Genomic DNA, 41,327 nt, shown 5'->3' with positions numbered 1-41,327 from the left:
ACAACCACCAGCAAGAAACTTGCCAGAATCATCAATTGCCGAAAACACACAACAACCCACACCCAAAGGCACAAGCTGCTGCACACAAACATCACAACAATCTATGCATGACACACTGTTGAGTTCTCAAACATCACACGCACTCGCGTTCAGGCCTCTCGGCCTTCGTCGCGGGGCAACCTGTGAAACCTTACTCGCGGCCCTGATCCTCGTCAACTCGGCGGTTTCGCCTTGTTTCGCAGCCAGTTCTGCAAGCAGCCGAGCGCGCCAGTCTGGCTGTCTGCCGGATCTTGTCCGGCCGAGGCCCTCCTCCGCGCTGCGGCGAGCGAAACATTACCAACACATGTCGCCACGATGGCAAATCGGGGCGTCTGAGGCGTCCGGCAGCGGGTACTCCTGCCCGTTCGAGACCGGCGCGCACGCTCAGGAACCGCCGTCCGCCCGGGGGCTGCGGCGGTAGGCGGACACGGTCCGGTCGCCCTCGATCCAGAAGCGCCACGGTCGGTCGCTCGCGCCGCGCAGGCCGACTCTCGGTCCCGCCATGACCTGGGCCGGCGGCTCACCGGAGTGTTCGAGCCGCACCGGTCCGATGACCAGGTCGGTGCCGTCGAGGTCCAGGTCGAGGCCGAGAGCGCGAGCCAGACGACCGGGGCCGCGGGCAAGATCGCGATCGGCAGCGCCCGGGCGACGAGCGCGTGCAAGGTCGGCACCGCTGACCACCTCCCCCGCGCGCAGGAGGATTGCCGCGGCCACGCCGGCCTCACCGACGACGACGTTGGCGCACACGTGGATGCCGTGGCTGAGGTAGCAGTAGAGGCGTCCGGGTGGGTCGAACATCGTCGCGTTGCGAGCCGTTCGCCCTCTCCAGGCGTGCGACCCGGGATCGTCCGAACCGCCGTAGGCCTCCACCTCGGTGAGCCGCACCGTGACGCCCCCGTGATGCACGAACGCCCCGAGGAGTCGCGGTGCGACGTCCTCGGGGCGGCCGACGAGGTCCTCCATGAGCGTGGCTCAGGCCGAGCCGGACTCCCGCAGGCTCGCGACGACCTCGCGGAGCTCGGCGAGCTGCTCGCGCACCCGCGCCGGAGCGGTGCCGCCACGACCATCGCGTGAGGCGACCGACCCCTCGACCGTCAGCACGGATCGCACCGCGGGGGTGAGGTGCGGCGAGATGGAGGCGAAGTCGTCGTCCGAGAGGTCGGCGAGCTCGATACCGCGCTCCTCGCACCGACGCACGCAGGCGCCGGCCAACTCGTGGGCGATCCGGAACGGCACGCCCTCGCGCACCAGCCACTCGGCGATGTCGGTGGCCAGCGAGAAGCCCTGCGGGGCGAGCTCGGCCAACCGCTCGACGTCGAAGGTGAGCGTGGCGACCTGGCCGGTGAAGGCGGGCAGGAGCACCTCGAGGGTGTCGACCGAGTCGAACACCGGCTCCTTGTCCTCCTGCAGGTCGCGGTTGTAGGCGAGGGGCAGGGCCTTGAGCGTGGCGAGGAGACCGGCCAGGTTGCCGACCAGCCGGCCGGCCTTGCCGCGCGCGAGCTCGGAGATGTCGGGGTTCTTCTTCTGCGGCATGATGCTCGATCCCGTCGACCAGGAGTCGTGCAGCGTGACGAAGCCGAACTCCTTGGTGGCCCACAGGATGACCTCCTCGGCGAGGCGGCTGACGTCGATGCCGACCTGGGCGCTGACGTAGGCGAACTCGGCAACGAAGTCGCGGGCGGCCGTACCGTCGATCGAGTTGGCGCTCGACCCGGTGAAGCCCAGCTCGCGGGCCACCACGCCGGGGTCGAGGCCGAGGCTCTGCCCTGCGAGCGCACCCGAGCCGTACGGCGAGTCGCCGAGCACCCGGCCGCGCCAGTCGGCGAGACGCTGGACGTCGCGGACGAGCGGCCACGCGTGAGCCAGCAGGTGGTGCGACAGCAGCACCGGCTGGGCGTGCTGGAGGTGGGTGCGCCCCGGCATGATCGCCGGCTCGCCGTCGCGACTCGTGAGGTGGCGCTCGGCCTGCTCGGCCAGCACGTCCGCGAGATCGAGCACGAGGGACGCGATCGCCCGGCCGTGGTCCAGCAGGTAGCAGCGGAAGAGGGTGGCGATCTGGTCGTTGCGCGAACGGCCCGCCCGGAGCTTGCCGCCGACCTCGGCCCCGACCTCCTCGATGAGGAGGCGCTCGAGAGCCCCGTGGACGTCCTCGTCGTCGCCGCCCGGGAGCAGCGTCCCCGAGCGCAGGCCGTCGGCGAGGACGTCGAGGCCGCGGTGCAGCTCGGCGGCCTCCGGGCCCGTGAGCAGTCCGGCCGCCTCGAGGGCGATCGCGTGCGCGTGCGAGCCCGCGATGTCGTAGAGCCCCAGGCGCCAGTCGAAGTGGGTGGAGCGCGACAGCGCCTCGAGCTCGGGCGACGGCCCACCCTCGAAGCGGCCGCCCCACAGCTTGCCGGTGTTGGTGCTCAACGTGCCTCTCCGTTCACTGCCGCGGCGACGTGCGCGACGGCCGCTCTCATCTGGTCGGGGAGCCGGGGGTCGACGGCGCGGCCGTCGTCCTCGAGCTCCGTGGGGGTGAACCAACGCGCCTCGAAGATCGACTGCGACTCCAGACGGTCGAGACCGTCGAAACTGATCTCCTGCGGCCGCTCCGGCAGGTGCACCGCGAACAGGGTGGAGTCGTTGACGTAGTTGCGCCCGTTCCAGGAGAACCCCACCTCGAAGGTGCCGAACGGCTCCCCCATCGTCGACGGCTCGACCTCGATGCCCGTCTCCTCCCGCAGCTCGCGCGCGGCGGCCGCGGCGAGGTCCTCGCCCTCGTCGACTGCTCCCCCGACGGTGAACCAGTACCGGACGGCGGGCTCGGCGGGATCGCAGCCGAGCAGCAGGAGGACGGCGCCGTCCGCGTCCACCGGGAGGACGCGGGCGACGGTGCGGCGGGAGGGTTCGTCGTGCACGGCTCAGTCGGTCCCGAACTCCATCGCGGCGTCGTCCAGGAGCGCCTCGGCCTCACTGGTGGACGACGACGCCTCGGCGATCTGCTCGGCACCCCCGGCCTCGAGCTCGCCGTAGAGCGTGCCGTGCTCGACGAGCACCTGCCCCTGGTCGAGCGGCTGGGCGGCGTAGAGCTCCAGCTTCGCGCGGGAGTCGGCGATGTCGAGGTTGCGCATGGTGAGCTGCCCGATGCGGTCCATCGGACCGAACGCGGCGTTCTCCGTGCGCTCCATCGACAGCTTGTCGGGGTGGTAGGAGAAGGCCGGGCCGTCGGTGGCGAGGATCGTGTAGTCGTCGCCCCGACGCAGGCGGACGGTGACCTCGCCGGTGACGAGCGAGGCGATCCAGCGCTGGATGGACTCGCGCAGCATCAGCGCCTGCGGGTCGAGCCAGCGACCCTCGTAGAGCAGGCGACCGAGGCGGCGGCCCTCGGAGTGGTAGATCGCGACGGTGTCCTCGTTGTGGATGGCGTTGAGGAGCCGCTCGTAGGCGATCCAGAGCAGCGCCATGCCGGGCGCCTCGTAGATACCGCGCGACTTCGCCTCGATGATGCGGTTCTCGATCTGGTCCGACATGCCGAGGCCGTGGCGTCCGCCGATCGCGTTGGCCTCCAGCACCAGGGCCACGGCGTCGTCGAAGCGGGTGCCGTTGATCGCGACCGGTCGGCCGGCCTCGAAGGCCACGGTGACGTCCTCGGACTCGATCTGCACCGAGGGGTCCCAGAACTTCACGCCCATGATGGGCTCGACGGTCTCCAGCGAGACGTCGAGGTGCTCGAGGGTCTTGGCCTCGTGGGTGGCGCCCCAGATGTTGGCGTCGGTGGAGTACGCCTTCTCCTTGGAGTCGCGGTACGGCAGGCCGTGCTCGGTGAGCCACTGGCTCATCTCGGCGCGACCGCCGAGCTCGGTGACGAAGTCGGCGTCCAGCCACGGCTTGTAGATGCGCAGCGCCGGGTTGGCGAGCAGGCCGTAGCGGTAGAAGCGCTCGATGTCGTTGCCCTTGAAGGTGGAGCCGTCGCCCCAGATGTCGACGCCGTCCTCGTGCATCGCGCGCACGAGCTTCGTTCCGGTGACCGCGCGCCCCAGCGGGGTGGTGTTGAAGTAGGCGCGACCTCCCGAGCGGATGTGGAACGCACCGCACGCGAGGGCCGCGAGACCCTCCTCCACCAGCTCGCGCCGGCAGTCGACCGCACGGGCGATCTCGGCGCCGTACTGCAGCGCGCGGGCCGGGACGCCGGAGATGTCGGGCTCGTCGTACTGGCCGATGTCGGCGGTGTAGGTGCAGGGGACGGCGCCCTTGTCGCGCATCCACGCGACCGCCACCGAGGTGTCGAGGCCGCCCGAGAAGGCGATGCCGACACGCTCACCCTTCGGCAGGGAGGTCAGGACCTTGCTCAACTACTCGTTCCTTTCGGCGAGGGAGGTGAACCGTCGGGCCAGCTCGGCCCCGCCGGCGGGATCGCGCCCGATGACGAGCACGGTGTCGTCGCCGGCGATGGTGCCGAGGACGTCTGCGAGCTCCGCCTTGTCGACGGCGCTCGCGAGGAACTGTGCCGCACCCGGAGGGGTGCGCAGCACCACCAGGTTGGCGCTGGACTCCGCGCTGACGAGCAGCTCGGCGGCCAGGCGCGAGAGCCGCTGGGTCGCGGCTCCCGACTCACGGGCGGTGGGAGTGCGATCGCCGCCCTCGGCCGGGACGGCGTAGACGAGCGCGCCGCTGGCGTCGCGGATCTTGACGGCGTCGAGGTCGACGAGGTCGCGGCTCAGCGTCGTCTGCGTGACGTGGAGGCCGCGTTCGGCCAGCAGGTCGGCCAGCTCGGGCTGGGAGTGCACCGGACGGCTCTCGAGCAGCTCGACGATCACCGCCTGCCGGGCGCTCTTGGTGTCGGGGATGCGCGCGTGCCCGGTCATGACCCGGCCCGCTCCTGCAGCCACGCCATCACGGCCTTCTGCGCGTGACGCCGGTTCTCGGCCTCCTCCCACACCAGGCTGCGCGGGCCGTCGAGCACGTCGGCTGCGATCTCCGCGCCGCGATAGGCCGGCAGGCAGTGCAGGACGACGGCGTGGTCGGCGGCCTGCGCCACCAGGTCGGCGGTGACCGCGAAGGGCGTGAACACCCGTCGCCGCTCCTCGGCCTCGTCCTCCTTGCCCATCGAGACCCAGGTGTCGGTGATGACCACGTCGACCCCGGCGACCGCGGCTGCTGCGTCGTCGGTGACCGAGACCTCGCCGCCCGTCGTCGCACCGATCGCGTTGGCCCGCTCGACGACGTCGGTGGCCGGCGCGTAGCCGTCGGGGCACCCGAAACGCACCCGCACACCGGCGGTCGCGCCGGCGAGCGCCCAGGAGTTGCCCATGTTGCAGGCGGCGTCGCCGACGAAGGCCACGCTGAGTCCGGCCAGACGGTCGAAGTGCTCCTGGAGCGTGAGGAGGTCGGCGAGCAGCTGGCAGGGGTGGAAGTCGTCGGTGAGCGCGTTGATCACCGGCACGCCCGAGTACTCGGCCATCTGCTCGAGGTCGGTCTGGGCGTAGGTGCGCCACACGATCTGCGAGGCCTGGCGGCCGAGCACGCGGGCGACATCCGCGACGGACTCGCGCTTGCCGATGCCGGCGAGAGCGCCGTCGACGAGCATCGCGTGACCGCCCAGCTCCGCGATGCCGGCGGCGAAGGAGGCCTGCGTGCGCAGCGTCGGCTTGTCGAAGACCATCGCCACCGTGCGGGGACCGGTGAGCGGGCGGTGGCCGTAGGGATCGGCCTTGAGGCGGGCGGCGAGCGCCAGGATCTCGGCCTGCTCGGCGGGGCTGAGGTCGTCGTCGCGCAGCAGCGAGCGGGTCATGCGCCCACCCCCGCCGCGTCGAGGATCGACGGCCAGGCGGCGAGGAGCGCGTCGACCTCGGCGGCCGACACGATCAGCGGCGGCGCGAAGCGCAGGCGGTCGGGTCCGGTGGCGTTGATGATCCAACCGGCGTCCAGGGCGGCCGCGACGACCTCCGGTGCCCGAGCAGCGGCGAGCGTGAGCCCCACGAGCACCCCGCACCCGCGCACCTCGGTGACGCGGGCGTCGGCTGCGAGCCCGGCACGCAGCCGGTCGCCCATCGCGGTGGCGTTGGCGAGCAGCCCGTCGTCCTCGATGGCGGAGATGACGGCGAGCGCGGCCGCTGTGGCCACCGGGTTGCCGCCGAACGTCGTGCCGTGGTTGCCGGGCTGCAGCAGGGTGGCCGCCTCGCCCAGCCCGAGGCAGGCGCCGATCGGCACCCCGCCGGCGAGGCCCTTGGCGAGCGTGACGATGTCGGGCACGACGCCGGAGGGATGGGAGGCCAGCCAGGTGCCGGTGCGACCCATGCCGCTCTGGATCTCGTCGAGCCAGAGCAGGGCACCGTGCGCGGCGGTGATCGAGCGCGCTCCCTGCAGGAACTCCGCGGAGGCGACGTTGACGCCGGCCTCCCCCTGCAGGGGTTCGATGACGACGGCGGCGGTGTACTCGTCGACGGCGGCCTCGAGGGCGGCGAGGTCGCCGTAGGGCACCCAGGAGACGTCGCCGGGCAGCGGCTCGAAGGGCTCGCGGTAGGCCGGCTTCGACGTGAGGGCGAGGGCTCCGATCGTGCGGCCGTGGAAGGCGTCCTCCATGGCGATGATGCGGGTGCGGCCGGTGCGCCGGGTCATCTTGAACGCGGCCTCGTTGGCCTCGGCTCCGGAGTTGCAGAAGAAGACCCGGCCATCGGTGCCGCACGCGGTGAGCGCGAGCAACCGCTCCGCGAGCTCGACCTGGGGCGGGCTGGCGAAGAAGTTCGAGATGTGACCGAGTCGCAGCATCTGGGCGTGCACGGCGCCGACCAGCGCGGGGTGCGCGTGGCCCAGCGTGTTGACGGCGATGCCACCGAGGAAGTCGACGTAGGAGCGGCCGTCGACGTCCCAGACGCGACAGCCCTCGCCGCGCTCGAGCACGAGCTTGGGCGGGCCGAAGGTGTTCATCACGGCACCCGCGTAGCGCTCGATCCACCGCTCGGACGTGCTGGCGGTGCTGGTGGCCGTGTTCGACGTCGTGGTCATGACTGGGTCTCCCGGGCCTTGCGGGTCTTGGTGGTGACGCCGGGCAGCACCTGCGTGCCGACCCCCTCGTCGGTGAAGAGCTCCAGGAGGACGGCGTGCGGCTCGCGTCCGTCGACGACCGTCGCGCGAGGCACTCCCCCGCGCACCGCCTGCAGGCACGCGCCCATCTTCGGGATCATGCCGCTGGCGAGCGTCGGGAGGATCTCCTCCAGTGCCTCGGGGCTGATCTCGCCGATGACCTCCTCGGGATCGGGCCAGTCGAGGTAGAGACCTTCGACGTCGGTGAGCACGAGGAGCTTCTCGGCGCCGAGAGCCACCGCGAGCGCGGCGGCCGCCGCGTCGGCGTTGACGTTGTGGACGACGCCCGCGACATCGGGTGCGACGCTCGAGACGACGGGGATGCGGCCGGCCTCGATGAGGTCGAGCACCGCCTCCGGGCGCACCTGCGCCACCTCGCCCACCAGGCCGAGGTCGACCTCCTCGCCGTCGACCACCGTGCCGGTGGCCTCGGCGGTGAAGAGGCCGGCGTCCTCGCCGGAGAGACCCACGGCCAGCGGACCGTGCTCGTTGATGAGGCCTACGAGCTCGCGCTGCACCTGACCCACCAGCACCATCCGGACGACGTCCATGGCCTCGGGGGTGGTGACGCGCAGGCCGCCGCGGAACTCCGACTCGATCCCGAGGCGGGCGAGCATCGTGGAGATCTGGGGCCCTCCCCCGTGCACCACGACCGGGCGGAAGCCGGCGAAGCGGAGGAAGGCGATGTCCTCGGCGAAGGCACGCTTGAGGACGTCGTCGGTCATGGCGTTGCCGCCGTACTTCACCACGACGACCTTGCCGTGGTAGGCCTTCAGCCACGGCAGCGCGCCGGCGAGGGTGGCCGCCTTGTAGGGATCGGGCTTGCCGGGCTCGGTGGGCGCGGCAGCAGGCAGGATCGTGTCGCTCATGAGCTGTAGGCGCTGTTCTCGTGCACGTAGGCGTGCGTGAGGTCGTTGGTCCAGACCGTGGCCTCGGCATCACCCACCTTGAGGTCGATGGTGACGGTGACCTCGCGCGGGGCGAGGTCGACGAGGGAGGGGTCCTCGGCCGGGGTGCTGGAGCGGCAGACCCACACGTCGTTGATCGCGACGTCGAGATCGGCGGGGTCGAAGGCGGCCGCGGTGGTGCCGACCGACGCCAGCACGCGGCCCCAGTTGGGGTCCTTGCCGAACACGGCGGCCTTGAACAGGTTGCTGCGCGCGACGCTGCGACCGACCTCCACGGCGTCGTCCTCGCTGGCGGCGCCGCGGGTGGTGATGGCGATCTCGTGGTCCGCACCCTCGGCGTCGGCCAGCAACTGCCGGGCCAGCGCGACACAGACCTCGGTGAGCGCCGCAGCGAACTCCTCGGCCGCGGGCTCGACGCCGGAGGCGCCGCTGGCCAGGAGGGTCACGGTGTCGTTGGTGGACTGGCAGCCGTCGGAGTCGAGCCGGTCGAAGCTCACCCGGGTGGCGGCCCGGAGGGCGGCGTCCAGTGCCGGGGCGGGGACGACGGCGTCGGTGGTGATGACGACGAGCATCGTCGCCAGGGCGGGCGCCAGCATGCCGGCGCCCTTCGCCATCGCCCCGATGCTCCACCCCTCGCGCTGGACGACCACCTGCTTGCTCACCGTGTCGGTGGTCATGATCGCCTCGGCGGCGTCCGAACCGCCGTCGTCGCTCAGGGCCGCGTGCACGGTGCGCACGCCGGCGAGCAGCGTGTCGCGGTCGTTGGCCAGCCCGATGAGGCCGGTGGAGCACACCACGACGTCGACGGCCCCGACGCCCAGCAGGCCGGCGACCTCCTCGGCGACCCGGTGGGTGGTGACGAAGCCCTCGGGGCCGGTGTAGCAGTTGGCCCCTCCCGAGTTGAGGACGACGGCGCGCACGACGCCGTCGGCGACGACCTGCTCGCTCCACAGCACCGGGTTGGCCTTGCAGCGGTTGCTCGTGAAGACGGTGGCGGAGTCGAAGCGGGGGCCGGTGTTGACGACGAGGGCGAGATCCTTGCCGCCGCTGGCCTTGAGGCCGATGGCGGCGCCGGCAGCGGTGAAGCCGGCGGGGTGGGTGACGCTCATGGTGATCCTTGCTGGGTGGCGCGCACGGCGCGGGAGGGACGGCTCAGACGGGGACGGCGGGGGCGATGCTGTGCCCCGATCGTCGCCACGCCTCCTCCGCGCGGTCGGCCTGGGCCGCGGGCACCAGCACCCAGTCGGCGTCGAAGGTGGGGACGGGCACGGCCTCGAGCCCGGCCTCGGCGAGCGGCACCAGCAGGGCGAGCAGCGCCGTGAGGTCGCCGGGCACGCGCTCGGTCGTGGACTCCGCACCCTCGTGACGGGCCTCGACCGCGAAGGCGGTGAACGGCTTGCGCTGCGGGACCTTGCGCGGGACGCTGCGGCCCGCGCACACCAGCGTGGTGTGGGTGGCGTTGGCGACGATCGCGAACACCGAGGAGGACTCGGCCCACTCGGGCAGGTCGGAACCGGCCGCCAGGCGCACCACGGCCAGGGTCTCGGGGAAGCGGGCGAGCTCGAGCGTGGCGCCGCCGGAGTCGGGGACGTCGGTGGGCTCGACGGGATCGTTCGAAGAGGTCACGGGGCCATTCCTACCGTGCTGAGGCCGGTGGTCTCGGCGAGACCCAGGGCGAGGTTCATGCACTGCACGGCGGCGCCGGCGGTGCCCTTGGCGAGGTTGTCGACCGCACCGACGGCGACGAGACGCCGCGCCACCGGGTCGACGGTGACCTGCAGGTGCACGGCGTTGGAGCCCAGCACCGCCTGCGTCTGGGGCCACTGACCCTCGGGCAGCAGGTGGACGAACGGCTCGTCGGCGTAGGCCTCGGCGTAGACGGCGCGCGCGACAGTGGCGTCGATCTCGTCGGCCGAGGCGGCGAGCGGCGCTGAGCAGGTGGCGAGGATGCCCCGCGACATCGGCACGAGCAGCGGGGTGAAGCTGACCGCGACCGCGTCAGCGCCGCCCTCCAGCAGGCGTCCGAGGTTCTGCGCGATCTCGGGGGTGTGCCGGTGCCCGCCGCCGACGCCGTAGGCGCTGGCGTTGCCCATGATCTCGCTGCCCAGGAGGTGGGTCTTGGCCGCCTTGCCCGCACCGCTGGTGCCGGAGGCCGCGACCACCACGACGTCCGGCTCGACGAGGCCGGCGGCCACCGCGGGCGCGAGTGTCAGCGTCGACACCGTCGGGTAGCAGCCGGGGACGGCGATGCGCCGCGCACCCCGCAGCGCCTCGCGCGCGCCGGGGAGCTCCGGTAGTCCGTAGGGCCAGGTGCCGGCGTGCGCCGAGCCGTAGAAGCGCTGCCACACCTCGGCGTCCTCGAGCCGGAAGTCGGCGCCGCAGTCGATGACGACCACGTCCGGGTCGGCCGCCGCCAGCTGCTCGGCGAGCGCCCCGCTCTGACCGTGCGGCAGGGCGAGGAAGACCACGGCGTGACCGCCGAGGACCTCGGCCGTGGTGGGCTCGAGGACGCGGTCGGCCAGCGGCAGCAGGTGGGGCTGGAGCGATCCGAGGCTCTCACCCGCGTTGCTTCCCGCGGTCAGCGCGCCGATCTCGACCTCGGGGTGGTGGAGCAGCAGGCGCAGCACCTCGCCCCCGGCGTAGCCGCTCGCACCGGCGACCGCCACCCTCGTCCTCGTCGACATGCGCATGAACATACACCATCATGCATGTTCATGACGCACCTGTCCGCGAGGACGACGCCGATCGGCGGCAGGGTCAGCGCTGGACGGCGCCGCAGCGCTCGGCCGCCACGGCGACAGCAGCGTCGCGAGCGGCACCGGTCTCCTCCTCGGTGAGGGTGCGACCCTCGGCCCGGAAGCGCAGAGCGAACGCGAGCGAGCGACGTCCCTCGCCGACCTGGGCGCCGGTGTAGACGTCGAACAGGCGCACCGACTCCAGCAGCTCGCCGGCGCCGTCGCGCAGTGCCGCCTCGACGGTCGCCACGCTGATGTCGGCGTCGACGACGAGTGCGACGTCCTCCTTGGCCACGGGCATCGCCGAGAAGCGGGGACCGGGCGTGACCGCCGGGACCGCTGCGAGCAGCGAGTCGAGGTCGATCTCCAGCGCGGCGCTGCGCGCGGGGAGCCCGAAGGCGCGGCACACCGTGGGGTGGATCTCTCCCGCGTAGCCGATCTCGACGCCGTCGATGCTCACGACCGCGCAGCGGCCCGGGTGCCAGGGCATGCGGTTCGCCGGCCCGAGGCTGACAGTGACACCGAGCTCGTCGGCCAGCCGTCGCACGAGACCGAGCGCATCGCTCCAGGCGGCATCGCGTCCGGCGCCCCACCAACCGGAGCGCTCCCGCTCCCCCGCCAGGACGACGCCCAGGTGGAGCGGCTGCACGGGAAGCGCCTCGAGGAGACGCTGGAGCTCGGTGTCGCTCGGACGGCCCTGCACGCCGTAGATCGGCGCGGGTGCGTCGTCCACGCCGAAGGCGACGGTGGCGGTCTCGAAGACGGAGACCCCCGGTGCGCCGCGGCTGATGTTGCGCGAGGCGGCCTCGAGCAGACCTGGCAGCAGCGTGGTGGTGTAGGCCGGCTCCTCGCTGGAGAGCGGGTTGGCGAGCCCGACCGTGACCCGACGGGGGTCGTCGGCGGGAAGGCCGAGCCGGTCGAAGGTGCGCTCCCCGACGAACGGGAAGCTGACGACCTCGGTGCAGCCGGCGCCGGCCAGCGTGCGCCCGACCCGTCGGCGCAGCCGCTGGGAGGTGGTGAGCCCGCGGCCTCCGACCGGGCGCGGCAGCACGCTCGGCACCTGGTCGTACCCCACGATGCGCACGACCTCCTCGACGAGGTCGTAGGGGTCGTTGAGGTCGGGTCGCCAGCTCGGGACGAGGACGTCGAGCGAGCCGGTGCCACCCTCGCTCACCTCGGCGCCGATGGCCCGCAGGTGCTCGACGGTGGTCATGGGCGAGACCTCGATGCCGCTGATGCGCGCGGGCAGGTCGGCGGCGATCGAGATCACGGGCCGCTCGGGCGCCTGCCCCACGAGGGTGTGCCCCGGCTCGGCGACGCCGCCGCCGTGCTCCACCAGCAGCTCGACCACGCGGTCGGCCGCGATCGCCGGCAGGAGCGGGTCGACGCCCCGCTCGTTGCGCTTGCCGGCCTCGGAGGTGAGGCGGTGGCGGCGGCCGGTGCGGAACATCGAGGTGGCGTCCCAGTGCGCGGCCTCGATGAGGATGCGCGTCGTGGTGTCGCTCATCTCCGTGGTGGCGCCGCCCATCACCCCCGCGAGGCCGATGGGGCCGGAGTCGTCGGTGATGACGAGGTCCTCGGGCGAGAGCACGCGCTCCACGCCGTCCAGGGTGGTGAGGTGCTCGCCCTCGCGGGCGCGGCGCACGCCCAGGGTGCCGGCCACCTTGTCGGCGTCGTAGCCGTGGATCGGCTGACCCAGCTCGAGCATCACGTAGTTGGTGATGTCGACGGCGAGTGAGATCGAGCGCATGCCCGCCTGCTCGAGACGGCGACGGATGACGTCGGGGGTCGGGCGCGCGGGGTCGACACCCGACACCAAGCGCGCAGCGAAGACGGGGCAGCCGGCAGGGTCGTGGACCTCGACCGGCCAGGCGGAGCCATCGACGGCCGGGACCTCGCGCGCGGCGGGGTCGGTGAACGGCACGCCGAAGCCGAGTGCCGCCTCACGGGCCACGCCGCGCAGCGAGAGCGCGTAGGCGCGGTCGGGGTTGATCTCGAACTCGATGATCTCCTCCCCGAGGCCGAGGAGGTCGTAGGCGTCGGTGCCCGGCTCCGCCGCGTCAGGAGGCAGCACGATGATGCCGTCGTGGTCGTCGGAGAGGCCGAGCTCGGCGGCCGAGCAGATCATGCCTGCGGAGAGGTGGCCGTAGGTCTTGCGCGCCGAGATGGCGAAGTCACCGGGCAGCACGGCGCCCGGGAGCACGACGACGACGAGGTCGCCGGCGTCGAAGTTGTGCGCCCCGCACACGATGCCCTGGGGCTCGCCGGTGCCGTTGGCGTCGCCGACGTCGACGGTGCACCAGTTGATGACCTTGCCGTTCTTCTGCGGCTCGGGCTCGCGGGTGAGCACGCGGCCCACCACGAGCGGGCCGGTGATGTCGGCGCCGGCGGCGGTGATGCCCTCCAGCTTCAGGCCGAGCGCGGTGAGGCGGTCGGTGAGCGCTGCCGTGGTGACGTGGTCGGGCAGGTCGACGAGCTCCCGGATCCAGGAGACGGGGGCCTTCATCTACAGCTCGCTTCCGAATGCGGTGGTGAAGCGCACGTCGCCCTCGAAGAGCGTGCGCAGGTCCTCGAGACCGTGGCGGAACATGAGGGTGCGGTCGATGCCCATGCCGAACGCGAAGCCCGAGTAGCGCTCGGGATCGACGCCGCAGGCGCGCAGGACGCGCGGGTTGACGATGCCGCAGCCGCCCCACTCGATCCAGCCCTCGCCGCGGCAGGTGCGGCAGGCGTCGGGGTCGACGCCGCGGCACACGAAGCAGACGAGGTCGACCTCGGCGCTGGGCTCGGTGAAGGGGAAGTACGACGGGCGGAAACGGGTGGAGATGCCCTCGCCGAACATGCGGGACGCGAAATGGTCGAGGGTGCCCTTGAGGTGGGCCATCGAGATGCCCTCGTCGATCGCGAGCCCCTCGACCTGGTGGAACATCGGCGAGTGGGTGGCGTCGTACTCGTCGGTGCGGAAGACCCGCCCCGGGCACACGACGTAGATCGGCGGGGTGCGGGTCAGCATCGTGCGCGCCTGCACGGGGCTGGTGTGGGTGCGCAGGACGACGTGCCGGTCGGCCGGCTCGGTCCAGAAGGTGTCCTGCATGGTGCGGGCCGGGTGGTCCGGACCGAGGTTGAGGGCGTCGAAGTTGAGCCATTCGGCCTCGATGACCGGGCCTTCGGCGACCTCCCAACCCATCGCCACGAAGATGTCGGCGATCAGCTCCGCGCCGGTGGTGAGCGGGTGCCGCGCGCCCACGGGCTCGCGATCGGTCGGAAGCGTGACGTCGACGGCCTCCTCGACGAGGATGCGCGCCTCGTGCTCCGCCTCGAGCACCTCCTGGCGCGCCGCGAGCGCCCGGTTGACCGCGCCGCGGGCCTGGCCGACCCGCTGGCCGACCTCCTTGCGGGCGGCCGGCGGGAGCGCGCCGATCTCTCGGTTGGCGAGCGCCAGCGGCGAGCGGTCGCCCGCGTGCTCGGTGCGCACCGCCTTGAGCTGCTCGAGGTCGGCGGCGTCGGCGATCGCGGCGAGCGCGGCGTCGCGCGCGGCCTCAACCTCGGCTGGGCTCACGGCGGCGACCTCCACGGGGTCGTAGTCAGTATTCGGGCCGGACATCGCCGGTCAGTCTAGGAACCGCGGCCGGGGGCGGGCGAACCGGTATCGCGGCGCGGGCGGCACGGGGCCGACAGCCCGCCCCGAGAGCCGCCCCGAGACCCGGCCCTAGCCCCGCCCCTCGACGCCGCCGTCGGCGACCCGCGGCCAGGCCGTGGCCACCCGCGCGCCCCCGCCGGGACGGTCGTCGATGTGGACGACGCCTCCGTGCGCGCGGACCAGCCCGCTGACGAGGTAGAGCCCCAGACCCGAGCCGCCCCCCGTGCCGCTCGTCCAGAACTTCGTGAACACCCGGCGTCGCAGGTCCACCGGGATGCCGTCGCCCTCGTCGGTGACGGTGACGCCGACGAGGGCGTCGTCCTCGGGCCAGGGAGCGAGGACGACGCGGACGGTGCCCTCGCCGTGGCGCACCGCGTTCTCGACGAGGTTGGTGACCACCTGGACGACCTTGTCGGGATCGGCGTCGATGAGGGGGAGGTCCGGCGCGACCTCCAGCTCGATGGGCGTCGAGGTGGAGTGCGCCACCGAGTCGCGCACGCGCTGGACCTTGAGCGCGAGGTCCGTGGGTCGGCGGTGCAGCTGCAGCCGGCCGGTGTCGATCCGGGCGACGTCGAGCAGCTCGGTGATCAGGCGGCTCAGCCGGTCGGCGTCGGCACCCGCGGTGGTGAGCATCAGCCGGCGCTGGTCGTCGGTGAGCCGGTCCCAGCGGTTGAGCAGCGTGTGCACGAAGCCCTTGACGCCGGTGAGCGGCGAGCGGAGCTCGTGGGCGAGGGTGGCCACGAGGTCGGAGCGATCGCGGTCGAGGCGGGCGCGGCCCCGGCCCGAGCGCAGGCAGATCGCCACCTGCTCGACCGGGCCCGACGGACGGGAACGGTGCAACCGCGCCGTCACGAGCACCTCCGTGCCGTCGGGCAGCAGCCAGCTCTGCTCGGGCACCGCCTTGCGCAGTGCGAGACCGCCGTACGGGCAGTTCTCCTCCACCCAGCTGCGGCCGTCGTGGTCGCGCAGGGCGAGGACGTCGGCCAGCTCCGCCCCGGCGACCTCGGCGCCCCGCTCCACGGCCAGCATGGACGCGCCGACAAGGTTGACGGCCGTCACCCGGCCGTCGGGGCCGGCGAGGACGACGCCGTCGGGCAGGAGGTCGAGGTCGGCGCTCACACGCCCATCATGGCCCGCGCGCTGGCGTAGAGGCAGACCGCCGCGGCGGTGGAGAGGTTGAGGGACTCCGCACGACCCAGGATCGGGATCGCCACCCGGTGGTCGGCGAGCTCGGCCAGCTCGGGAGCCAGACCGTGGGCCTCGTTGCCGAACAGCCACGCCGTCGGGCGAGCGAGCACCTCGTCGGCGGCGAAGAGGTCGAGATCGCCGCCCGCCTCGGTGGCGAGGACCTGGAGACCGGCCGCCTTGGCGGCGTCGACCACCTCGAACGGGTCGCCGCCCTGCGCGATGGGCAGGTGGAAGGCGCTGCCGGCGCTGGCCCGGATGGTCTTGGCGTTGTGCAGGTCGACCGAGTCGCCCGCGAGGACGACGCCCTCCGCGCCGGCCGCGTCCGCGCAGCGGATGACGGTGCCGGCGTTGCCGGGGTCGTTGACATCGGCGCAGATCGCGACCAGGCGACCGGAGAGCGCCTGCTGGAGCGGAACGTCGAGCGAACGGCACAGCGCGACGACCCCGGCGGGCGTGACCGACTCCGAGAGCGCCTTGAGGGCCCGCTCGTCGACCAGGGTCGGCTCGAGCCCGTCGGGGAGCTCGGGAAGGAGGTGGAGCGCGTCCGGGCGGGCGAACACCTCGGCGACGGCGCCGGAGGCGATCGCCGCCTCGACGGCGTTCGGACCCTCGGCGAGGAAGAGCCGCCGCTCCGATCGCTCGGAGCGGCGGCTCAGACGCCGTAGCTGCTTGATGCGAGCGTTGCTCGCGCTCAGCACGGAGATGCTCAGGCCGAGACCTTGGGCGCGTTGACGTCCTCGGGCAGCGCGGCCTTGGCCTGGGCGACCAGGGCCGAGAAGGCGGCCGGGTCGTTGACGGCGAGGTCGGCGAGGATCTTGCGGTCGACCTCGATGCCGGCCAGGTTGAGGCCCTGGATGAAGCGGTTGTAGGTCAGACCCTCAGCGCGCGCGGCGGCGTTGATGCGCTGGATCCAGAGGCGACGGAAGTTGCCCTTGTTCTTCTTGCGGTCGTTGTAGCTGTAGACCAGCGAGTGGGTGACCTGCTCCTTCGCCTTGCGGTACAGGCGCGAGCGCTGGCCGCGGTAACCGCTGGCGCGCTCGAGGGTGGTCCGACGCTTCTTCGCCGCGTTCACTGCGCGCTTGACGCGTGCCATCTCTTAACTCCTTGGGGTAGCTGCGGGATCAGGTGCCGGTCAGAGACCGAGCATCTTCTTCGCGCGCGGGACGTCGTTCTTGGCGACCTCGACAGTGCCGGTCATGCGACGGGTCACCTTCGACGCCTTCTTCTCCAGGTTGTGGCGCTTGCCGGCCTTCTCGCGCAGGATCTTGCCGCTGCCCGTGACCTTGAAGCGCTTGCTGGCACCGGAGTGCGTCTTGTTCTTCGGCATCTTTCGCTCTCTCTTCTTAGGCGTCGATCTCGGGGTCGAGGTTCTCGGAGCGGCCGCGCTCCTTCTTCTGAGCGGCGGGCTTGGCCGCGACGCGCTCGGCCTGGGCGGCGCGATCGGCGTCCACCTCGGCCTGGCGCTCAGCGGCGCGCTCCTCCTTGGCGGCCTTCACCTCGGCCTTGGCCTCGGCCTTCTTCTTGTGCGGCCCCAGCACCATGATCATGTTGCGGCCGTCCTGCTTGGGGTTGGACTCCACGAAGCCCAGCTCGGAGACGTCCTCGGCGAGCCGCTGCAGCAACCGGAAGCCCAGCTCCGGGCGGTGCTGCTCACGACCGCGGAACATGATCGTGATCTTGACCTTGTCGCCGGCCTTGAGGAAGCGCACGACGTGACCCTTCTTGGTCTCATAGTCGTGCGCGTCGATCTTGGGCCGGAGCTTCATCTCCTTGATGACGACGTTGGTCTGGTTGCGTCGCGCCTCACGGGCCTTCTGGGCGTTCTCGTACTTGAACTTCCCGTAGTCCATGAGCTTGCAGACAGGCGGCTTGCCCATGGGGGCGATCTCCACCAGGTCCAGGTCGGCCTCCTGCGCGAGCTTGAGGGCCTGGTCGGTGGGGACGATGCCGACGGTCTCGCCGTTGGGTCCCACGAGCCGGACCTCGGGAACCCGGATCCGCTCGTTGATGCGCAGCTCGGTGCTGATGTGTCCTCCAAACTCGTACGGTCGGGAGCCGTCAGCGCCACAAATGCAGAATGGCTCCCGCTAGGTCCAAGCGGAAGCCAGTCACGAGCCACGCCACCCGCGCCCCGCGAGGGGACGGAGGAGCATCGCTCTCCACGGACCGGACCCGACGACCTGGCGGTCGGTGCGGGTGGGGGACGCGCTGGTCTCCGCTTGTGGATCTGCCCCGCCTGCTCACCCGGGAGGGCGTGCGGGCACGGCGGATCGGTCAACGCCAGAGACTACCGGAGATGTTCCCGGGCGGCCGAATCCGCGGCACCGGGCCCGGCAGGGGGTCTGCGCCCCGGACCGGAGAGGTCAGGATCAGGCGTCCGACGAACCCAACCACGCCCAGCCGCCGTCGTCCAGGCGCACGGGTCGCCAGCCCGCGGCGATGCGCTGCAGGTCGTCGTCGGCGACCACCAGGGGATGCGCACCGGCGACGTCGAGCACCAGGGCTGCCGCGCCCTCCTGGACGGCTGTCGCAGCGGCGAGATGGGCCGCGACAGGAACCGGCCGCGCGGCCGGATCCCACGCCGCGAGCGCGGTGAGGTCGGTGAAGGCCAGCAGGGCGAGCCGGCCGTCGGCGCCGGTGAGGAGCACGGCGGCCATGTCGCTGGTCTTGTCGCGCGCGAGGCCGTCGTCGCCGACCTCGACCTCGCCGAGCACCGCCACGACCGGCACGAGGAGCCGCGCATCGACCAGTCGGGCGAGCACCTCGGGGTACGCGACGCTGCCCCGGGCGTGCCCCAGGAGCGCGTCGGCCAGCGCGGCGTCGGCCGATCCGTCGTCGTCGACGTAGGCGGAGCCCTGGAGGCGGCGGGCGTCGGGACGGTCGCCGGGCGATGCGGTCACCCCTCCATCGTCGCACCCGTGGGACCATCGGCCCCGTGCAGCACTCCTTCGTGGCCCGCAACCGGCTCGCGGCGCGGTTGGCCGCAGCCGTGGACGCCTGGCCGGAACCGCTCGGCACACCGATCGCGGTGGTCGACCTCGACGCGTTCGACGCGAACGCCGCCGACCTGGCCCGCAGGGCGGGCGGCACCCCGATCCGGGTCGCGTCGAAGTCGCTGCGCGTCCCGGCGCTGATCGAGCGGGCGCTGGGCGCCCCCGGCTTCTCGGGGGTGCTGGCCTACACGCTCGCCGAGGCACTCTGGCTGGTCGAGCAGGACATCAGCCACGACGTCCTCGTGGCCTACCCGAGCCTCGATCGTGCGGCGCTGGCCTCCCTGGTGGCCTCGCCCCGCGCCGCCTCGCGCATCGCGCTGATGGTCGACGACGTGGCGCACCTCGACGCGGTCGACGCGCTGCGGTCCTCCACCGCGGTGCCGGTGCGGGTGGCGATCGACATCGACGCCGGCCTGCGCTGGGCGGGTCAAGCCGTCGGCCCGCGGCGCTCGCCGCTGCGCGACGTCGGCTCGGTGGTGGCGCTCGCGCGCACGATCGCCGAGCGGCCGGGCTTCCGCCTGGCCGGGGTGATGACCTACGAGGGCCAGGTCGCCGGCGTGCCAGACGCGGTCCCCGGCGCCCGTGCCCGGTCCGCCGTGGTGCGTCGGATCAAGAAGGCCTCGATCGAGCAGCTGGTGGTGCGCCGCCAGGCGATCGCCGAGGCCCTCACCCTGGCGGTGGGCGACATCGGCCTCTGGAACGCCGGCGGCACCGGATCGCTCGAGTCGAGCGCGGCCGATCCGGTCGTGAGCGAGGTGAGCGCCGGCTCGGGGCTGCTCGGGCCCACCCTCTTCGACGGCTACGGCGCCTTCTCCCCTGCGCCGGCGGCCTTCTTCGGCGTGCCAGTGACGCGTCGTCCGGATGCCGCGACGGCGACCGTGCACGGCGGCGGACTCATCGCCTCGGGCCCCACCGGCGCCGATCGCGCCCCCACCCCGTGGGCCCCGGCCGGCCTGCGGCTCACCCCGCTCGAGGGCGCCGGCGAGGTGCAGACCCCGCTCGTGGGTGCGGGAGCGACCCGCCTCGCGATCGGCGACCTCGTGTGGCTGCGCCACGCGAAGTCGGGTGAGCCCTTCGAGCACGTGGCGCAGGTGATGCTGCTGCAGGGCGAGGAGTTCGTCGCCGCGGTGCCGACCTACCGCGGTCAGGGCCTCGTCAGCTGACCTCGCCTCGCCTCGCCCGCCACCAGCGGGTGGTCGAGCAGCCACGCGAGGATCTCCTCACCCGCGTGGACGCCGGGCGCCGACGTGACGGCCAGCCCGGGCCGGAGCCAGTCGCGGTCGTGGAGCTCACCGTGGGCCGGTCGGACGGCGGCGTCCGCGAGCTCGAGGAGCTCGGCGTCGAGCAGGCTGTCGCCGGCGGCCAGCAGCGGCTCCCCGGCGCCGAGCCGCACCGCCTCCACGGCCGCGGCCTTCGTGAGACCGGCCGGCATGAGGTAGACCTTGCGGCCCTGCACGGAGACCGACCACCCGAGCGGCTCGCAGCGCGCGGTGAGCTCCGTCGTCCACGACGCGGGGATGGCGGTGCGACCGGTGGCGGCGAGGTAGCAGAACGCATCGGCCACCGTCGCCGTGCGCGACACCCAGGGCTCGCGGGCCACCTCCTGCAGGAGCGCGAACGCGGCGGCCAGCGGCGCGGTCGGCGATGGGCCGGCCGGGGCGGACGGCCGCGCCCACCCGTCGTCCACGTGGCCGTGGAGCAGGCGGACCGCTCCGTTCGCGCACAGCGCCACCTCGGGGACGACGGGCAGCATGATGCGCCCGTACTGGTCCAGGTCGCGCGTAGTGACGGGGACGACGCGAGCCCGCCGCATGAGGTCGCCGAGCAGCGTCCAGGAGCGGTGGGTCATCCACGCGCTCGGCGCACCGCGGTGGACCTCGACCACGCGGAGGTCCTCCACCGCGACCGCCGGCTCGCTGAGGGCAACGGCGGAGGCCGAGTAGATGACGGTGCGGTCGAGGTCGAGCGCCACGAGGGTCACGGGCGCACCGCCCGCACCAGGCCGACGCAGGCGTAGACCAGCTCGTCGTCCTCCTCGACCGCGACGCCGCGTGAGGCTGCGAGGGCGAGCACGTGGTCGAGCCCGTCGAGGCGGTCGGGGTGGACGAGCACCTTCCACGGCGCCCGCCGCAGCAGTACGCGGCTCGTCTCGCCCACGCCCGGCTTGATGCGGTGGAGGTCGTCGACACCGTGGCGCTCGGCCAGCCGGCGGACCTCGGCCTGCCCCGCCCACGTGGGGGTGCGCACGACCGGCTCGGCGAGCCGTGTCGCGACCTCGTCGGCGATCGCGGCGGCGCCGTCGGCGAAGTGGGCGCTGACCGCGTCGAGGAAGGCGGCCGACTGGTCGACGGCGGCAAGCTCGGCGTAGTACTTCGCGCCGTGGTACATCTCGGGCCCGATGAGGTCGGGGCGCTGCACCGTGCGCGACACCAGACCGGACACGGTGGCGTTGAGGCAGGCCGACGGAACGAGGTAGTCCTCGCGCGTGGCGAACAGCGAGGTGCAGCCGCCGGGGTCGGCGAGCACCGCGAGCTCGGGGTCGAGGTCGGCGAGGTCGCCCCGCGCCGCGACGAGGCGCTCCCGCGAGGCGATCAGCTGCTGCTGCACCGCCCCCTTGCCCGTCCACCCGTCGACGAAGGCGATCGCGGCGGGCGGGTGGTGCTCGAGCACCCGCGCCAGTGCGACCTCGTCGAGGCCCCGGCCGCGGATGATCGACATCGCGTAGTGCGACAGGTGCCGCCGATGGGCGGCGCGGACGTAGCGCCGGGCCAGGATGCCGACCGGCGTGCCGGCACGCGCCAGCGACACGAGCACCGGCTCGACGCCGCGGAGGGCGTGGCGACGCAGCAGCAACTCGGCCAGCACCGCGGTGTCGACGGCCACGCGGCGCGCCGAGCGCTCGAGCGAGCGGTGGAAGAGCTCGAGGTAGGCGTCGTCGGGCTCGTGCTCCTGCGGCAGCATCTCGGCGTAGGAGACACCGCCCTGGATCGCCCGCTCCCGCTGCTCGGTGGACAGCTCGAGCTGCTCGTGCGAGAGGTCCGAGAGCAGCCAGGTGACCTCCTCGGCGGCGTACGAACCGAACGCGCGACGCACGCCGACGCTCACCACGTGGACGGCGTCGGCGAAGGGACGCAGCGCGGCGACGAGTTCGGAGCAGGCCGGGAGCGAGGCGTCGACGACGAGGACGATCGCGACGTAGGGGCGGGCCGGGGCCTCCGGCCCGCCGTCTGCCGAAGGCCTCCGCGCGGGGTCGACGACGTTGTGCAGGAAGGCGATCCGCGCCGGATCGTCGGGTGCGGCGAAGCTCAGCGTGCGGCGGATGGCGTAGCCGTCGACGTCCGCTGCGACCGCGGGTGAGCGGGTGGTCGACTGCGCGACGACCTCGAGGTCGCGACGGCGCTCGGCGAGGTGCTCGCCGATCACGGCAGGCAGGAACATGAGCTCCTCCGCGCCGAGCACCAGTGTCGCCCCGCTGCCCACCACCGCTCGCGCGAGCCGGGCGGCCACCCGGTCGGCCTCCTCCAGCAGTCGAGCGGTCTGCTCCGGGCGGAGCCCGCCGCGGGCGTCGACAGGGACCTCGAGGGGCCACCAGTCGTGGTGGGAGCGCAGCAGACCCGGAGCCGACGTCGGTGGATCGGCCGCCGGCGGCAGGGTCGCGCGCAGCGCCCGCGCCCGCTCGAGGGCGTCCGGCACGAGTGCCAGCGGCCGCTGCACGAGGGCCACGACCCGCACCTCCACACCCATCTCACGCACCCGGGCCTCGAACACCCTCCGCGCGTCGTCGCCGCGCGCGTCGAGCAGCGCGGCGAGGACGTAGTGGTCGCGGTGTCCGCGCTCCTCGAGCCGCGCGATCACGTCGAGCGCGGTCGCTCCCGTGGTCAGCTCGTCGTCCACGAGGACGACGGGGCGCAGCGTGGCGACGTCGAGGTGCTCGCCCGGCTGGAGGTGGTGGGAGGTCGCGTGCGAGTGCGCTTCCTCGAACGACAGCCAGGCCTCTCGGCCCGGAACGGGTCGACGCGTCGAGGAGAGGTAGTCGGCGTCGAGCGCCCGGGCGACGGCATGGCCGAGCCCGGTGGCGGTCTCGCAGAAGCCGAGGACGAGCGTCGACGCGGCGTCGGGGGTGCACCCGCGCACCAGGTCGGCCAGCTGCTCGGCGCTGGCCCGCATGCGACCGGGGGCCACGGGGAGGTGCTTGCCGAGCACACGGGAGACGACGAGGTGCGCGCGGCGGGGGTTGTCCCGCAGGGCCAGCCCGGCCAGCGCCTCCAGCGCCGGATCCATCGCGCCGTCGACGACGAGGGCTCCGGCAACGACCGACGCGAGGTCCGAGGTTCCCGCGAGATCCGAGCGCTCGGTCGGGCTCACGACACGCCCTCCGCCGCGGTGACCCCCAGGGAGCGCCACACGGCCTCCTGTCCCTGCGCGAGCAGGTCGACGAGGGCGGCGTCCTCGGCGAGGACGCCGTAGACGTCGGCACGGGCCACGACGCCCTCGGCCCAGCGGCGGTGCGGGCCGACCTCGTTCATGCCGCCGCCGGCCGAGGGCAGCACTCCCCCGGCGGTCGCGCGTTCGAGCACCGCGCAGGCGTCGTCCCACTCGTCGCGGTGGACGGTGAGCAGGGCGTTGACGATCGGGGCGTGGGTGGGGTGGATGACGGTCTTGCCGAGCAGCCCGTTAGCGCGGTCGAGGCTGACCTCGCGCAGCAGGCCGTCGACGTGGTCGCGCACCAGCCGTCCGCGCAGGGTGGAGGCGCCCTGCTGCTCGAAGGGGGTGTTGCGCAGCTGCGGCTTGAAGAGTCGCTGGCCCGACACGTGCTCCCACACCGCGCCGCTGACGACGCGGTCGCCGTGGCGCACGAACTGGTTGACGATGTCGGCCACCGCGTCGCGCACGACGGCGAGGTCCCAGATGGTGGTGTCACGGTCGCGCCGCAGCCCGAAGACGCCCGACAGGTCGGTGCCGCCCACCCGCACGCAGAGCACGTGCTCGTCGTAGAGGTCGAAGAGCCGCGCCAGGCGGGGCAGCTCGTCGCGCCGGGTCTCGTTGAAGGCGATGCGGTCGCTCTCGAGGATCGGCATCGCGTAGAGCGGCCGCTCCAGGTCGACGGAGGCATCGCGCACCGCGGCCAGCATCGGCTCGGCCCGCTCGAGATCGGCCTTGGGCAGGCTGACCCCGGCCAGTCGGCGCACGGCCGGTCCGAGCGCGGCGACGAGACGGCTGATCTGCTGCTCGTCGCGCACGCGGACGAAGACCAGCGGTGCGTTGGCGAGCGGGTCGCGGTCGAGCCGGGTGAGCGCGCGGACGACGGCCCGCTCGGCCTCCGGCACGGCTGCGTGCTCGATCGCGTCCTCCAGGCACCAGACCACCGAGGTGACGCCCTGGGCGACGCACCGGCGCAGGTCGGCGAGCAGGTCGGGGCGGGTGGCGGGCATGTAGAGGGTGCCGCCCAGGGCGAGGGCGATCCGGTCACGCGGGCCGTCGAGGTCGACGCCCTCCGGCGGGCGACGGAAGATGCGCGCGCGCACCTCGTCGTCCAGGTGGGCGAAGTGGCGCATCACCGCGCGCCCCGTCGGTGGTGCCCGATGCTCCCGCGATGAGCCATCGTCATCCCCTCCTCGCGCCGCGCCCGCGGCCGGCGCTCGGTCGTCGTCAGGCGCGAGGATAGCCACGTCGGCGCGCGCCTCTCTCCGGCGGCACCCGGCCCGCTAGCGTCGGTCGACGTGACGCCGACGACGCTGGACGACGTACGGGCGCTGGCCCGTCGCCCCGCCACCCTCGGCGGCAGCCGCCTCCTCTGCATCGACGGCCCGACGGGGGCCGGGAAGAGCACGCTGGCCGCTGCGCTCGCCGCGCGGGAGCCGCCCGCCCTGGTCATCGCCACCGACACGATGCTCGAGGGATGGGCGGGCCTGCCCGGCCTCGCGGAGTCCGTCGATCGGCTCCTGAGGCCGCTCGCCGAGGGGCGTCCCGGCCGCTACCGTCGCTGGGACTGGCTCGCCGACGCATGGGCCGAGGACGTCGAGGTCGAGCCACCGGCGCTGCTGGTGCTCGAGGGGGTCGGGTCGTTCGCCCGGCGCTACCGCGACCTGGTCACGGCACTCGTGTGGGTGGACGCCGACCCCGCCGTGCGACGCCGACGCTGGATCGAGCGCGACGGCGAGGCCTCGCTGGTGCACCGCGACGCCTGGGTGCGCGACGAGGACGCCCTGTACCGGCGCGAGGGCACGCGGGCGGCCGCCGATCTCGTCGTGACGACCTGAGACCTCCCACTGCCGCCGGGGCGCCGCCCAGCCGGCGCCCAGCCGGCGACGACCGTCAGCGGCCGGCGTCGGCCTCAGCCGCCTCCGCGAGCTTCACGAGCGTCTGCTCGATACCGGCCCTGGTCTTCTCGGCGAACATCGCGCGCAGCACCTGGCGAGCGCCGATGGGCCAGCGAGAGATGTCCCAGGTCTCGGTGACGCGCGTGCTCGCGTCGCCGAGCGGCTCGAGCTCGTAACGCCAGCGGTGCGGAGCGAAGTGCTTCCAGGCGATGCGGCGTCCGGGCTCGAACTCCACGACGGTGTTGGGCGTCTGGTACTTCGCGCCCATCTTCATGCGCATCGCGAACTTCGAGCCGAGCTCGAGGCGATCGGGCCCCTGGGCGAGGCCGAGCACGGTGCCCGAGCCGTCGATCCTGGGGTGCTGGCGCGCATCGGACAAGATGGCGAAGACCACGTCGGCGGGCGCGGCGATGGTGGCGGAGGCGCTCACGTTGCTACTCATGACCTGAGCCTAGAAGAGCGCCCTCAGCCGGACCCCGCGACCGCACTAGGCTCGGGACCGTGAGCGCACCCACCGGCGAGCAGTACTCCCTGTCGGCCCACGGCTACGAGGCCGTCGTCACCCAGAGCGGGGTGCTCGCCTCGCTGCGGCACGCCGGCCGCGACCTGGTCGACGGCGTCCCCGACGCGACGATGCCGGCGGGTGGCCGCGGCCAGCTGCTGGTTCCGTGGCCCAACCGCATCCGCGACGGTCGCTACCGCTTCGACGGCGCCGACCAGCAGCTGGCCCTCACCGAGCCCAAGCGACACAACGCCTCGCACGGACTCGTGCGCTGGGTGTCGTGGTCGGTGCTCGAGCGCACCGACACCCGCATCGTGCTCGGCTACTTCCTCCCCGCGCAGACGGGCTACCCGTGGGCGCTGGCCCTGAGGACGACGTACGCGCTCGACGAGGGCGGCCTGACCGTCGTCCAGGAGGCGACGAACCTCGCCGACACCCGCGCCCCCTACGCCTCGGGCGCCCACCCGTACCTGCTCGCGGGCGAGGGGCCGTGCGACGGGTGGGAGCTCACGCTGCCGGCCACCACCAGGCTGCTCACCGATGACGAGCGCCTGCTCCCGGTCTGGCGGGAGGCCCACGACGCGTTCGTCGACGGCGCCCTGCTCGGCGCCACCGTGCTCAACCATGCCTACACCGATCTGCGCCGCGAGGACGACGGCCGCGCCGAGGTGCGGCTGCGGGCCGCCGCCACCGGCGTGGCGCTGTGGGTCGACGAGCAGCACCGCTGGCTGCAGGTCTACACGGCCGACGACACCGCGACTCCCCGGGTGAGCGTCGCCGTCGAGCCGATGACCGCACCACCGGACGCGTTCAACTCCGGTGAGGACCTCACTGTGATCGAGCCGGGCGACACCGTGGCCGCCCGCTGGGGGATCCGCGCGCTCTGATCGCCGCGCGAACGCCTCAGGCGCGGGGCGGCTGCTGCGGGGACGGGTCCGCCGAGGACGGCGCCGCTGCGCCGGAACTCGCCGGACGATGTGCCGCGACGACCGCGCGGAGCTCGCGGATCGACGACGCCGCCCGGGCGCCGTCGGAGGCGTGGATACCCATCATCGGCAGCTTCTCGCCGTCACCGAGGTCGAGGTGCGGCCACGGCGCCCCCTGCGGGAACCGGACGGGCCCGACCTCACCCCAGGGCAGCACGCGCTTGCGGTAGCCGTTGACGATCGTGAGGGTGTCGGGGCTCGCGGTGATGCGCGAGCGGGCGATCGCGTTGAGCAGCACCAGCGCACCGGCGATCAGGGCGAACATCGTGAGGCGCTGCCAGATGTTCACCCCCTCGCGCGTGGCGTCGTCGAAGTTGACCCAGAGGAAGGCGAAGGCCCCCACCAGGAACAGACCGAAGAAGGGGGCGAGAAGCCGCGGCCCGAGCGGGCGCCAGGTGCGGGGAAGCGGCGGGGCGACGACGGGCTGCGGGTCGCTCACGTGATCTCCTTCTCGCGCGGGAGGCGGGCTGGCGGACGGTCGGCCGTCAGAGCCGGCAGGCGTGGATGTCCGTTGTCAGGATGGCACGCCCGCCCAACGCGTAGAGCTCGTCCATGACCCGCTGGGCGCTCGCACGCTCGACCATCGAGCGCACGGCGACCCAACCCTCGCGGTGCAGCGGGCTGACGGTGGGGCTCTCGAAACCGGGCGTCAGGCTGATCGCCTTCTCGACGTTCTCGACGCGGATGTCGTAGTCCATCATCACGTAGGCGCGGGCCACGAGCACGCCCTGCAGACGGCGCACGAACACCTCGAGGAGCCCGGCGTCCGCGTCCTCGCGAGCGATCATCACGGCCTCGGACTCGAGGATCACCTCGCCGAAGACCTCGAGGCCGGCGTTGCGCAGGGTGCTGCCGGTCTCGACGACGTCGGCGATCACGTCGGCCACGCCGAGCTGGATGCTGGTCTCGACCGCGCCGTCGAGGCGCACCACAGTGGCCTCGATGCCGCGCTCGGCGAGGAAGCGGCCGACGACACCGGCGTAGGAGGTCGCGATGCGCTTGCCGGCGAGGTCGTCGACGTCCTTCACGGTGCCGGGCACCGCGGCGAAGCGGAACTTCGAGCGGCCGAAGCCGAGCTGGAGGGTCTCGCCGGCGTCGGCGCGGGAGTCGAGCAGCAGGTCGCGGCCGGTGATGCCCGCATCGAGCGTGCCCTCGCCGACGTAGACGGCGATGTCGCGGGGTCGCAGGTAGAAGAACTCGACACCGTTGTCGGGGTCGAGCTTGGTGAGCTGCTTGGAGTCGGTGCGCTGGGCGTAGCCGGCTTCGCGGAGCATGGTGGAGGCGGCCTCGGAGAGGGCGCCCTTGTTGGGGACGGCGATCTTGAGCATGGCGGGGTCGTGCCTCACAGGTGGGTGTAGACGTCCTCGAGCGTGAGTCCGCTCGCGATCATGAGGACCTGGGCGTGGTAGAGCAGCTGGCTGATCTCCAGCGCGGTGGCCTCGGGGCCCTCGTGCTCGGCGGCCATCCAGGACTCGGCGGCCTCCTCGATCAGCTTCTTGCCGATCGCATGGACGCCGGCGTCGAGCGCGCGGACGGTGCCGGAGCCCTCGGGTCGCGTGGCGGCCTTCTCACTGAGCTCTGCGAACAGCTCGTCGAACGTCTTCACAGGCGACGAGCCTACGGCGTGGCGTCGCCGCGGCCCGCCCCGGTCTCAGTGGCGCCGGGGCGGGGCCGCGGTCGAGCGCTCAGAGACCGTGACCGCGCTTGATGCGGCGCAGCGTCGCCGCGGTCTGCAGGGCGGCGGAGGACGCCTCGTAGCCCTTGTCCTCCTTCGAGCCCTCGAGGCCGGCCCGGTCGAGGGCCTGCTGCTCGTCGTCGCAGGTGAGCACCCCGAAGCCGATCGGGATGTGGTGGTCGAGCGAGACCCGGGTGAGTCCGTCGGTGGCGGCCGAGCAGACGTACTCGAAGTGGGGGGTGCCGCCGCGGATGACGACGCCGAGCGCGATGACGGCGTCGTAGGTGGGCGCCAGGGCCGCCGCCGCCACGGGCAGCTCGAAGGTGCCCGGCACGCGGACGACGGCCGGTGCCTCGACCCGGTGGTCGTCGAAGGCCCGGCGGGCGCCGGCGATGAGGCCGTCCATCACCTGCTGGTGCCAGCTCGCGGCCACCACGGCCACGCGCAGGTCGTGGCAGTCGACGGGGGCGATCTCGGGGGCGCCGTGTCCGGCCATGTCAGTGGGCTCCTTCGGTGGCGGGCTGCGCGGCGTGCTCGGGCAGGTCGGGCAGCTGGTGGCCCATCCGGTCGCGCTTGGTCAGCAGGTAGTCGATGTTGTGGTCGTTGGGGCGCGGCGTCAACGGCACCCGGTCGGTCACGGTGATCCCGTAGGCCTCGAGGTCGCTCACCTTGTCGGGGTTGTTGGTGAGCAGGCGCACCTCGGAGACGCCGAGGTCCTTGAGGATCTGCGTGGCGGCACCGTAGTGGCGGGCGTCGGCGGGCAGGCCGAGGTCGAGGTTGGCGTCCACGGTGTCGCGGCCGCCGTCCTGCAGCTGGTAAGCCTGCAGCTTGGCGACCAGGCCGATACCGCGACCCTCGTGGCCGCGCAGGTAGACCAGCACGCCCGAGCCGTTCTGCACGATGCGCTCGAGGGCCTCCTCGAGCTGCGGCCCGCAGTCGCAGCGGTGCGAGCCGAAGACGTCGCCGGTGAGGCACTCGGAGTGCACGCGGGTGAGCACGGGGCCGTGGTCGTTGAGCGTGGCCGGGTCGCCGTGCACCAGCGCCACGTGCTCGCTGCCGTCGACGGTGATCGTGTAGCCCACGGCGGTGAACTCGCCGTGACGGGTGGGCAGGCGGGTCTCGGCCTCGCGGCGCACGTGGGTCTCGACGCGGCGGCGGTAGCGCACGAGGTCCTCGATGGAGATCATCGCCAGGCCGTGCTCGTCTGCGAAGGCGCGCAGCTCGGGCGCGCGCTTCATGGTGCCGTCGTCGTTGACGACCTCGACCAGCACGCCGGCGGGGGTCAGCCCGGCGAGGGTGCAGAGGTCGACGGCCGCCTCGGTGTGGCCGCGGCGCACGAGCACGCCGCCCTTGCGAGCCCGCAGGGGGAAGACGTGGCCCGGGCGGGTGAGCTCCCACGGCTCGGTGGCCGAGTCGGCGAGCACCCGCACGGTGTGGGCCCGGTCGGCCGCCGAGATTCCGGTGCTGACGCCGTCGCGGGCGTCGACCGAGATCGTGTAGGCCGTGCGGTAGGCGTCCTTGTTGTGGGGCGTCATCAGCGGGATCTCGAGGCGGTCGAGCATCTCGCCCGGCATGGGCGCGCAGATCACGCCGCTGGAGTGGCGGATGGTGAACGCCATCAGGTCCGGGGTGGCCTTGCTGGCCGCGAAGATGATGTCGCCCTCGTTCTCGCGGTCCTCGTCGTCGACGACGACGACGGCCTTGCCCGCGGCGATGTCGGCCACCGCCCGCTCGACGGGGTCCATGCGTACGCGCGTGGTCATGTCACTCCTCCTCGTTGCTGCTGGTGCTGTCGGCGTCGCGGCGGGGCGCGGCCGTGTAGGCGCGCACCAGCTTCTCCACGTGCTTGGCGATGACGTCGACCTCGAGGTTCACGCGGTCGCCGGGTGCTCGGAAGCCGAGCGTCGTGCGGGCGAGGGTCTCGGGGATGAGGCTGACCGAGAAGGTCTCGTCGTCGACGTCGACGACGGTGAGCGAGATGCCGTCGACGGTGATCGAGCCCTTCTCCACCAGGTAGCGCCCCAGCCCCGCGGGCAGCGACAGGCGCACGACCTCCCAGTGCTCGCTCGGTGTGCGCGAGACGACCTCGCCCACGCCGTCCACGTGGCCTTGGACGATGTGACCCCCGAGCCGCTTCTCCGCGGTGACCGCGCGCTCGAGGTTGACGCGGTCGCCGACGGCGAGGCCGCCGAGGCTCGTGCGGTTGAGGGACTCGGCCATCACGTCGGCGGTCCAGGTCGCCTCGGTGCGCTCGGCGACCGTGAGGCAGCAGCCGTTGACGGCGATCGAGTCGCCGAGGCCGGCGTCCGACAGCGCGGTCTCGCACGCGATGGTCAGGCGCACGGCGTCGTCCTGCTGCTCGATGGCGGCGACGGTGCCGAGCTCCTCGATGATCCCGGTGAACATCAGTGGTCTCCCTTCGTGGTGGGGGTGGTGCGCAGGGTCAGCCGCACGACCGCCTCCGCGCCCTCGCCGACCACTGCGGTGTCGAGGAGGCGCAGACGCAACGTGTCGGCGACGGTGGCGATTCCGAGGTCGGCGATCGCGGAGGCCCCCGCGCCCAGGAGGGCGGGGGCGAGGTAGGCGACGACCTCGTCGACGAGGCCGGCGGTGACGAAGGCGGCGGCCAGGCGCGGGCCGCCCTCGAGGAAGACGTGGTGCCGGTCGTGCTCGGCATAGAGGGCGCGCAGTGCCGCCAGCGGGTCGCGCGTGCGCAGGTGCAGTGCCGGGGTGGCGCCGTCATCCGTCCCGAACACCCGCGCGGACGACGGCAGGTCCCGCTCCCCCATCACCACGCGCAGCGGCTGGGTGGCCAGCGGCCGGTCGGCGGCGTCGCGCACGGTGAGGCGCGGGTCGTCGTCCACGACCGTGCCGGTGCCGACGAGCATGGTGTCGGCCAGGGCGCGCAGACGGTGGGTGTCGCGGCGCGCGGGCAGCGAGGTGATCCACTGCGAGGTGCCGTCGGCCGCCGCGCTGCGCCCGTCGAGGGTGGCGGCGAACTTCCAGGTGACGAACGGTCGGGCGTGGCGGTGGGCGAAGGTCCAGGCCGGGTTGATCGCCTCGGCCTCCTCGGCGAGCGCGTCGACGACGACCTCGATGCCGGCGGCCCGCAACGTCGCGGCGCCGCCCTCCGCGAGCGGATTGGGGTCGCGCTGGGCGGCCACGACACGGCGCACCCCGGCGGCGATGAGCGCCTGCGCGCAGGGGCCGGTGCGGCCGGTGTGGTTGCAGGGCTCGAGGGTGACCACCGCGGTGGTGCCCCTGGCGCGATCGCCGGCCACCGCCAGCGCCTCCACCTCCGCGTGCGGCGTGCCGGCGCCGTGGTGGAAGCCCTCGCCGACGACCGTGCCGTCGTCGGCCAGCAGCACGCAGCCCACGCGCGGGTTCGGGTGGAGAGGCACCTCGGGCGAGACGGCCAGGGCGAGAGCGCGGCGCAGCGCGTCGATCTCGCGCGGGCTCGCGGACTGCGCGGCGTCGAGGTGCGGGGGCGTGGTCACTGCTGGTCTCCGGGTCGTGGGGTGACACGGCTCCGGGGATGGCAGGTGCGCCGGGCGCGCCCGAGTGGGCGACGCCGAGCGCGATCGCGTGATCCTCCCATCCGGACTCTCACCGTCGGTCCAGGAATCCCACCTGGTCAACCGATGACTGGCTGCCATCGGGTCGCGGACTGTCACCGCCGGCTCGGAATTGCACCGACCCCGGAGCACGCGTGCTCGTGGGTTCATCGTGGCACAGCACCGGGACGACGGGGCGCAGGGACCGGCCGTTGGGCACCTCGCGTCGCGCGGGCCGGCAGCGCGATCGCCCGCGCGCTCACCCGGGCCCGGCTACCGTCGCAGGGGTGAACCTCACCTGGCTGGGCCTGGGCAGCCTCGCAGGCGTGATCCTGTGGTTCGCCACCGACCACGTCGTCCTGCTGGTGCTCGGGGTGCTCATGGGCGTCGCGCTCGGCATCGGCCTGGCCGACCGCGACGGTCCGGAGCCGCCCGAGCGCTGATCCGCCACGGCCGATCGCCCCTCAGGTCGCGAGGATCAGGCCGCTGGTCGGCACGCCGGTGCCGGCCGTGACGAGCACGTGCTCGACGTCCGGCACGGGATTGACCGAGGTGCCCCGGATCTGGCGCACCGCCTCGGCGATGCCGTTCATGCCGTGGATGTAGGCCTCGCCGAGCTGACCGCCGTGGGTGTTGATCGGCAGTCGACCGCCGACCTCGAGGGCCCCGTCGCGGACGAAGTCGGGCGCCTCGCCGCGCCCGCAGAAGCCAAGCTCCTCCAGCTGCATGAGCACGTACGGCGTGAAGTGGTCGTAGAGGATCGCCATCGGCAGGTCGGCGGGGCGCAGACCCGACTGGCGCCACAGCTCGCGACCGACGACGCCCATCTCGGGGATGCCGATGTCGTCGCGGTAGTAGGAGGTCATCACGAACTGGTCGCTGCCGGAGCCCTGCGCCGCGGCGACGATGCGCGCCGGCGTCTGCGCGAGGTCGCGCGCCCGCTCGGCCGTGGTGACCACGAGCGCCACCGCGCCGTCGGACTCCTGGCAGCAGTCGAGCAGGTGCAGCGGGTCGGCGATCATCCGCGACGCCTGGTGCTCCTCGAGCGTGATCGGACGCTCGAAGAAGAACGCCTTCGGGTTGGTGGCGGCATGGCGCCGATCGGCCACGGCCACCCGGCCGAAGTCCTCGGAGGTCGCGCCGAACTCGTGCATGTAGCGCCGTGCCTGCATCGCCACGGTGGCGGCCGGGGTGCTGAGGCCCAGCGGGTAGGTCCAGGCGTTGTCGAGACCGTTGGTGTTCACCTGCTGCGCGGCCCAGGCCGACACCTGGCCGAAGCGGTCGCCCGAGCGCTCGTTGAAGCCGCGGTAGGCGACCACGACGTCGGCGACGCCGGTGGCCACGGCCATCGCGGCCTGCTGCACGGTGGCGCAGGCGGCACCGCCGCCGTAGTTGATCCGGCTGAAGAAGCGCAGCTCGCCCATGCCGAGCTCGCGGGCGACGGCGATCTCGGAGCTGGTGTCCATCGTGAAGGTCACCAGGCCGTCGACGTCGGCCGGGGTCAACCCGCAGTCGTCGAGGGCATGACGCACGGCCTCGACCGAGAGCTGCAGCTCGGAACGGCCCGACTCCTTGGAGAACTCGGTGGCGCCGATGCCGGCGATGGCGGCCGCGCCCGACAGCGTGCGCCCGCTCACGCGCGCACCCGCACCGTGCCGATGACGTGGTCGCCCAGCGACACCGAGCCGACGACCTTGATGGTGGCCTCGCCGTCGGCGACCTCGACGACCTCGCCGGTGAAGGTAAAGGTGTCGTAGGGGTAGGCGGGGGCGCCGAGGCGGATGCTGATGCCGCGGATCTCCACGTCATGACCCGCCCAGTCGGTGACGTAGCGCTCGCACAGCGCGGTGGAGGTGAGGATGTTGACGAAGATGTCCTTCGAGCCGGCCGCCTGGGCGATGTCGCGGTCGTGGTGGACGTCCTGGAAGTCACGGGTGGCGATCGCCGTGGAGACCACCAGCGTGGGAGTGATGGGCAGGGTCCACGTCGGCAGGACGGTGCCCGCCGCGATCGTCGCGCTCATGAGGGCACCTTCGTCCAGATCGGCAGGGTCAGCTCGTCGTCGATCTCGTTCCATCCCACGCGCACGCGGTCGCCGATCTCGACCGGGCCGGTCATCTCGGCGACCATCCGCACGCCCTCGTCGAGGTCGACCAGGGCGATCACGAGCGGCAGCGCCTTGCCCGGCACCTGCGGGGCGTGGTGGACGACGTACGAGAAGACGGTGCCCTCCCCCGCCGCCACGGTGAAGCCGCGGTCGAGGGCGCCGCACTCGGGACAGGCCGGCCCGGGCGGGTGGCGCAGTGCGGCACAGGCGTTGCACCGCTGGATGCGCAGCTCGCCGGCCTTCGTTCCCTCGAAGAAGTACGCGTTGTCGCGGTTGACGACCGGGCGCACCGGCCCGCTCACGCGCGTGCCCTCGGGATGAACTTGAGGACCCGGAACAGCATGGTCGCGACCCGTTCGGCCTCGCCGTCGGCGTGATCGACGTACCAGGTGTTGCGGGAGGTCACGAAGTAGCCGACACCCATGCCCGTGGCCTTGGGACCAACCACCGAGTCGAGGGCGGTCGTCACCCGCACCCGCTCCCCGACACGGAGGTAGCGGTCGTAGGTCTGCTCGCAGTTGGTGCCGAGCACGGCCGTGAAGCCGGCGTCCGTGAGCGCGCGCATCATCGCGTGCAGCGGGTCGTTCTCCGACGGCCGACCGCCGAGGCCGTACATCGTCCACACCTGCGCCATCGACGGCGGCGCCTCACCTGCGGTGAAGCGCGGGTTGTCGAGACCCATCGCCTCGAGCCAGTTGTTGATGGTGGGCTGGTTGACCTCGTCGCGGGCGGTCCTCTCCGCGGCCTCGCCCCAGGCGGCGATGCGCTCGGCCTCCGCCATCACGTGCGCGTGGACGTCGGGTGCGACGAGCTCCTGCGTCTGCTCGCCGGTGCCGGCGCTCACCGCGGCACCCGCGGCAGCCCGAGGCCGAACATCGAGATGAGCTCGCGCTGCACCTCCTGGACACCACCGCCGAAGGTGATGACGAGGTTGCGCTTGGCCTGCGCGTCGAGGTAGTCGAGCAGCTCCTTCGTCGCCGAGTCGCCGGCGTCGCCGTGGCGGTGCACCAGCGAGACGAGGTCGGCCAGCAGGTGCTGCACCTCGTCGGCGGCGAAGACCTTGGACGCCGACGCGTCGGCGACGCCCGGCTCGCCGTCGGCCGCCGCGCGCGCCACCGCCCAGTTCAGCAGCTCATTGACCCGGAAGATCGCGGTGGTCTCCCCCAGCAGCGCCCGGACGTCGGGCAGGTCGCGGATGCCGGCGGCGTCGGCCCAGCGCACCACGCGGTCGCGCAGGCCCTCGATGCGACCGGCCGGGCCGAGCATCACCCGCTCGTGGTTGAGCTGGGTGGTGATGAGGCGCCAGCCCTGGTTCTCCTCGCCGACGAGCATGTCGGCGGGCACCTTGACGTCGTTGTAGTAGGTGGCGTTGACGTGGTGCGATCCGTCGGCGGTGATGATCGGCGTCCAGGAGTAGCCGGGGTCGCGGGTGTCGACGATGAGGATGGAGATGCCCTTGTGCTTGGGGGCGTCGGGGTCGGTGCGCACGGCGAGCCACACGTAGTCGGCCTGGTGGCCGCCGGTGGTCCACAGCTTCTGGCCGTTGACCAGGTAGTACGGGTCGCCGTCGTCGGTGACCAGGCGGGCGCTCGTGCGCAGCGCCGCAAGGTCGGTGCCGGCGTCGGGCTCGGAGTAGCCGATCGCGAAGTGGACGTCGCCGGCGAGGATGCGGGCGAGGAACATCTCCTTCTGCTTCTCGGTGCCGTAGCGGATGAGGGTGGGCCCGACGGTCTGCAGCGTCACCGCCGGCAGGTGGACGTCGGCGTACTGGGCCTCGTTGGCGAAGAGGGTCTGCTCGATCTCGCCGAGGCCGTGGCCGCCGTACTCCTTCGGCCAGCCTACGCCCATCCACCCGTCGTCACCGAGCTGCCTGATGAGGCGCTGGTAGGTCGGGCCGTGGCGGTCCCAGGCGCCGTCGGGGCCGGGGTCGCCCGGCTCGCCGTGCACCGCGACGGAGGCGAAGTAGTCGCGCACGCGCTGCTTGAGCTCGCGCTGCTCGTCGCTGAGCTCGAGGTTCTTGGTGCCCGCGCTCTCCACCGGCACCCGGTCGGGCGTGGTGTCGAGGGCGTGGGCGAGGTCGGTGAGCCAGGTGGAGTAGCCCACCAGCGGGTAGGTGATGTCGACACCGACACCGCCGTGGAGGTGGTGGCAGGTGCGCATCGCGCCGGGCGCCACGCGGCTGGCCCAGTAGCCGGCCACCGCCAGGTCGTCGGCGGCCGGTAGGCCCGAGGCCACCCGCCACACCGCGTTGTCGGCGGCCAGGTCGAGCGTGCGCGAGGCGATGTAGACGTCGGCCATCTGCAGCGACACCGCCTGGAACTCCGCCAGCGCGCGGCCGAACTGGCGGCGCTCCTTCACGTAGCTCGCGGTGAGGTCGCGGGCACCGGCCAGCACACCGGCCGCCAGGGCGCTCAGGCCGGCCCGCGCCACATCGGCGAGCACCGCGGCGGCGCCGTCGTCGAGGAGGTCGGCGGGTGCGTCGTCCAGGACGACGGTGTGCTGGGTGGTGCCGCTGGAGGAGGTGGAGGCGAGCAGGGTCACCCCCGGACCGCGTGGGTCGACCAGCGCGACGACGTCGCGGTCGCCGTCGCGTGCGGTGACGAGGAGGCGCACGGCCTGCTCGGCGTAGGTGACGGCGACCTTGCGGCCGCTGATCCGGCCCTCGTGCCAGCGCGCACCGGCGCGGTCGCCGAGCGGTACGCCCGGCTCGCGCAGCGCCGGGGCGAGGACGTGCTCACCGGACGCGATGCCGGGGAGGAACTCCTTGCGCTGGGCGTCGCTGCCCGCCATGGCGAGGGTGAGAGCGGCACAGCAGAGCGTCTCCCACACCGGCACCTGGACGCCGGCGCGCCCCGCCTCACGCAGCAGCACCGCGACCTCGGCGAGCCCCAAGCCGTCGCCCCCGTGCTCCTCCGCAACGCTCAGCGCAGTGAGGCCGGCGGCCGACCAGGTGGCCCACTCGCGCCCGCTCTCACGCTCCAGCACCTCGGCGACGACCGCACGGACCGCGGCGGTGGTCTCGGACTCGACGGCGACGACAGCACTCACGACACAAACTGTAACGTGTTCTAGTTTCTCCCGGAAGGTGCCATCTGCCTGCGGCGCGCCCCACTAGTGTCGAGGCATGGGTTTCCTGCGTCGCCGGGTCGTCACGGCCGCTCTCACCGCCAACGCGATCCGCCCGGTGCCGGGCTTCCGCGCCGGCATCCCGGCGTTCTTCGCGGGATGGCTCACCGGCGAGCTCGCACCGCACGTACTCGGCGCCACGGTGGCCGACACCGCCTGGCAGCTCTCGCGCGGACGACGCGACGCCCGCGCGCTCGCACTGGCCGGACTCACCACCGCGGGCCTGGTGCACCTGATCAGCCAGAGTCGCGACGCCGTCCGCGTGGCCGAGGAGGCGCTCACCGAGGGCTTGGGTGTCGACTACGTGGAGCAGCTGGACGCCGCCCCCAGCCCGGCCGACCTCGCCACCCCGTGGAGCCGCCTCGTCAACCCGTTCGCGTTCACCCGGGCGGCCCGCAAGGCCGGCGTGGAGGTGCACCGCGACATCGCGTTCACCGCCTACGGCGGGCGCGGCATGCTCGACATCTACACCTCCGAGATCACCCCCGCCTCCGGCGCGCCGGTGCTGCTGCAGGTGCACGGCGGCGGCTGGACGATCGGCAAGAAGGAGGAGCAGGCGCTCCCCCTCATGCAGCACCTGGCCGCCAAGGGCTGGGTGTGCGTGGCCATCAACTACCGCCTCGCCCCCCGCGATCGCTGGCCGGCGCAGATCGTCGACGTGAAGGCCGCGATCGCCTGGGTGCGCGCGCACATCGCCGAGTACGGCGGCGACCCCGAGTACCTCGCCATCACCGGCGGCTCCGCGGGCGGGCACCTCGCCTCGCTGGCCGCCCTCACCCCCGGCGACCCCGCCTTCCAGCCGGGCTTCGAGGACGCCGACACCCACGTCGAGGCGGCCGTGCCCTACTACGGCGTGTACGACATGGCGGGCGCGAGCGGGCTGCCCAACGCCCGGCTGATGCGGGCGGGCTTCCTCGCCAAGCGGATCTTCGCCCCGGGCGCGAGCGACGCCGACTTCGAGGCGGCCAGCCCCCTGCTGCGGGTCACGCCTGATGCGCCCGACTTCTTCGTCGTCCACGGCTCGCGCGACACGCTCGTCAACGTCGGCCAAGCACGTGCGTTCGTGGCTGCGCTGCGTGCCACCTCCAAGGCGACCGTGGCCTACGCGGAGCTGCCGGGTGCCCAGCACGCGTTCGACATCTTCCCGTCCATCCGCTCCGCGCACCTGGTGCGCGCCACCGACCGGTTCCTGCACTGGCACTGGAACCGCTGGCGCGCCGAGAAGGCCGGCCGGACGCCGATGCGCTGAGCGAGGTCGTCCCGACGCGACTCAGCGGGGCAACCCGAGGATCCTCTCGCCGACGATGTTGCGCAGGATCTGCGTGGTGCCGCCGGCGATCGACAGGCAGCGGGTGTTGAGCTGCTCCCACAGGTCGGCGGCGAGGGGGTCGGCGTCCTCGAGCGCGTGGCGCTCGGCGGCCGAGACGAGCGCGAGCCGGTCGCCCTGCAGGCGCACCACCAGCTCAGACGACTCCTGACGACTGCGGACGCCGAGCAGCTTGGCCACGCTCGACTCAGGCCCCGGGCCGTGGCCGCCGAGGGCGCGCAGCGTGGTGCGCAGGCCCAGCAGCGAGCACACGGTGGCCAGTGCGACCTGATGGCCGACTGCGACGCGGTCGACGACACCCAGGCCCAGCCCGGGGTCGCCGGCGAGGTCGACGGCGCGCTCGACGCTCCGGGTGAGCCGGGCGCTGGCCATCGCCACCCGCTCGTTGGCCAGGGTGGTGCGGGCCAGCCGCCAGCCGTCGCCCGGCGCGGCGACGACGCACTCGTCGGGCCCGAACACGTCGTCGAGGACGACCTCGTTGAACAGCGCCTCACCCGTCATCTCCCGCAGCGGCCGCACCGTGATGCCGTCGCTGCGCATGTCGACCAGGAAGTAGGTGATGCCCATGTGCTGCGGCACGTCGGCATCGGTGCGGGCCAGGCAGATGCCCCAGTCGGCGCGGTCGGCCACCGACGTCCAGACCTTCTGGCCGGAGAGGCGCCAGCCGCCGTCCACGCGCTCGGCGCGGGTGCGCAGCGAGGCGAGGTCGGAGCCCGAGCCCGGCTCGGAGAACAGCTGGCACCAGGTGATCTCACCGAGCAGCGATGGACGCACGAAGCGCTCGCGCTGGGCGTCGGTGCCGTGGCCGAGGATGGTGGGCACCGCCCAGCCGGCGATCACCAGATCCGGCCGCTCCACGCCCGCGGCGGCGAGCTCGGAGTCGATGACCACCTGCAGGGTGGCGTCGGCGCCCAATCCGTAGGGCACGGGCCAGTGCGGCGCGAGGTACCCGGCGTCCGCGAGAGCCGCTCGGCGCCCCTCCTCGCGCATTGCGGCGATCCGCTCGACGGTGCTGCGCACCTGCGGGCGCACGGCGTCGTCGCGCCCACCGAGGTCGACGTCCACCCGGCGCCGCACACCGCGCACGGCGGCGTCCACGAGCGCGAGGGCGGCGTCGTCCGCGGAGCCGACGAGGGCGCGCAGGCTGAGCGCGCGGCGCAGGTAGAGGTGGGTGTCGTGCTCGAAGGTGAAGCCGATGCCGCCCAGCACCTGCACGCAGGTCTTCGCGACCTCGACCGCACCGTCGAAACAGACCACGCGGGCGACGTCCACAGCGAAGGCCCACTGCTCGTCGCCGTCGGAGGCGGCCGCGTCGGCGGCGTTCGCCGCATCCCACGCGGCAGCCGTGACCGACTCGGCGGTCTCGAGCATCTGCGAGCACAGGTGCTTGACGGCCTGGAAGGAGCCGATGCGCTGGCCGAACTGCTCGCGCACCTTCGCATAGGCCACCGCGGTGTCGAGGCACCAGCGGGCCACTCCCGAGGCCTCGGCCGCAGCGAGGGTCACGGCGAGTCGTTCGCGGCGCGAATCCTGCCACCTCGAGTGGCGCACCACGGGTGCCACCTCGGCGTGGCGGGCGCTGAGGTCGACCCCGACGCGGACGACGTGCTCGGCGGACTCTGCGGACTCTGCGGGATCGGCGGGATCGGCGGGGTCGAGGAGCAGCACCTGGTCGGCGCCGCCGCCGTCCCAGACCACGCCGCCGGCGCGCACCTGCACGCCGTAGCGGCCGGGCCTCCCGGTGAGGAGCGTGCCGAGGGTGGAGCCGAGCAGGCCGCCGGGCACGAGCTCGCGGGCGCAGGCCTCCAGGGCCACCGCCTGGTCGAGCACCGTGCCGCCCCCGCCGCCGGCGGCCTCGGGGAGCGCGATCGAGGTGATGCCCATCTCCGCCGCGGCGGCGGCCAGGGGTGCGAAGTCGGCCTCCGCGTCGTGCTCGGCCGCCCGCACGGCGGCGATCGGGTCGAGCCCGGCCGCCCACTTCTGCAGGCTGGTGGCCAGCTCGACCTGGTCGTCGGTGATCGGGATCGACATGGTGCCCCTCGGGGTCGGCGGGCGGCCCGCGCAGAACTAGAACAAGTTTCAGTTTACTAGAGTGGCCGGGTGACCGACACCATGCCGCGCGACCTTCTCGAGCTCGCCCGCTCCACCAAGGGCTTCATGCCGGACGACGAGGGCGCGCTGCTGCACCGGATCGCGTTCGAGCGCCTTCCGCACGGCCCGGCGCTCGAGGTCGGCACCTACTGCGGCAAGTCGGCGGTGTACCTCGGCGCCGCGGCGCAGGCGGTCGGGAGCGTGGGCGGCGTGCCCGCCACCGTGTTCACGGTCGACCACCACCGCGGCTCGGAGGAGAACCAGGCCGGCTGGGAGCACCACGACGCCAGCGTGGTCGACCCCGAGTTCGGGCTCATGGACACCCTCGGCGTGTTCCGCAAGACCATCGCCCGCGCGGGACTGGAGGAGCACGTGGTCGCCGTCGTCGGTGCGTCGTCCACGGTGGCGGCGCACTGGCGCACCCCGCTGTCGCTGCTCTTCATCGACGGCGGCCACGGCGTCGAGCCCGCCCGCGCGGACTTCCGCGGCTGGGCCCACCATGTGCAGCGCGACGGGCTGCTCGCCATCCACGACGTCTTCCCCGACCCCGCGGACGGCGGGCGCCCGCCGTACGAGGAGATCTACCTCCCTGCACTGGCGAGCGGTGCGTTCACCGAGGTCGACGTCGTGGGCTCGCTGCGGGTGCTGCAGCGCACGAGCGGGTCAGCGGGAGAGCCGCTCGCCTGAGGTGCTCGCGGCGCACTCGCACTCCAGCGCCAACTCCTCAAAGTGCGGCGCCAGCGAGGTGCCGCGCATGATGCCCGAGCCCGGGGTCGAGCGGCCGTAGGTCTCGCCCAGCGCGTCGACCGCCAAGATCACCGCAGCAGCGGTGTAGGTGGTGTGCTCCACCGGCCAGTGGACGTCGCGCGGCTCGCCGTCGGCGCGCCGCGCCGGGTCGTCGTAGACCCAGCCGGTCCAGTAGCGGCCGTCGTCCTCGCGCAGGTGCTGCATGTCGGTGAGCAGGCGCAGCGCACGCTCGTGGTCGCCGATCACGTCGAGAGCCATCGCCAGCTCACACGTCTCGGCGCCCGTGACCCACGGGTTGGTGTCGACGCAGTGGATGCCGAGGCCGGGCAC

The 41,327-nt window shown here is 73.1% G+C and carries 43 protein-coding genes and 1 riboswitch (1 of these 44 running past the window's edge); of the genes, 6 read left to right on the top strand and 37 right to left on the bottom strand.

Annotation, left to right across the window (positions count from 1 at the left end):
• Window positions 1-423: 423 nt before the first annotated feature.
• The 19 genes from ACERUN_RS09335 to ACERUN_RS09245 form a co-directional block, all read right to left on the bottom strand.
• Entirely contained in the window at window positions 424-1,002 is a 579-nt protein-coding gene (locus ACERUN_RS09335) for a DNA-3-methyladenine glycosylase (RefSeq protein WP_370289625.1), read from the bottom strand.
• A 9-nt stretch (window positions 1,003-1,011) separates the two neighbouring features.
• Window positions 1,012-2,445 carry an argininosuccinate lyase gene (gene argH, locus ACERUN_RS09330; RefSeq protein ID WP_370289624.1) on the bottom strand — a complete coding sequence of 478 codons (1,434 nt, stop codon included), beginning with the start codon at window positions 2,443-2,445 and terminating at the stop codon, window positions 1,012-1,014.
• A complete protein-coding gene (locus tag ACERUN_RS09325; protein WP_370289623.1) occupies window positions 2,442-2,933 on the bottom strand; it encodes an NUDIX domain-containing protein in 492 nt (163 codons plus the stop codon). Before ACERUN_RS09325 ends, argH begins: the two co-directional genes overlap by 4 nt.
• Window positions 2,934-2,936: 3 nt before the next feature.
• Entirely contained in the window at window positions 2,937-4,367 is a 1,431-nt protein-coding gene (gene argG / locus ACERUN_RS09320; protein ID WP_370289622.1) for an argininosuccinate synthase, read from the bottom strand.
• Window positions 4,368-4,880: an arginine repressor gene (locus tag ACERUN_RS09315; RefSeq protein ID WP_370289620.1), complete on the bottom strand. Its 513-nt coding sequence runs from the start codon at window positions 4,878-4,880 to the stop codon at window positions 4,368-4,370. It lies immediately after the preceding gene.
• A complete protein-coding gene (gene argF / locus ACERUN_RS09310; protein WP_370289619.1) occupies window positions 4,877-5,806 on the bottom strand; it encodes an ornithine carbamoyltransferase in 930 nt (309 codons plus the stop codon). Before argF ends, ACERUN_RS09315 begins: the two co-directional genes overlap by 4 nt.
• Complete coding sequence (locus tag ACERUN_RS09305) at window positions 5,803-7,020, bottom strand: acetylornithine transaminase (protein WP_370289618.1); 1,218 nt, start codon at window positions 7,018-7,020, stop codon at window positions 5,803-5,805. The genes argF and ACERUN_RS09305 overlap by 4 nt, the downstream gene beginning before the upstream one ends.
• A complete protein-coding gene (gene argB / locus ACERUN_RS09300; protein ID WP_370289617.1) occupies window positions 7,017-7,967 on the bottom strand; it encodes an acetylglutamate kinase in 951 nt (316 codons plus the stop codon). The genes ACERUN_RS09305 and argB overlap by 4 nt, the downstream gene beginning before the upstream one ends.
• The gene (gene argJ, locus ACERUN_RS09295) at window positions 7,964-9,115 is read right to left on the bottom strand and encodes a bifunctional glutamate N-acetyltransferase/amino-acid acetyltransferase ArgJ (protein WP_370289616.1); all 1,152 of its coding nucleotides are present in this window, start codon (window positions 9,113-9,115) and stop codon (window positions 7,964-7,966) included. The genes argB and argJ overlap by 4 nt, the downstream gene beginning before the upstream one ends.
• A gap of 43 nt (window positions 9,116-9,158) precedes the next feature.
• Window positions 9,159-9,632, bottom strand: a complete 474-nt coding sequence (locus ACERUN_RS09290; protein WP_370289615.1) for a hypothetical protein — start codon at window positions 9,630-9,632, stop codon at window positions 9,159-9,161.
• Window positions 9,629-10,690: an N-acetyl-gamma-glutamyl-phosphate reductase gene (gene argC / locus ACERUN_RS09285; RefSeq protein ID WP_370289614.1), complete on the bottom strand. Its 1,062-nt coding sequence runs from the start codon at window positions 10,688-10,690 to the stop codon at window positions 9,629-9,631. Before argC ends, ACERUN_RS09290 begins: the two co-directional genes overlap by 4 nt.
• A 73-nt stretch (window positions 10,691-10,763) precedes the next feature.
• Window positions 10,764-13,247, bottom strand: coding sequence for a phenylalanine--tRNA ligase subunit beta (gene pheT / locus ACERUN_RS09280; protein ID WP_370289613.1), 2,484 nt, complete (start codon window positions 13,245-13,247; stop codon window positions 10,764-10,766).
• The gene (pheS, locus tag ACERUN_RS09275; protein WP_370289612.1) at window positions 13,248-14,345 is read right to left on the bottom strand and encodes a phenylalanine--tRNA ligase subunit alpha; all 1,098 of its coding nucleotides are present in this window, start codon (window positions 14,343-14,345) and stop codon (window positions 13,248-13,250) included. It abuts the gene before it with no gap.
• A gap of 105 nt (window positions 14,346-14,450) precedes the next feature.
• Window positions 14,451-15,500, bottom strand: a complete 1,050-nt coding sequence (locus ACERUN_RS09270) for a sensor histidine kinase (protein WP_370289611.1) — start codon at window positions 15,498-15,500, stop codon at window positions 14,451-14,453.
• Window positions 15,497-16,267 carry a TrmH family RNA methyltransferase gene (locus tag ACERUN_RS09265; protein WP_370289610.1) on the bottom strand — a complete coding sequence of 257 codons (771 nt, stop codon included), beginning with the start codon at window positions 16,265-16,267 and terminating at the stop codon, window positions 15,497-15,499. The genes ACERUN_RS09270 and ACERUN_RS09265 overlap by 4 nt, the downstream gene beginning before the upstream one ends.
• A gap of 8 nt (window positions 16,268-16,275) precedes the next feature.
• The gene (rplT, locus tag ACERUN_RS09260) at window positions 16,276-16,662 is read right to left on the bottom strand and encodes a 50S ribosomal protein L20 (RefSeq protein ID WP_370289608.1); all 387 of its coding nucleotides are present in this window, start codon (window positions 16,660-16,662) and stop codon (window positions 16,276-16,278) included.
• Window positions 16,663-16,701: 39 nt separating this feature from the next.
• Window positions 16,702-16,896: a 50S ribosomal protein L35 gene (gene rpmI, locus ACERUN_RS09255; RefSeq protein ID WP_370289607.1), complete on the bottom strand. Its 195-nt coding sequence runs from the start codon at window positions 16,894-16,896 to the stop codon at window positions 16,702-16,704.
• A gap of 16 nt (window positions 16,897-16,912) precedes the next feature.
• Window positions 16,913-17,542, bottom strand: coding sequence for a translation initiation factor IF-3 (gene infC / locus ACERUN_RS09250; RefSeq protein WP_370289606.1), 630 nt, complete (start codon window positions 17,540-17,542; stop codon window positions 16,913-16,915).
• 396 nt (window positions 17,543-17,938) lie between these two features.
• Window positions 17,939-18,469 (bottom strand): SseB family protein, encoded by a 531-nt coding sequence (locus tag ACERUN_RS09245; RefSeq protein WP_370289605.1) that lies wholly within the window; start codon window positions 18,467-18,469, stop codon window positions 17,939-17,941.
• Window positions 18,470-18,504: 35 nt separating this feature from the next.
• Between ACERUN_RS09245 and ACERUN_RS09240 the strand changes: the two genes are divergently transcribed.
• Window positions 18,505-19,725 (top strand): amino acid deaminase/aldolase, encoded by a 1,221-nt coding sequence (locus tag ACERUN_RS09240; protein WP_370289604.1) that lies wholly within the window; start codon window positions 18,505-18,507, stop codon window positions 19,723-19,725.
• Here ACERUN_RS09240 and ACERUN_RS09235 read toward each other — a convergent pair.
• Genes ACERUN_RS09235 through ACERUN_RS09225 form a run of 3 tightly spaced genes read right to left on the bottom strand, consistent with a single transcriptional unit; the run spans window position 19,707 to window position 24,117 of the window.
• Window positions 19,707-20,543 carry a hypothetical protein gene (locus tag ACERUN_RS09235; RefSeq protein WP_370289603.1) on the bottom strand — a complete coding sequence of 279 codons (837 nt, stop codon included), beginning with the start codon at window positions 20,541-20,543 and terminating at the stop codon, window positions 19,707-19,709. The two genes, ACERUN_RS09240 and ACERUN_RS09235, sit on opposite strands and share 19 nt — an antisense overlap.
• A complete protein-coding gene (locus tag ACERUN_RS09230; protein WP_370289602.1) occupies window positions 20,540-22,927 on the bottom strand; it encodes a phosphoribosyltransferase domain-containing protein in 2,388 nt (795 codons plus the stop codon). The genes ACERUN_RS09235 and ACERUN_RS09230 overlap by 4 nt, the downstream gene beginning before the upstream one ends.
• The gene (locus tag ACERUN_RS09225; RefSeq protein ID WP_370289601.1) at window positions 22,924-24,117 is read right to left on the bottom strand and encodes an HpcH/HpaI aldolase/citrate lyase family protein; all 1,194 of its coding nucleotides are present in this window, start codon (window positions 24,115-24,117) and stop codon (window positions 22,924-22,926) included. Before ACERUN_RS09225 ends, ACERUN_RS09230 begins: the two co-directional genes overlap by 4 nt.
• 165 nt (window positions 24,118-24,282) lie before the next feature.
• On the opposite strand from ACERUN_RS09225, the gene ACERUN_RS09220 reads away from it, so the two are divergent.
• Window positions 24,283-24,822: a uridine kinase gene (locus ACERUN_RS09220; RefSeq protein ID WP_370289600.1), complete on the top strand. Its 540-nt coding sequence runs from the start codon at window positions 24,283-24,285 to the stop codon at window positions 24,820-24,822.
• Window positions 24,823-24,877: 55 nt separating this feature from the next.
• On the opposite strand, the gene ACERUN_RS09215 is transcribed toward ACERUN_RS09220, so the two are convergent.
• Window positions 24,878-25,324, bottom strand: a complete 447-nt coding sequence (locus ACERUN_RS09215) for an SRPBCC family protein (RefSeq protein WP_370289599.1) — start codon at window positions 25,322-25,324, stop codon at window positions 24,878-24,880.
• Between the two features lie 59 nt (window positions 25,325-25,383).
• Between ACERUN_RS09215 and ACERUN_RS09210 the strand changes: the two genes are divergently transcribed.
• On the top strand, window positions 25,384-26,271 hold the full coding sequence (locus ACERUN_RS09210; RefSeq protein ID WP_370289598.1) for an aldose 1-epimerase family protein: 888 nt from the start codon (window positions 25,384-25,386) through the stop codon (window positions 26,269-26,271).
• A 16-nt stretch (window positions 26,272-26,287) separates the two neighbouring features.
• On the opposite strand, the gene ACERUN_RS09205 is transcribed toward ACERUN_RS09210, so the two are convergent.
• From ACERUN_RS09205 to ribD, 7 genes are all read right to left on the bottom strand, one after another.
• Window positions 26,288-26,809, bottom strand: coding sequence for a PH domain-containing protein (locus ACERUN_RS09205; RefSeq protein ID WP_370289597.1), 522 nt, complete (start codon window positions 26,807-26,809; stop codon window positions 26,288-26,290).
• A gap of 46 nt (window positions 26,810-26,855) precedes the next feature.
• Window positions 26,856-27,698, bottom strand: a complete 843-nt coding sequence (gene hisG / locus ACERUN_RS09200) for an ATP phosphoribosyltransferase (RefSeq protein WP_370289596.1) — start codon at window positions 27,696-27,698, stop codon at window positions 26,856-26,858.
• A 14-nt stretch (window positions 27,699-27,712) separates the two neighbouring features.
• Window positions 27,713-27,976, bottom strand: coding sequence for a phosphoribosyl-ATP diphosphatase (locus ACERUN_RS09195; RefSeq protein WP_370289595.1), 264 nt, complete (start codon window positions 27,974-27,976; stop codon window positions 27,713-27,715).
• A 79-nt stretch (window positions 27,977-28,055) separates the two neighbouring features.
• The gene (gene ribH, locus ACERUN_RS09190; RefSeq protein ID WP_370289594.1) at window positions 28,056-28,541 is read right to left on the bottom strand and encodes a 6,7-dimethyl-8-ribityllumazine synthase; all 486 of its coding nucleotides are present in this window, start codon (window positions 28,539-28,541) and stop codon (window positions 28,056-28,058) included.
• Between the two features lies 1 nt (window position 28,542).
• Window positions 28,543-29,808, bottom strand: coding sequence for a bifunctional 3,4-dihydroxy-2-butanone-4-phosphate synthase/GTP cyclohydrolase II (locus ACERUN_RS09185; protein WP_370289593.1), 1,266 nt, complete (start codon window positions 29,806-29,808; stop codon window positions 28,543-28,545).
• A 1-nt stretch (window position 29,809) separates the two neighbouring features.
• Complete coding sequence (locus ACERUN_RS09180; protein WP_370289592.1) at window positions 29,810-30,451, bottom strand: riboflavin synthase; 642 nt, start codon at window positions 30,449-30,451, stop codon at window positions 29,810-29,812.
• On the bottom strand, window positions 30,451-31,542 hold the full coding sequence (gene ribD / locus ACERUN_RS09175) for a bifunctional diaminohydroxyphosphoribosylaminopyrimidine deaminase/5-amino-6-(5-phosphoribosylamino)uracil reductase RibD (RefSeq protein WP_370289591.1): 1,092 nt from the start codon (window positions 31,540-31,542) through the stop codon (window positions 30,451-30,453). Before ribD ends, ACERUN_RS09180 begins: the two co-directional genes overlap by 1 nt.
• Before the next feature lie 84 nt (window positions 31,543-31,626).
• Window positions 31,627-31,756: riboswitch (FMN riboswitch) on the bottom strand.
• A 130-nt stretch (window positions 31,757-31,886) separates the two neighbouring features.
• Here ribD and ACERUN_RS09170 point away from each other — a divergent pair.
• The gene (locus tag ACERUN_RS09170; protein ID WP_370289590.1) at window positions 31,887-32,042 is read left to right on the top strand and encodes a hypothetical protein; all 156 of its coding nucleotides are present in this window, start codon (window positions 31,887-31,889) and stop codon (window positions 32,040-32,042) included.
• Window positions 32,043-32,063: 21 nt separating this feature from the next.
• On the opposite strand, the gene ACERUN_RS09165 is transcribed toward ACERUN_RS09170, so the two are convergent.
• Genes ACERUN_RS09165 through ACERUN_RS09145 form a run of 5 tightly spaced genes read right to left on the bottom strand, consistent with a single transcriptional unit; the run spans window position 32,064 to window position 36,754 of the window.
• A complete protein-coding gene (locus ACERUN_RS09165) occupies window positions 32,064-33,236 on the bottom strand; it encodes a lipid-transfer protein (protein WP_370289589.1) in 1,173 nt (390 codons plus the stop codon).
• Window positions 33,233-33,622, bottom strand: a complete 390-nt coding sequence (locus ACERUN_RS09160; RefSeq protein ID WP_370289588.1) for a MaoC family dehydratase — start codon at window positions 33,620-33,622, stop codon at window positions 33,233-33,235. Before ACERUN_RS09160 ends, ACERUN_RS09165 begins: the two co-directional genes overlap by 4 nt.
• Entirely contained in the window at window positions 33,619-34,008 is a 390-nt protein-coding gene (locus tag ACERUN_RS09155) for a Zn-ribbon domain-containing OB-fold protein (RefSeq protein ID WP_370289587.1), read from the bottom strand. The genes ACERUN_RS09160 and ACERUN_RS09155 overlap by 4 nt, the downstream gene beginning before the upstream one ends.
• Window positions 34,005-34,550 carry a MaoC family dehydratase N-terminal domain-containing protein gene (locus tag ACERUN_RS09150; protein WP_370289586.1) on the bottom strand — a complete coding sequence of 182 codons (546 nt, stop codon included), beginning with the start codon at window positions 34,548-34,550 and terminating at the stop codon, window positions 34,005-34,007. The genes ACERUN_RS09155 and ACERUN_RS09150 overlap by 4 nt, the downstream gene beginning before the upstream one ends.
• A complete protein-coding gene (locus ACERUN_RS09145; protein ID WP_370289585.1) occupies window positions 34,547-36,754 on the bottom strand; it encodes an acyl-CoA dehydrogenase in 2,208 nt (735 codons plus the stop codon). The genes ACERUN_RS09150 and ACERUN_RS09145 overlap by 4 nt, the downstream gene beginning before the upstream one ends.
• A 76-nt stretch (window positions 36,755-36,830) precedes the next feature.
• Here ACERUN_RS09145 and ACERUN_RS09140 point away from each other — a divergent pair, with 76 nt between their 5' ends.
• Complete coding sequence (locus ACERUN_RS09140; RefSeq protein ID WP_370289584.1) at window positions 36,831-38,081, top strand: alpha/beta hydrolase fold domain-containing protein; 1,251 nt, start codon at window positions 36,831-36,833, stop codon at window positions 38,079-38,081.
• 21 nt (window positions 38,082-38,102) lie between these two features.
• Here ACERUN_RS09140 and ACERUN_RS09135 read toward each other — a convergent pair whose 3' ends face one another.
• Window positions 38,103-40,190, bottom strand: coding sequence for an acyl-CoA dehydrogenase family protein (locus ACERUN_RS09135; RefSeq protein WP_370289583.1), 2,088 nt, complete (start codon window positions 40,188-40,190; stop codon window positions 38,103-38,105).
• A gap of 69 nt (window positions 40,191-40,259) precedes the next feature.
• Here ACERUN_RS09135 and ACERUN_RS09130 point away from each other — a divergent pair, with 69 nt between their 5' ends.
• The gene (locus ACERUN_RS09130) at window positions 40,260-40,937 is read left to right on the top strand and encodes a class I SAM-dependent methyltransferase (RefSeq protein WP_370289581.1); all 678 of its coding nucleotides are present in this window, start codon (window positions 40,260-40,262) and stop codon (window positions 40,935-40,937) included.
• Here the strand turns inward: ACERUN_RS09130 and ACERUN_RS09125 are convergent.
• Window positions 40,914-41,327 carry the final stretch of a prenyltransferase gene (locus ACERUN_RS09125; protein ID WP_370289580.1) on the bottom strand. Its footprint extends 735 nt past the window's final position, so the window shows 414 of its 1,149 coding nt (coding positions 736-1,149); its start codon lies beyond the right edge, outside the window — the gene reads right to left on this strand; the stop codon is at window positions 40,914-40,916. The genes ACERUN_RS09130 and ACERUN_RS09125 overlap by 24 nt on opposite strands.

It is taken from the genome of Nocardioides sp., assembly GCF_964229035.1.
In the GTDB taxonomy this organism is placed as follows: Bacteria; Actinomycetota; Actinomycetes; order Propionibacteriales; family Nocardioidaceae; genus Nocardioides.
This window is presented reverse-complemented; position numbering and strand designations above follow the sequence as displayed.

Excerpts from the sequence above, each read along its gene's own strand:
- ACERUN_RS09335 (WP_370289625.1), bottom strand. The coding sequence starts at position 1,002 with ATGGAGGACCTCGTCGGCCGCCCCGAGGACGTCGCACCGCGACTCCTC.
- ACERUN_RS09315 (WP_370289620.1), bottom strand. The coding sequence starts at position 4,880 with ATGACCGGGCACGCGCGCATCCCCGACACCAAGAGCGCCCGGCAGGCG.
- argF (WP_370289619.1), bottom strand. The coding sequence starts at position 5,806 with ATGACCCGCTCGCTGCTGCGCGACGACGACCTCAGCCCCGCCGAGCAG.
- ACERUN_RS09305 (WP_370289618.1), bottom strand. The coding sequence starts at position 7,020 with ATGACCACGACGTCGAACACGGCCACCAGCACCGCCAGCACGTCCGAG.
- argB (WP_370289617.1), bottom strand. The coding sequence starts at position 7,967 with ATGAGCGACACGATCCTGCCTGCTGCCGCGCCCACCGAGCCCGGCAAG.
- argJ (WP_370289616.1), bottom strand. The coding sequence starts at position 9,115 with ATGAGCGTCACCCACCCCGCCGGCTTCACCGCTGCCGGCGCCGCCATC.
- argC (WP_370289614.1), bottom strand. The coding sequence starts at position 10,690 with ATGTCGACGAGGACGAGGGTGGCGGTCGCCGGTGCGAGCGGCTACGCC.
- pheT (WP_370289613.1), bottom strand. The coding sequence starts at position 13,247 with ATGAAGGCCCCCGTCTCCTGGATCCGGGAGCTCGTCGACCTGCCCGAC.
- pheS (WP_370289612.1), bottom strand. The coding sequence starts at position 14,345 with ATGTCCGGCCCGAATACTGACTACGACCCCGTGGAGGTCGCCGCCGTG.
- rplT (WP_370289608.1), bottom strand. The coding sequence starts at position 16,662 with ATGGCACGCGTCAAGCGCGCAGTGAACGCGGCGAAGAAGCGTCGGACC.
- rpmI (WP_370289607.1), bottom strand. The coding sequence starts at position 16,896 with ATGCCGAAGAACAAGACGCACTCCGGTGCCAGCAAGCGCTTCAAGGTC.
- ACERUN_RS09225 (WP_370289601.1), bottom strand. The coding sequence starts at position 24,117 with ATGCGCCACTTCGCCCACCTGGACGACGAGGTGCGCGCGCGCATCTTC.
- ACERUN_RS09215 (WP_370289599.1), bottom strand. The coding sequence starts at position 25,324 with ATGAGTAGCAACGTGAGCGCCTCCGCCACCATCGCCGCGCCCGCCGAC.
- hisG (WP_370289596.1), bottom strand. The coding sequence starts at position 27,698 with ATGCTCAAGATCGCCGTCCCCAACAAGGGCGCCCTCTCCGAGGCCGCC.
- ribH (WP_370289594.1), bottom strand. The coding sequence starts at position 28,541 with ATGGCCGGACACGGCGCCCCCGAGATCGCCCCCGTCGACTGCCACGAC.
- ACERUN_RS09185 (WP_370289593.1), bottom strand. The coding sequence starts at position 29,808 with ATGACCACGCGCGTACGCATGGACCCCGTCGAGCGGGCGGTGGCCGAC.
- ACERUN_RS09180 (WP_370289592.1), bottom strand. The coding sequence starts at position 30,451 with ATGTTCACCGGGATCATCGAGGAGCTCGGCACCGTCGCCGCCATCGAG.
- ACERUN_RS09160 (WP_370289588.1), bottom strand. The coding sequence starts at position 33,622 with ATGAGCGCGACGATCGCGGCGGGCACCGTCCTGCCGACGTGGACCCTG.
- ACERUN_RS09140 (WP_370289584.1), top strand. The coding sequence starts at position 36,831 with ATGGGTTTCCTGCGTCGCCGGGTCGTCACGGCCGCTCTCACCGCCAAC.
- ACERUN_RS09135 (WP_370289583.1), bottom strand. The coding sequence starts at position 40,190 with ATGTCGATCCCGATCACCGACGACCAGGTCGAGCTGGCCACCAGCCTG.